This window comes from Thermogemmatispora aurantia (assembly GCF_008974285.1).
In the GTDB taxonomy this organism is placed as follows: domain Bacteria; phylum Chloroflexota; class Ktedonobacteria; order Ktedonobacterales; family Ktedonobacteraceae; genus Thermogemmatispora; species Thermogemmatispora aurantia.
Genome location: NZ_BKZV01000006.1, coordinates 57,672 through 115,342 on the forward strand (window position 1 = coordinate 57,672; position 57,671 = coordinate 115,342).

Genomic DNA, 57,671 nt, shown 5'->3' on the forward strand with positions numbered 1-57,671 from the left:
CTGGCCAGCGCCAGCCGAAAAAAGGGCTGAGGAACGACGCACAGAGACGCTGGCCAGCCTGCCATCGAAAGGAACGCTGGTCATCCGTATGGGGGCCGTTACTGATCCCGGCCTCAAACGCAAGCATAAGCCGAATGAGGACAATCTGGTGGCTATTCAGAAGCAGCGGACTCATAGTGGCCAAACCTTCGGTCTCTGTGTGGTGGCTGATGGAATGGGAGGCCATTCCAATGGTCGTGAGGCGAGCCGCCTGGTGGTAGAGACCTTCTGCGAGCTGGCGCTGCCTGCGCTGACGAATTCGGTCGAGAATGACGAGACCTTCTTGACCGGCATTCTGGTTGATGCTCTGCAACATGCTAACCTGAAGCTTTATCAACGTAATCGCGCTGAGAAGGCCGACATGGGAACAACGGTGACCGCGGCCCTGCTCCTCGATAGTACCGCTTATGTGTTGAATGTGGGCGATAGTCGGACATATCTCTATCGCCCGGCAACGGGCCTGACCCAGGTAACGCAGGATCACTCGGTGGTGGCCCGCTTATTGAGTGCGGGGTCTATTTCTCGCGAGGATGTCTATCGACATCCGCAGCGCAATCAGATTTATCGTTGTCTGGGAGATCGGGCGTCGGTCGAGGTCGATGTCTTTGCTGTGCCTTTGCTGCGGGGCGATAAGCTGCTCCTGTGTTCCGATGGCCTGTGGGAGATGGTGCGCGACCCTCAGATTGAGCATCTTCTGGGCCTCACTGCTGATCCTGTGACGATCTGCCAGTGCTTGCTGCAGGCAGCACTCGATGGCGGCGGTGACGATAATGTGAGTGTGATCGTAGTTGAGGTGCTGCAGATCGCTGCCTGAAGTCGGACTGATCCACTTGTCTCCTGCGGCAGGCTCGTGTGGCTGGCCTCCATTATCTGTCTGTCTGCCTGCCTATCTGCCCGTCCACCCGCTATCCTCAAGCTGGTTCTCCTGCTGGCTTGCTCCTGGCTCGGTCTCACTGGAACTGTTGGGGAACGGCTGGACCTGTCTCCGGTGGACGAGGGATAGGGATACGCTCGATGGCGAGGATAGAATAGAGATAGCTGCCGGTGGATGGCCTGGGCTGGTCTGAGGTGGCTGCGCTCTGCCCGGGCTGCCCTGGTTCTGGCTGCTGATGGGAATGCACGGATGACAAGGCTCTTTTGCTTGGAGTGCTTGGCGCGAGCGAGCGGAGAACGAGCGATGACGATCTGGATTGGTACCTCTGGCTGGCTCTATCCGCACTGGGTGGGCCGCTTCTATCCGCCTGATTTGCCGCCGCAGGAGTATCTACCGTATTATGCCCGGCATTTTGCCACGGTGGAGGTGAACAGGAGCTTCTATCGCCTGCCCCCGCGTTCACAGTTTGCCCTTTGGGCTGAGCAGGTGAGGTTCCATCCGCGTTTTCGTTTCGCGGTCAAGGCCAGCCGCTATCTGACGCATATGAAGAAGCTGCGCGATGCGGCTGAACCACAGGCGCGTCTACTAGAGGCGGCGCGCGGTTTGGGTCAGCGTCTGGGCCCGCTGCTTTACCAGCTTCCACCTCACTGGAAGAGCGACCTGGGGCGTCTGGAGGACTTTCTCCATTTGCTGCCGCGTGGACTGGCGGTAGCTTTTGAGTTTCGTGACCCTTCCTGGTTACAGGGGACCGAGGGTGAGCGCTTGTGCACTTTGCTGACCAAGGCCGGCTGTGCCCTGGTGCTGGCAGTCGGGGGGGAACTGCCCACGCCGGTGAATCTGCCGGCCACAGCGGCCTTTCGTTATCTGCGCTTCCACAGTGGGCAGGCTGGCCCTTGCTTCAGTGAGGCGGAGCTGGCTTTCTGGGCCGAGTGGTTGAGCAGGGAGGCGAGAGAGGGACGTGAGTGCTATGCCTATTTCAATAATGATAGCGAGGGGTATGCCCTGCGCAATGCCGCGCGCCTGCGCGAGCTGGTTACTGGCCGCCTGGGCGTCGGGGCGGTGGCCTTCTAGGGTGCCGCCGCCGGCTGGGGTGGCTCCTGTCCCGGAACAGCGACCGCTCTGGGTTGACAGCCAGGCAACCTCTTGCATATACTTCCTCTGCCAGCAGTGAATCGTGCGACGCATCAGGTGGCCGGAAATGCCTGCGCTCATTTCCGGCAGAATAGGGAAGCCGGTGAGAATCCGGCGCAGTCGCGCTACTGTGACTGGCGAGCACCTTGGCGACCCGTCCGCTCGTTCCCCGCTGCGGGCGGGTGCGCGTCGATGAGCGAACAAGCCACTGTTCCTGTACGGGCCTGTGTAAAGGCAAACCTGCCTAAGTCTGCGGGCCAGGCCGGGGAATGGGAAGGCGCGTCAAGGTGCGCTTGAGCCAGAAGCCAGGAGACCTGCCTGATGCCAGTGGCCCATGTTCCTTCGCGTCAAAGGAGCAGGCGTACTATCAACCACCAAACCAAGCTGACCCGCTGCTTCTCCGGTCCTTTTGTGTTGTGGTTGCGCCCCCTCTACGCGAGGTGACAATGGACGGTTATCTTTTGCTGTGGAGGAGTGAGTTTTATGCGCATCCGTGTCATCTCCAGATGGTTTTTCCCTTATTTGTTAGTTCTGTGCTTCCTCTTGCTTGCTGCCTGTGGACAGAGTCAGAGTGGCGGCAGCGCGGCGCAGCCAAGTCCCACGCCAACAGCAGTGCGCGATATCTACGGCACTCCGGTGGTCTTCCCGAAGACGGCCCCGCAGCGTCTTATTTCCCTGGTGCCGAGCATGAGCGAGATTCTGGCCGCACTCCACCTGGAGAGCCGTATTGTGGCTGTCGACTATTATACGGACTATCCGACGCAACTGACCCGTCTTCCACGTATCTCGGATGCCAACGGCGACTATAATGTAGAGCGCATTGTGGCTCTGCATCCCGATCTGGTGCTTAGCTCTGGCGGTCTCACAGAGAAGTACGATGCGCAGCTGACGCGTCTGGGCTTGCACGTGGTTGATTTGCCAGACAATACCATTGCTCTGATGCTGGCTGAGATTCAGACGGTGGGGCGTCTGACCTTCACTGAGAGCACGGCGGATGCGCTGGTCAGGCAGCTCCAGCAGCGCATCGCTCAGATCCGCCAGGCGGTGAAGGGAACCACGCCGCCGACGGTGATGCTGGAGGCCGACGATAGCACTCCTGGCAAGCCTTATGTCTTTGGTGGTGGTACGTTTGGCGACGAGCTGCTCCAGGATGCTAATGCGATCAATGTCTTCCACAACAATACGAGCAATGGCGGCTATCCCCAGGTCACTGATGAGGCGGTGATCCGCGCCAATCCTCAATACATTATCCTCACCGAGGACCCGCGCTATGGTGGCGATCCACAGCTGGTCTATCGCCGTCCGAACTGGGGCCAGATTACCGCCCTCAAGTTACACCATGTCTACCATCTCAATACGGATCTGATGCAGCGTCCGGGGCCGCGCCTCGTTGATGGTCTGCAGTGTTTGGCCCAGCTGCTGCACCCTGCAGTCTTTAGTGGCTCCTTGCCAGCCTATTGCCAGTAAGGGAGAGGAGGCGCGGGACGGGGCAGGACAGCACAGCGCAGATGGTGGACCAGGCCGGGTAACGGTAGTAGGTGGGTGATGATAATCAGGGACTTCTGGTCTCTCGAATTAGCGACGAATACCCCTTACCTGGGCAGGTGCCGACTCTTACACTGGAAAGAGGCATAGGCTCCCTGCTGGGGAGTGAAGGTCGTTCGTCGCCGGTGCCCGGCCCGGGTGCCCGTGGTAAGCTGTCCGTTGGCTATCGCTGGCGACGTCTTGACGGAAGAAAGAAGAGAGGAGTCCTGATCACCATGCGCATTCGGCACGTGACTCGGGCGAGCGGGCAGTCGGGACGCGGCAGAGCCACGCGCTCAATGGCTGACGCGGCCCAGGCCAGTGCGCCGGGGCAGAGCTGGCAACCCACGTCTCTACCGGATAAGGGGACCGGGTGGCGGCCCTGGCTGGGCGAGCGCAAGTACGATGATGAGCGCTATCTGCGGCCCGCGCTGCCTCGCAGGCGACATTCCTCTCCTGCCAGGGTTGGACCCGACGAGCGTGGGATGCCTGATGAGCCGCAGGCGTGCCCAGCTAAAAGGGAGGTGTCCGGGCCTGATCTGGCGGCTGTGGTCGAGCAGGAGCGTGCGGAGCGGCTGGCGATGCTAAAGACACGTGTTGCCGCGGGTACGTACGAGGTTGATAGTGTCGCGCTGGCCCGCAGGATGCTGGGCTATCACTAGGGACGGCTGAGCGCTGAGCGGCAGCCAGCGCCGGGAAAGGGCTGCTCTTTCCGTATGTGTGGTGCGATCCCGTGGGGAAGCTGCAGGGTGGTCGGGAATGGTGGGGAGCGTACCGGGCCAGCCCCTGGTCCTGGGGGCGGATGTGCTGGCCCAAGGTCGGCCAGCAAGGGGTCCGCCAGGCCAGGCGGGGGTGGAAAGGTCTGGACGCTCTCCTTTTTTGGCAGTGGCAGGGGCTGGACCTCCTCGACTATACTCTTCTAGAGTACTGACAGGTCTGTAACACGTAAGAGAGGCCTCCCTTACGTGCTTGCTTGACCTCGTTCCATTGGATGTGTTGTTCGCGTTGTTCGTCAGGTTCAGGTTCCTCGCAAGGGAAAATGGGAGGTACCTATGCAGGATTTGGCTCAGATGCGCTGTGTGCCCTGTCGTGGCGGCGAACCGGCTTTGTCAGATGCGGAAATCAGTAACTTGCTATCTCAGCTCCCAGGCTGGCAGATAGTCGAGGTGGATGGAATCAAGCGTATCGAAAAGACTTTCCACTTTGATAACTTTGCCCACGCTCTTGCTTTCACGAATGCGGTCGGCGCACTCGCTGAGGAACAGGATCATCATCCGCAGCTCGTGACTGAGTGGGGGCAGGTAAAGGTCGCCTTCTGGACTCACGCGGTGGGTGGGTTGCATCAAAATGACTTTATTATGGCGGCCAAAACTGAGGCGGCTTTTGCTCAGGCCGAAGGTCGCAAGACGTCTTAGGCACCTCGTCTTGCGATCTGCTGGGCTTAGAGGCGCTCAATCCCCAGCTCCTGGCATCGGCATGCGGGAGACGCGGTCTCGGCTCACTCACTCGACATCGGCCAGAGATCGGTCTCTCGCCTTCTGGCTGGTGCCTTTGCCTCTCCTCTCCTGGGCTGCCTTTCTCTGCCTGCGCCAAGTACTTTTTTCCTGGTTTGCTCTGTCGTCCCTGCCTTTTGCTGTCGCTAAATTGGCATAGTATGATATTCAAAAAGATGATATAATCCACATAGAGAGGCAGCTTATCAGTGGAGTAGAGTAAATCTCATCCGTGCTTGTGCATGAGGACGAAAACGAAGGATTGGACTCCCCTGGCTGGTGCAAGCCAGCTTGGGCCTGACAGTGGCAAAGGCAAGGATAGCCTGCAGCAGCCCTGGCCAGTGGCCTGGTCTTGGCGGCCTGGATCGTGGTCAGGCCAGTTCTCTTGGATGAAAACCAGCCTATGGCTGTTGGTCAGCCTCCTCTGTGGTCTCTGCCTGCTAAGCGCCTGCGGCCCGACGAATGAAGCGCCCGCTGCTGCTGACGAGCTAGGAACTCTTCATAGAGGTCTCGTCTATGTCGCCATTGGCGCCTCCGACTCCTTTGGCTTTGGCACCGCTGATCCCTACGCCGATAACTGGCCTATTGATCTGGCCCATAAGCTTGGCCCATCCGTCCATCTGGTCAATCTCGGCATTCCCGGCGTCCACCTCCATCAAGCGCTGCGTCTGGAGTTGCCCATCGCGCTCGATGTCCATCCTGACATCGTGACGATCTGGCTGGCTGTGAACGATCTGGCTGACCAGGTGCCGGTGACGGCCTACGCGCGCGACCTGGATCTGCTCCTCACACGCCTCCAGGCTGGGGACCCGCGGGCCAGGATTGCCATTGCCAATGTGCCCGACCTGACGCTGCTCCCGCATTTTCGTACCTTTGATCAGCAGTGGCTGCGCTCTCAGATTCAGCTCTATAACGCTGCTATTGCTGATAATGTGAGAAAGCATCATCTGATTCTGGTTGATCTATCACAGCAGCGCTACAACCTGGCCCGTCATCCTGAGTACGTGAGTGACGATGGCCTTCATCCGAGCGACATCGGCTACGTGGCTCTGGCTGATCTCTTTTATCAGGCCCTGCGCTGAGGCCGGACCTGACGCCTGGCTGAGCGAGAGGAACAGGAGGCGCGACCAGCTCAGGCGGCCAGGAAGGTAGGCTGCCACGGAGGAGGGCAGCTGTGACAGGAGGTATCGGACAGGCTCAGTCAATTTGCAAGAAAGTAGCATGACGGAACTTTTTGGTATCCCGCTTGATACGCTCAGCACGATCCTGCTGATCATCACCCTGGCGATTGTGGCGCTGGTCCTGGTACTGGCGTTGCGCAATCGGCTTTTTTTTAAGATCGGTGTGCGCAATATCCCACGGCGGCGCACGCAGATGATGCTGATCATCTTCGCGCTCATGCTGTCGACCACCCTGCTCTCTAGCGCCCTGGCGACCGGCGATGTCATGACGGGAGCGGTGCGCAGCGTTGCAACCTATAATGTAGGCAACGTTGATGAGACGATAGAGGGCGGCTCCGGCGATCTGGGCTTCTTCGATGAAGCGATCTATTACCGCCTGCGTGCGCAGGTGAGGGGCGACCCTGATATTGCCGCCCTGGGAGCGGCTATCATGGAACAGGATCTGTTGGTGGCCGACCAGACCTCACGCCAGGTGCGCTCGGGTGTAACAGCGCTGGCCGCTCTGCCGGGCAGCGAAGATGGTTTTGGGGGTATTGTCGCTGAGGATGGCAAGGGCCGTTTGCATCTTGCCTCGCTCGGTCACAACGAGGTCTATCTGAATCGGACGCTGGCGCAGCTTTTAAACGCTCATGCAGGAGATCGCCTCTATCTCTACTCGCAACGCTGGCCGGGACGGCGCTATGAGGTGCGTGTGCGCGCTATTGCCGATAGCAGCGGTATGATAGGCGATACTCCTTTCATTGTGAGTCAGGTGCAGCTGTTTCGGCGGATTGAGCAGTGCGGCGATGCCATCACGCAGATCTTTGTGGCCAATCGCGGTAGTGACGGGCCTGACAGCATCGCTATCTCCGATCGCGTCGAAGAGAAGCTAGAGCGGCTTATCCCGCGCAATGTCCACGTCATTGAGGTCAAGAAGCTAGCCATTTTGAATTCGGAGAAAGCGCAAGACATTTTCTCGCGCATCTTCGTTCTGTTTGCCCTCTTTATTGTGGCCATTGGGATGCTGCTGATCTTTCTCATCTTCGTGCTGCTGGCAGCAGAACGGCGGGTTGAAATGGGGATGGCGCGAGCTATTGGGGTGCTGCGTCGTCATTTGGTGCTGACTTTTCTCTTCGAAGGGGCGATCTACGATCTGCTAGCCTCCTTCATCGGACTGGCGTTTGGGGTGGCCATTGGGGCCTTGCTGGTGCTCTTGCTTGGGCCGGTGTTGGAACGCTTCGACTTCCCGCTTAAGCTGACCTTTCAGCCGCGCAGCCTGCTCATCGCCTACTGTCTTGGTACCATTTTCACCTTCTGCGCCGTGACGGTCTCCGCCTGGTTGGTAAGTCGTATGACTGTGGTGGAGGCTTTGCGCAATCTGCCGGAGCCGGAGCGGCGATCGCGCACCATTGCGGAACTGAGGGGGCTGCTTGGACTGGTGGGGAAAGCTCTGCGTCAGCGCAGTCGTCGCCTGCTCAGCCATCTCAGCGAGCTGCTCATCGAGGGGGGGCGTGCTCTGGTCCTGGCGGGCCTGCTCCCGCTGCTGGCGGGCCTCTGGCTGTTCTTCTATGGCCTGACAGAGCGGCTGGTAGCCCCTTTCTCCCTGGGTCTCTCGCTCCTGGTCATTGGTGGCTGCCTGCTCCTCAAGACCGGCGCTATCGCGCTCTGTCCTGCCAGATACAGACCGCAGATACGCCGTCTGGGCGATCGGCTGGTGCCGGCCATTGCTGGTCTGACCATCTGTGCCTACTGGGCTGTTCCCTTCGATCTCTTCGCCTCGCTGGGTCTGGTACGTTTCCGCTCAAGCATCGAAGTCTTCTTCCTAGCCGGCTTCATGATGACCCTGGGGATTGTCTGGGCCCTCATTGCCAACGGTGAGCTACTGGTCAAACCGCTGTTATCGCTCTCACGTGTGCGCCCGCGCCTGCACCTGTTGGCGCGCTTGGTGGCCTCCTATCCGCTGCACTATCGCTTTCGCATGGGGCTGAGCGTGACGATGTTCAGTCTGGTCGTTTTTGCTTTGACTGTGATGACAGTGATCACGGCGGCCATGCAGCACAGTTATGCTGACATTAATCTACAGACGGGGGGCTATGACATTCAGGCCATTCCCTATTTTCGGCCCTTGCTCTCCAGTCAAGGAAAGGAGACTCCTGATGAGCAATTGCGGGCCATTCTGGCGCGGCATGGCATTGATCCCGGAGCCTTCAGCGCCATTGGAGTGCGGACGACAACGTTGGTGGGGGTGATTCAGCCGACGGCTCCTCAACCGGCCTGGCGGCTCTATCCGGCTCAGGTGATCAGCGGGGGCTTTCTCCAGGGCTATGGCCTGCATTTGGTGGCGCGAGCGCGCGGCTTCAGCAGCGATGCTGCTGTCTGGCAGGCGTTGCAGGAGCATCCGAACTATGCCTTGATCGATAGCAGCGCGCTGGAGGCTAGTCTGGGTGCCCGTGGCTCGCCTGGGGTTTATGATCCCTCGGCGCCGACGGCCAGTGAGGCCGGGGTACCACTCACGCCGCCTGGTCTGGACCCTTACTATACCTTTGCCCTCAGCGGGATCTCGCTGGGAGAAACGAACTTCACGCCGCAAAGCCTCTGGGTGACGCGCTCGCCGGGGGGCGACGGCCTCTCTGCCTTGCTCAATGCCTCGGTTGCCAAGCTGACCATTATTGGGGTGGTTGATAACAGCAACGGCGATCATTTTGGACTCTACATCTCGCAGCGGCTCTACGGTTCGATCGCGCCCGATCCGAATAATCCCGAGGTCCAGGCCTACTACTTTAAGGTGGCGCCGGGTCAGGACAAGCGCGCGCTAGCTCTCCGCCTTGGCTCGGCCTTTCTCGACGAGGGTCTTGAGACCACTGTCTTGGAAGATGCCATTTGGGAGGTGCGCGGGCCACGCATCCTTCTCAGCGATATTATGATCGGAATTGTCGGGCTGGCGCTCCTACTTGGGGTTGCAGCCCTGGCCATTACCGGTACGCGCGCCGTGGTTGAGCGGCGCCAACAGATTGGGATGCTGCGTGCGCTAGGGTGCAGCCGCCGTTTGATCAGGACGGCCTTTCTGGGTGAGTCTGTGCTGGTAGCAGTGCTTGGTAGCTTGATTGGTCTGGTACTGGGTCTGCTGCTAGCGCGCAATCTGTTTGCTGCCAACTTCTTGGAGCGCTACCAGACTGGCCTGGTCTTTGTCATTCCCTGGGGCCAGTTGGTCCTGATTATTGGCTTTGCTCTGGTAGCCTCGCTGATGGCGGCACTTCTGCCGGCCTGGCAGGCAGGACGTGTCACACCGATCGAGGCCTTGCGCTATCAGTGAAGGAGGCGCCGGGCCTGCTACCCTGCCTGGTCTGCTGGCTAGCAGGTCCAGGTGACCTGTGTGGAAGTGCCGTCCTGGGTGCGAAAGAGCAGCTGACCCTGGCGCGGGCAGGAGGCGTAGATGTAGATCGTAATTTGCTGTTGACTGCCAGGCTCTAGCCAGCCCTGCTGCGGTGCAAAGAAGGCGCGCACATTCGAGCTGCTAGCCGACCATTGGGTGGTGTCGCTGGCCGCGGAGGAAAGCGAGAGGGTGACCTGGCAGCGAAAGGTGAAGCTGTCGTGGCTGCAATCGTCTGATCCGTTAAGCTGGGCCGGACTGACGGTCAGCAGCGGCGGGGTAGGCGTCGGTGAGGGCGTGGGTGTCGGATGCGGCGTCGGGGTGGGCGTCGGCGAAGGTGATGGTGTCGGTGTGGCCGTTGGTGAAGGAGTAGGCATCGGGCTGGGTGAGGGCGACGGCGTTGGCGCCACGGTGATGATGACGGTACTCGTTGGAACCGTGGGAGTCTGTTGGGCAGTCTGTCGCCAGAGGCCGGCTGACAGCAGTGGCAGCAGCAAAATAATGAGCAGGCTCAGGATGACCACGAGGCTGACCACGCCCATCAGAATCCAGCGTCCTTGTCTGGCCTCACGCCGGTAGCTCACGCCCTGGCCCGGGCTGCCGCGAAGACCGGCGCCCACACCCGCGAGACCTGCTGCGCTGCCGACGGCTGGTCGGACGCTCTCGCTGATGACCGTGGGCTGCTCGTTCCACGGTAGGACGGGTGTGGCTGGGGCCTCTGCCTCCTCCGCTTCGCTGGTCTGCTGAGACGCTCCATCTGCTGGTTCCAGGATGCTGTCGCTGCCAGCTGTCACAAACGTCAACTCAGGAGGAGAGCCGACAACAGTCTCCTCGCTTGGGGGGAGGAGCGCGGCCTGACCCTGCTCTGGGATCAACAGCTGACTCTGGTTGGACAGTGCTGGCTGCGGTATGGTCTCTTGCTCGTGGATCGAGATTTCTTCCTCTGTCGATGTGTGGCCAGTGAAAGTGCCTGCCTGCTCTTGAGAAGTGCTGACCTCTCCGCTGGCAATTGAAGCGTCGGGGACGGTAGGTTGAATCCCGCCGGGAGCGAGAGAGTGGCCGAGATTGGAGCTAGAACTCTCGGGAACACGGATCGCATCGCTGGGGCGGAGCAATTCGCCGCTCGCCGGAGAGAACTCAAGAGGGGACGGTCTGGCTCGCCCGGCTGATAGGAGACGCGCTTCGCTGATCGCAGGCAGGTTCGGAGCGCCGCCGCTGGCTGGGGTGGAAAGGCTGCCTGCGGGAGGGGAGGCAGCTGCCGGGAAGAGCGCTCTGAGGAACTCCTTGACGGTGGGGAAGCGTTGGTCGCTCTCTTTGGCAAGGGCTTGCAGAAGCGCCTCATCCACCCGGCGCGGCAGCAGCAGGTTGAGCTGCGTCGGGGCCACTGGTTGCTCGTGGCTGTGCTGCCGCGCCAGCGTTGCAAAATCTGTGCCGCTGAAAGGAGGCCGCCCGGTCAGCAGCTCGTAGGCAATACAGGCCAGGGCGTACTGATCGCTGGCGCGACTCGTCATCCCTTCGAACTGCTCAGGGGCCATGTAAGGCCAGCTGCCAGGGCGCAGCTGTGGCTCACCATCGGTCGCTGTGGCCCAGCTGAAATCGGTGAGCCATGGCTCCCCCTTGGTGTTGAAGAGGATATTCTCCGGCTTCAGGTTGCCATGCATCACATTGAAGTGATGGGCATAGGCCAGAGCTTCAGCGATCTGCTGTAGCAAGGCACCAGCCTCGGCCACGCTCAGAGGGGTCGTCCCCTGGCGCGCCAGTCGCTGGCGCAGCGAGCCGCGCAGCGCATATTCACTCATCAAATAGACTTCGTCCTGGTCGACACCGCTCTCCAGCGGAGGGAGCAGATGCGGATGTCGCAGCATCCTCAGCAGGCGTACCTCACGAAAATATTGCTCGCGATTGCGAGGAAAAGGCGGGTGAAAGAACTTGATCACCACCGTGTGGCCGGGGGCTGTCAGATGCTGAGCCAGGTAGGCGCTGCTCGCTGGCCGGTTGCCGAGGCCAGCAATGATTCGATAGTGACCGATCACTCTATCGATATAGCGATTGCGCTCGCGCATAGCTCCTCCACCGGGACCCGAGGACTGTCATCCACAGACGACCATTGCTGCTGTAGGGCACTGCTCCATCTGACCAGGGGTGCTGTTCCAACCTCTTGCCACATCGTACTTCCCCCTTCTTTCCTCGCTTGCTTGCTTTTGGCACGTACTCACAAGGCTGCCTCATTCCAGGGCAAGGAGAGTATAACTGGCATTTCTGCATGGTGTCAATGAAAGAGAGAAATGGGGGATGACAATCGCTCCCCGTGCCTGATAATATCAAGACGAATGGGCTGTAGCCTCTTCTAGAGTGACTCACTCGTGAATTCTTCGTTATCTATTCATAGCAGTACTAGAGCTGCCCATTTGGACTGTGTTGGTCATAGGATGCGGCTTGAGAGTGTAGGAAGGGTCTGGTGACAATGAATCGGTGCCTCTACTGCAACAGGCCATGTGAGCAAGGGGTGGTGTTTTGCGACGAGTGTCGGGCACTGCTGTTGCAACGTCATGCCCTCGCTGAGCAAGAAGTGCTTTTTCCACCGGGAGGTGAAGGACGGCAGGTGGCTGGGCTTTCAGATGCGAATGGCTGGCCGCCGCCCTCGCTACGTGGCTTCCCGACGGTGCCGATGAGTGCCGCTGATGGGGCTTGGGAGGAGGAGGGTAGCGCTGATCCACGGGCGCGCTCTGCGCTGGCTTCGGGATCAGCCCAGAGAACGGGTCGAGGGGGAACCCAGGGCAGTTTTCCCCAGCTTGAGCAAGATGACATGAACCAGGACCTGGACCGGCCCGCGTGGCACTGGTCCTGGAAGGCCCGGCGTCAGGCCTGGTCTGAGGAACTGATCTCCTCCGCAGCAGCTGAGAGCCAGGGAGCAGGGCAGCCTCAGCGACGCGGCAGCGATTCCAGCCTCCCGGCTGGCTCGCTGCGAGCGACGTCGGAGGCGCATTCTCTGCCTGCCTCCGGGGGTCGTGATAGTACGCAATCTGGCGGATCGCCATCTGGCATTCATCCCAATGGCTTGGGGGATGCCCGGTCGGGTCACTGGCTCCTGGGGGACCGGAGCCGGTCGTCGTGGTGGAGACAGCCGGGGCGCAGGCCCTGGTTGCGCTGGCTCTTTGTAGGGCTGACGATCCTGGCGCTTTTGCTCATTGGCTTGAATGGCTGGCTGATCCGCTCACGTTTCGTTGGTGTCCATCAGCCGACCATGCCGGTAGGCCAGCCGCCGTTCTTGACGGCGACACCGACGCTGGTCCGTGCCGGTCAGGCGGTACATCTCCATCTGGATCATTTCCCGGCTTTTGCTCAGATCTATTTTAGCTATGATGTTGGCCAGGCTCTGGCACCTGTGGGTATGGCCTCTATTGTTCACCTGGGGGCGGCGGGCAGCGCTGATGTGACGATCATCATTGGGCGCGACTGGAGTCCTGGCGGCCATACTATCCAGGCTGAGGATATCGCCACACACTATACGGCCAGTACGACGGTTCAGGTCTTGGCCAGTGGTCCGCTGCGTTCGCCGATTCTGGAGGTCAGTCGCCGCAGTCTGGATCTGGGCGCGGCGGTGCAAGGTCTCAATAGTGTGGTGCCCTTCTGGCTGAGCAACGGTGGCGATGGAAGCCTTTCATGGACGGCGAGCAGCGATCAGCCGTGGCTGCTGACTACCCCGACACAAGGAGTGCTTAGTGGGCGTCAGGCGATCTTGATCGCAGGATCGCGTGCCAGTCTGCGACCAGGCGTTTATCACGGGACCATCACCTTCAGCGCTGATAGTGGCCCCTCGTTGCGTGTCCAGGTGACAATGCGGGTCGAAGCAGCGCCAGCTACCGCCAACGAGCGACAGGCCTGGCCGCTCACGCTGACGCCAGCGGCTCTGGCCTTCTCGCTCAGCGATGGTGGCCCAGCGCCCGCGGCCCAGTTTGTCACTCTTGCTAATCCTGCACGTGAGACGGCGGTCTGGTCCAGCCGCCTGGTGGTGCCGCCCGAGGCCAGCCAGGATGCGCCGCTGCCGGCGCGCACCGATTGGCTCCAGCTCAAGCCGGCCCAGGGGAGATTAGCCGCTGGTGAGAGTGTGCCTTTGGCGGTAACAGCCCAGGGGACGCATCTGCTGCCCGGTCTCTACCTGGCCATCGTTCAGGTGAGCAGCTCGCCCTTTGCTGCCCCAACGGCGACAGCGACCCAGGTGCTGGCGGCCTCGCTCACCGTCCTGCCTGCCTGTCGCCTGACCTTAAGCTCCCAGAGCCTGACCTTCACCATTGGCTCAGGGCAGAGTACGGCCAGCGATCAATCGCTTGAATTGGGGTTAGCACCGGGCTGTGCTTCCGGCCTGAACTGGCAGGCGTTTACCTCAGCGAGCTGGCTCAACATCGATCCGACCAGTGGCCGTGTCGATGCGACCCACGGCATGAGTGTGCAGGTCAGTGTGGCCCTCAGCGAGTTAAATGCCGGTACCTATAGCGGTTTTATTCTCTTCTCGATGCAACAACGGACGCAAACGGTGTCGGTTCTCTTGAATTTGCTCACCTCGGCGATTCCAGGGGGCACCAGTAGCAGTGCTACCACAACAGCGGGGACCGGTGGGCCGGGTCGCACTCCGCTGGGGGCAACCCTTTCACCTGGCAGCCTGAGCTTTACGGTCGAGCAGGGGGGCCAGCCACCGGCGGCGCGCTCTGTCCTGCTGAGCGCTAGCCAGCACCCGCTGCTGTGGTCGGTGATGCTCAATACGGGGTCAACTCCCTGGCTGAGTGTGGCGCCCCTCAACGGCACGCTGGCGGCTGGCCAGACAACGCAGCTGAGTGTCAGTGTCAACGTGGCGAGCCTGACACCGGGGACCTATAGCGGCCAGTTTAGCATCTCACTGGAGCCTGCCGATGGAGTGCCGGCCAATCCCAGCCAACTGGTGCAGGTAGTGGTCGTTACCTTAACAGTCCTGGCTCCCTGTGTGCTCGAAGTGACCCCGAGCGGGTTGAGTTTTAGCAGCTCGCTACTGCAGCCGAATCCCCCCCCGCAGATGCTCTCACTGCGCATCGACGGAGGCTGCCCCCGCCCGGTGACCTGGGTGGCCAGCGTCGATAGCGATAGCGTGTCGTGGCTCCATCTGAGTCAGGCGAGTGGCAGCGAGAGCGGTTCGGGCACGACCATCGCGGTCTACGTCACACCTCCGCGCCTGCTGCTGAAGACGCTGCGGGGTCAGATCACCATTACGGCCAGCGATGGCGGACAGAACCCGCTGCAGAGCAGCCCCCAGGTGATCACCGTTACCGTCAGTCCAGGCTGAGGCCAAACTCTGCCTCTCAGGAGGCTTGTTCAGGATTGGGGTGGGCGAGCGCCTGGCTCTGCGAGATGACGAACGGCTGGGCGCCCGCCGACGAGCAGGAGACTGAGCAGGCCGACGATGGCCCCAGCTAAGGCCACGGTCGGGGGACCACCAATGAGCGCAATCAGGCCACTTGCGCAGAAATCTCCCAGGGGCCTGATTGCCATGATCATCAGCGTGTTGAGGCTCATGACCCGTCCTCGCATCTGAGAAGGAACGCGTGTCTGCATCAGCGTGATCGTAGTGGCGGCAATCATATTCTGCATAGCGCCGACAAGGAAGAGGGTCAGCAGCGAGAGCCAGAAGAGATGGCTCAGGGCGAATACAAGCAAGGCCACGGTCCAGAGGCTGAAGGCCAGGATGAGTGCCCGCCCCTTGCGCTTGACTTCTCCAAGGGAGGCCAGCCCCAGTGCCCCCGCTACCGTGCCGACGCCAGAAGCGGAGAAGAGGAGGCCAAGCTGCAACGGCGTGAGATGAAGCACCTGCACGGAGAAATAGGGTAGGATGATGGCCGCCGAGGGATTGAAGAAGAGCAGAACTCCATAGGCTGCGATTACCCAGGGCAGGACAGCGTCACGCCCGATAACTTGCAGCGATTCACGGATCGAGTCCATCAGATCGCTGGCAGGCGCGCCCGACGCCGCAGCCTGACCTTCACCTGCCGGAACGCGCATGAGGAAGAGGACGATAAGCACTCCCAGATAACTCAGGGCGTTGAGGAAGAAGTTGCCCGCGTAGTGGATGAAGCCGATGGTCAGGCCGGCCAACGAGGGACCGATGACCGCCGCTCCGTTAAAGACGGCAGATTGGAGAGAAATAGCGTTCATGAGGTCTTCGCGCGGCACCAGCTGCGGAATGAGGGAGGAGCGCGCTGGCTGGTCGAAGCTCAGGACGACGCTATTGCAAAAGGCAATCAGGACAATCATCCAAACTTGAATGACGCCAAAGTGGGTTAGCAGCCCGAGGAGAAAGGCCAGACCCATTGAGCTGCTCTGCGTGCAAAGAAGCAGCCGGCGACGATCAAGACGATCGGCGACTCCTCCTCCGATAAGAGCAAAGAGGAGAAAAGCGCCGGCCTGAGCCAGGGAAACGATCCCCAGGGCAAGGGCCGAATTATGGGTCAGCTTGAGAACAAGCAGGCTCTGGGCAACAATCTGCATCCAGGTCCCAACGGAGGAGACAACCAGGCTGATCCAGAGCAGGCGATAGTTGCGATGGCGCAAGGCGCGGAAGGTGTTGAGCCGCTGGCGTTTGCTGGCGAGCGCGTTGCCTTCTGATGTGGCAGTGGTAGGCGACGATCTGTTCACGGACGTGGGACGCTCTTTCTTTCGTACTCACCGGCGTATCTCTGCATCTGATAATAATTATACGTTGTTTTGGTACTCTCCTGATGCTGCGTGAGGCGCAGGGCGCCGGGGAGATAGAATCTGTCAAAGGCTGACACTGGCTGCGCGCTCCTCCTCCTCCTGGTCTCCTTGCTCTTTTTTAGCGTTTCTGTGCAAACGGAAGAGATGACGGTATCTCTGTCCGGGTCCTATATACTTGACAGACGTGATCTGCATCGGTATTATTAACTATAGGCTCGTCTTGTATAAAGGAAGCAAGCGGGGGCGCGTGGCCCCCCGGTGCCAGCTGCTTCCAACGTGTGAACCACTAGAAGAGCTTCTTCTGTGTCTGTAGCCTCTTCTGCTACGGATAGTCAGCTGTCTGACGAGCGAGACTGGTGCTCTGTGAGCAAAGGAGGTGTTTTTTTCCCCTCAGCCCCTGGAGTCTATCCTTGTGTCTGGTGGAGGTTGCCCGTTGGTCGACCTCTCATCCAATCCACCTTTTGCCTGTACTACCTAATGATAGGCTGTCTCTGACCATGTTGTCCGGCCAAGTCTAGCGGTACACAGTCGTACCGATCTTACAAGCTAGAGGTGCCGATGAACATCGCAACATTCTTCCGATCTGCGCGCCGCCTTGCCATTGTCCTGCTGGCGCTCAGCGCCAGCGGCGTGGCGGCTCTGCTCCTTCTGATGGTGCCATCCGCTGCCTATGCCCAGCTGCATGGAGAGGCTCCGACTAATCGGAGTTTGATCCGTGGGCACATGGTCCCGCTGCTAAGGAATCACAAGCCACTCCACAGTGAGAATGCCAATCGCACCCTTCAGCTTTCGATCGCGCTCAAGCTACGCAACGAAGCCCAACTCGATGCCCTGCTTGCGGCCCAGAATGACCCGCAGTCCCCGCTTTACCACCACTACCTGACGCCGCAGCAGTTCACCGAGCAGTTTGGGCCAACGCCCGAGACTGTCAACCGCGTGGTGACCTACCTGCGGTCTCAGGGTTTGCGCGTCAACGGTGTCTCGCCCAACCGTACGCTGATCAGCGCCAGCGGTAGTGTCTCCCAGATTGAGCAGGCCTTTGCCATCACGCTAGCTGATTATCAGGTGGGCAATCGCACCGTCTACGCCCCGACCAGCGAGCCATCTGTGCCGGCGCAGCTAGGCGGCCTGATTCTCAACATTGCTGGCCTTGATAACGTTGCCCTCTATCATCCCCTGGGCCTGCAGCGTCTCAGCAGCAGTCAGGTGCCTCACACCGGTCCTGGCGGTGGCTACACGCCGAGCGAGCTGCGCACCGCTTATGACATGAACTCGCTCATCAACGGGGGAAGCAACGGGAGTGGCCAGACCGTAGCCATCTTTGAGCTGGACGGTTACCGGGCCTCTGATGTCAACGCCTACCTGAGCTATTATGGCCTCGGATCAGCGAAATATTCCAATGTGCTGGTCGACGGGGCGACCAACACCGCCGGCTCGGGGGCGATCGAGGTCGAGCTGGATATGGAAGTCGTCTCGGCGATCGCGCCTGGAGCGAACCAGAAAATCTATATTGGACCCAACACGAACACTGGGGTCAACGACACCTATAACCGCATTGTGACCGACAATCTGGCTAAGGTTGTCAGCATCAGCTGGGGCGAGTGTGAAGCGGCGGCGGGAACCTCAGAACTGGCCACGCTTGACAACATCTTCAAGCAGGGGGCGGCCCAGGGCCAGGCTTTCTTCGCGGCCTCCGGCGACTCGGGTGCCTACGACTGTGATAACAGCAGTCTGGCCGTGGACTCGCCCGCCGATGATCCCTATGTAGTGGGCGTTGGTGGTACGCATCTAGTCACCGGAAGTGGGGGCACCTACAGCAGTGAGTCGGCCTGGTCGAATCCTAACGACACGCAGCGCAGCCCATATGGCTCAGGCGGCGGTGGTGGCATCAGCTCCTACTTCGCCCGTCCTTCCTATCAGACCGGCCCGAATCTGACCAATGCCAATCGAATGGTGCCGGATGTCTCGGCTGACGCTGATCCTGCCACGGGCTACTCAGTCTACTGCACGGTCACTGCGGCAGGCTGCTCCAGCTCCGGCTGGCTGACTGTCGGCGGCACGAGCGCAGCAGCTCCCCTCTGGGCCGGTGTGGCGGCTGATGTCAACCAGTACCTGACCTCGCAGGGCAAAGCCACCCTCGGCTCGGCCAGTGCTACCATCTATCGCCTCTACAATACAGCACAGACCTATAGCGCCTACCACGATATCACCAGCGGTAATAACCTCTACTACTCGGCCACCACGGGCTACGATCTGGCCACGGGTATCGGCTCGCCCGACGTCTGGAACTTTGCCCGTGATGTCGCTGGCACCTCCGGCGGCGGTGGCGGTGGTGGTGGTGGCGGTGGCACCACCACGCAGCTGTTGAGCAATCCCGGCTTCGAGAACGGCAGCACCCCCTGGCAGGAATCTTCCTCCGGAGGCTATGAGATCGTCGACCCTACGAATCCCCATACGGGCAGCTACAGCGCCTACCTCTGCGGCTATAACGGCTGTAATGATCAGATCTGGCAGACGGTCACCCTCCCCAGCACCACGACCAAGGTAGTTCTGAGCTACTGGCTCTACATCAGCACACAGGAGTCGGGCAGTACCTGCTACGACTACTTCTACGCGCGCATTCGTACCTCCAGTGGCTCGACGATCACGACCGTGCAAACCAGGTGTAATGCCAATGCCTCGGGCTGGACGCAGTACACTTTTGATCTGACTTCAGCGCTGAGCAGCTACTACGGGCAACAGATTCAGGTCTACTTCCAGGGGACGACCGATTCGTCACTGGTCACCAACTTCTTTGTCGACGACGTTGCCTTGAACGATACCCATTCCTAAGCGAGCCTCCTGATCGGTAGTGGTGGCTCATCACGAGCCTGCCTCCAATCCATTCGGCGAGGGCGGAGCAATGGCGCTCCGCCCTCGTTTCATGGCTGGACTGGTGGGTGTAGCCGATGATGATCGCTGTGGGCCATCTATCTCTGCTCTGGCCTTGGAACGGCCAACTATACTGGCTGTAGTTCATCTAGCTGGTGCGCCGCTGCTGGGCGATCAGCAGGCCCAGTAACGCAGGCCATAGCTACTATCACACACCCATCCCTGAAGCCAGGAGGCATGGCAATGTCGCATCTTCAGAGCAGAGGCCGGCAATGGCTGCCAGCCATTCTCTTCTCGCTCACGCTCTCGGTCCTCCTCCAGCCGCTACTGTCGCCGGGCGCAGGAGCAACAGCTCTGGTGGAGAGTCAGTCGTCTGCCGTCCACCTCTCCTCTCTTCCGGTGACTGCTGCACCCGGTCCCGGGGTCAAGGGGGTTCAGATCTTTGTCGAGCCGCAAGCTGGCGAGCAGGTTATTCTGCAGGCTATCTCTGAGGCTCAGCGCTCGCTGGCTGTTGAGATCTACCTGCTCACCGACCGCAGCGTCATTCAGGCCCTGGAGAGAGCAGCCAGGCGAGGCCTGACGGTCCGCGTGATGCTAGAGCCTCATCCCTACGGTGGTGGCTCTCCCGATGGAACCATGCAGCAACTGCGCGCTGCTGGCGTTGAGGCGCGCTATGCCAATCCGGCTTTCCCGCTTACCCATGCGAAACTGATGATTGTGGATGGAGAACGCGCTTATATCATGACCGGCAACTTCACGCGGGCGGCCCTGGGAGGGAATCGCAGTGTTGCCAACCGCGAGTATGGCATTATCGATCCCTGGCCCAAGGACGTGAGCAACCTGGAGGCGCTCTTTGAGGCCGATTGGCAGCGCGCGGCCAGCGCCTCCCTGATCGACGATGCCAACCTCGTTATTAGCCCGGGCAACGCGCGGACCTCTTTGCAAGGACTGATTGGTGAGGCGCAACAGACATTGCTTGTTGAAGAAGAAGAGATGCGGGATCAGCAGATCGAAGCTGCTCTGGTCGCGGCGGAGCGGAGGGGTGTGAGGGTGCAAGTTGTTTTGCCGGCCCCGCGCGGAGGAAATGATCCCAATGCCGAGGGCATTGCCACGCTGCTGCAGGGCGGAGTAGCGGTACGCGAGGATGACCAGCTCTATATGCATGCCAAAATGCTCGTTGTAGACGGGCGAGAGGCCTTTGTCGGCTCGGAAAACTGCTCGCCGCCGGGTCTAGAAAGCAATCGCGAGGTGGGCATCCTGGTGGCCGATGGAAAGGTGCTGGCGACCTTACAGACGACCTTTCAGGCCGACTGGGGTGCATCGCAGGTTGTCTCAGAGAGCGCCTAGAGAGCGGCTAACGTTGGGATGTGTCTGGCTGCCTCGACTCAGCTCTGCTTTGCTCAGTGAAGGTGGCCAGCCAGCCGGCCACCTCTCACATCGTCCGGGGCGCCCAAGGAAGGACCGGCTGCTGCCACGCCAGTAACTGACCCAATCTTTCCTTGCGGACGCGGGCCGGCCAGGGGCTGTACCAGGGATTGAGGCCAGGCGGCAAGCCTGGGCGAAAAACGAGGCAGGACAGAGGTCGACTCCTTCTGTCCTGCCTTCTGAGTTCTGCTGTGAGCGGATCAACCAGCTGCGTAGGATAGCTCGTTCCTGCCTGCTGTGGAGGTTGAGGGACTGCTAGTGACGGGCGGAGCCAGGCGGCGCCAGGAAGCGCTAGAGCAAATGCCGGCTGCCGCCAAAGAGACAGAGCCTCAGCCAGACAGCGAGAAAGGCGGGAGCGTTAGCTACCAGCGGCGCCCACCGCGGCGCTCACGCCCGCGTCCGTGGCCTCCCTCGTAGCTGCCCGAGTAGCTATAGCTCCGGCTTTCATCGCGACGCCCGCCACGGGAGGAGCGAACCTCCTGGTAACAATCGCTGCAGTAGACGGGGCGATCCTCGCGGGGGAGGAAAGGAACGGTCGTTTGTCGTCCACAGTTGGAGCAGACAGCCTCGTACTGCTCCCGAGAGGAACGGGGCGAAGACTGACTTCGGGAGCCGTTGCGGCGGGCGGCGCGGCAGTCAGGGCAGCGCGCCGGGGGATTGGTTAGCCCCTTGCTGGCGAAGAAGGCCTGCTCGCCGGCAGAGAAGACAAAGTCCTGACCACAATCACGGCAGGTAAGAACACGATCCTGGTAATCCTCGTAAGACATCATGGGTAAAAAAACCTCTTCTGTACTCTGTGTTCGCTCCTCTGAACACACTGGGCTGAATGAACCGACTGTTACGGTCCGGCTGCAGTTATTATTCGCCTGGTTCCCGCCAGAAGGTCTGCCTGTGGTGATCTTTTATGGGGAAGTCCTGAGCGGCAGGTGAGGAGCACCTGAACTGCTACTGAAGGATTGTTAGATCCCCGATCACACTCACATTATACCACGCCCATCCTAAAATACAATCAGCCAGGACGTTAACTTTTCGTGAATTTCGAGATTGGCCTGGTGGTGCTCAGGCACGCAAGGCTAGCCTGGACGGACTTGCACCCCCTGAATGGATAGAACAACAGGTTTCCTCCCTACTCTGCTCTCGATTGATCAACCGTTCTGTAGGCGCGCCGGTGGTCAAGCCGATTCCATGCTCCTCCCTTATCAGCGCCATCAGGCCCGGCATCTGCTGGCATGCGCTCCTGCGCTCGCGTTGCCAAAGGGCGGGACGGCTCTCTTTACACGTTCAAGTTGCGGTTCCTTTACAGGAAAATTTTCCCTGGTACTGCTTTCCTGAAAAAACGAGGGGGGAGGTTAAGATTTCTTAACTCTGTGCCGGTACTTTTTTATTAGCTTCGAATTGATAGATACATATAGATCATATCACCTGCTCTATGCTTGTATAGGGCTAGCTGAACAGGAACCAGACTGTGTCGTAGTGCTCTCTGCCGACTCGGGGTGGGGTTGTGAAAGGTGGGAGGCAAGTAGGAGGCAAGTAGTTAGACAGGGGGCGGCGGAGGGCGCTGCAGTGAAGGTTCTCGTTGTTCTTACCTTTTGTGTATTTAGCTACCAGGTGTCTCGTATGACACTGGCGATATCCGCTGAGGGGCGGCATCATCTTGTGGAAAGGAAAGGTAACCAGCTACTATGTCCCGGAAGCAAGCACCGTTATCGATGTACGAGGGATCACGGAGAGCACGTCGCCGCTGGCCGATTCTGGTGGGGGTAAGCATTCCCTTGCTCCTGCTGCTGATTGCGGCGGGAGTTGTGGTACTGCCACACCTGACCTCGCGGGCGGCTGACGACAATACCGATTGTTCGCTCATCGTGCCGCCTAATCCACTGAGCGCCCAAGGGCTGGCGACGCCCTACCAACTGGTTGCCACCAATCCCGCCAATGGGCCATGTCATGAAGCCAACCCGGCGCAGGCGGCCTTTGTCCAGGGGGCCATTCTGGACCCCCGTACTGGTCAGATCTCTATCTATAATCCTCTTGTTGTCGACCAGGGCACGCAGCCGGCGGTCCAGCCGACCCCGCCCAAGCTGCCACAGGGGGCAGTGGTTGCGCTCTGGTTCGGCTTCAATGGCAACAATCTGACCCTGGTTGATAACAACGGCAGCCTGAGACAGGGGCGCTGCGTCAACGGAGTCAACGGCAGTATCTTTAGCCAGTTTGCTTACTGTAACGCCCCGGCCTTCTTCGCCGCTGCCAATTATGCGATCCGCAGTGGGCGGCTGAAGGTTCCTCCGATCGGTACAGCCAAAGACGGCCAGCCCTGTCCGACGACGCGCGATTTCAGCCTGGTCGATCAGGATCAGAGTGACAATGTGGTGACTGAGTATTTGGTGACCGCTGATGGGCGCATTGCTCAGATGACTGCCGCCAATGCGGCGGCCCTGCAGGGAGCGCAGGTGCAAACCAACGGCAGTGATGAGCGGCTGCTATCGATTGGCCTTGACAGCGCTCTCGGTTGCACCCCCTGGATGGCGCCCGATCTGGCTGATCCTGGCCATACGGTTGCTGCTTTGCCGCTCAACGAGCTGCAGGCGGCCCTCTATCAGAAACAACCTGTGGCTCTGGTGCCCGCCGGCGATCCGATGGTGCTTAACAACGGTCAGCCCGATCTGCGCAAGCTGAATGCCTATCGCGTTGGGGTGGACCAGCCTCCTGTGGGTTCACTCAATCAGGCCAGCACGGCTACCTACTGTCAGAATCTGATCAATGTGGCGCCGGCGCGCCTGAAACTGGATCAGCAATTTACCCAGGCCAGTCCTTCGCCCGATGCAGGAGCGGCCAATTCGCTCTTCACCTTCCTGGCCCAGCGCTTTGTGACTACCTATCAGGAGCTGAACTGTCAGGCGCTGATTAACCTGCCCGATCCGATTACGGTGACGACCGATGCCAATGGCGTGGCGGTGGATGCCACCATTAATGTCCCCAATGGGGGCGGCAATGGTGGGGATAACGGCAACGGCAATGGCCAGGGAACGACCGTGAATTGCTCGGTCAATGGTCGCGTCATTCAGGGCTGCTCTGGCACGGTGACGATCAATGGCGCTCCGTGTACGTTGATGCTGGATCAGGCCAACCATCAGGTGGTCATCCAGTGTACGCGCCGGGGCACGGTCCAGCCGCAGTAGAGTCAGGTGGCGCTGTGGCTCAAGGCAGATTTCGCCAGCCATAGTGGGCAGACCGCCTTTGGGGGTGGGTGCCAAGCCAGCAGTCAGCTATGTAGATAGCCAGCGCTGGTCTGGTGGCCTTGGGCTGGAACGTAAGCAGATTTCTTACTCCTTTCACTGGTTTCTCGGCGGTCTGCCTCCCTCTCCATTGCCGGAGTAGAAGTTTACTCACACCTGCTGTGAGCCTTCTGCTCCGGCTACCCTGTGTTTCCCCTCTCTTCTCTCATCACTATCTCGCCTGGCGTCTCTCAGGCTTGCTTCCCTCAAGCGAGCTACCTGCCAAAGAGTTGACAAAACGTTTGGTCTCTTGCGCCCTGACGCCTGGACGTGTTAAGCTTAGAACAAAAGTTAAAGGCTTTATACTGGACTCTCGCCAGCTAGTGGTGGGAGGAGCGATGGCTATGGCTCCTGCTGAGAGTGCTGTCGGCAATAGTCCGGCGGCCTTGCTCTGCTCGCAAGAGCAAGAAGATGCGTACCTCTTTGGCTGGAATCCAACGCCAGGTATCGTTTCGGTCTGGGCGAATCGCCAGGGTGAGGCGGTGGTCTGGCGTCGCGAAGGCGAGCGCGTCCACTGTTCGCATGAGCGTTTCTGGCCGTGGGTGTTGGCGACCTCTCTGACGGACCTGACCGCCGTGGGTGGGCATCTGTGCCGGGTCGCAGTTCTACCTCCACCGCCGTCGGAGGCGTCACCAGGGCTGATCTACTATCGCGAGCTGGATGGGCCGGAGGGAACGTATCGTTTCCTGCTATTCTGCGCTGATCAGAGCCGTCTGGAGCGCATGCTGCTGCGGGGTGCGGCGCGTCGTCTGGGGCGAAGGCTGGCGTCGCTTGCTGAGCTGGAGGATTACTACGCGGTCGGGCCGGTGGAGCAGTATTTGATGCAGACAGGCCAGGTCTATTTTCGTGATCTGGCCTATGAACATCTCCATCGCTTACAGTTTGATTTGGAGACCACGGCGCTTGATCCTCATCGAGGGCGCATTTTCCTGGCGGCAGTGCGCGATAGTCGCGGCCTGGCGACAACGCTAGAGGCGCCGCGTGAGGAGGATGAGCCTCGCCTGATTCGCGATCTGTGCGACTTGATCTGCCAGCGCGATCCTGATGTGATTGAGAATCATAATCTGTTTGGCTTTGATCTGCCGTTCTTGGAGGAGCGGGCGCGGGCGCTGGGAGTATCTCTGATGCTTGGGCGCCAGGGCGCGCCAGAGGCGGCGCGCCGGCTGCGTCGCTATCAGGAGACGCTGGCGATCGGGCCGGAGGCGCGTCGGCGCCTGCGCTATAGTGTGGCGGGCCGTGAGCTGGTTGATACGCTCGATGCTGTGCGTCGCCATGATTTTGTAGTGCGCGATATGCCGAGCTATGCCTTGAAAGATGTGGCGCGCTATTTCGGTATTGCCTCGGCGGAGCGCACCTATATTGCGGGGATGGATATTGTAGAGACCTATCGGCGTGATCCTGAGCGGGTGCGTCGCTATGCGTTGGATGATGTGGAGGAGGTGGATGGTCTGTCGCGTCGCCTACTGGGGGCCCCTTTCGCCTTGGCAAGTATGGCGCCACGCCGCTACGAGCGCCTGGTCTCGGCGGGGCCGGCGATGGGCGTACTGGAGCCAATTCTGGTGCGCAGCTACCTGCGCGCCGGGGCAGCACTGCCGCGTCCTTCAGGGCAGGAGGTCGAAAGTGATGGCCTGTACGAGGGGGGAGCGGTGCATCTCTTTGCCACGGGTGTGGCTGAGCATGTGGTCAAGGCGGATGTGGCTTCGCTCTATCCTTCGCTGATGCGCACCTTCGCTATCGGTCCGCGCTGCGATCGCCTGGGGGTGCTTCTGAGTATCCTGGGGCGTCTGACAGATCTGCGCTTGCAGCATAAGGAGGCGGCCCGTCAGGCTCCGCCAGGCTCGATCGAGGCCAATCATCATGCCGCGACTCAGGCGGCGATGAAGATTCTGATCAATGCGGCCTACGGCTATATGGGGGCGGGCAAGATGGCGCTCTTCGCCGATGCTCAGGCCGCAGCTGAGGTGACGCGCCGTGGGCGGGCGATTCTGGACCAGGTGGTGGAAGCGTTGCGAACGCGCGGGCTGGCTTTGATTGAGGCCGATACCGATGGCGTCTATTTCGCGGTTCCGCCCGAGTGGAGTGAGGAGCAAGAGCGGGCCTTGGTGACCGAGATCGGGGCAGGCTTACCGTCGGGCATTCGCCTGGAGTACGAGGGACGCTATCGGGCGATGTTCAGCCACGAGGTGAAGAATTATGCCCTGCTGACCTACGATGGCCGCTTGATTGTCCACGGGGTGGCCCTCCGCTCTAGCCGCGCGGAGCCGTTCGGTGAGCGCTTCTTGCGGCGTGCTCTGCTGGCAACGATGCTGGGGAAGGTCCATGAGGTGCGGACCGCCTATCTGGAGACAGTCGAGGCGCTGCGCGCGCGGGCGCTGCCGGCGGCAGATGTGGCAACCCAGGTGCGCTTGACGAAGACGCCTGAGACCTATTTTGCTTCACGCCAGTCTCATCAGGAGCCGGCCTATGAGGCGCTGATCAAGGCGGGCCGGCGCCATTGGTTTCCGGGCGAGCGCGTACGCTTCTACCGGACCACTGAGAAGCAGTATGTCTGGCTGCCCGATGAGAACACGGAGGAGGTGCCCGCCGGTCAGGAATGGCTGGCGCTGGCGCCGACCTCGGCTGAGGGGGAGACGCCGCTGACGACAATGGAGCGCGTGCGCCAGAGCAGTAAGGAACTGGCTGAGCGCCGCGACTACGATGTTGAGTACTATATCCGCTTGCTGACCAGCTCCTACGCCGCGCGCCTGCGTAAGGCGTTTGCGCCCGAGGATTTCGAAGCGCTCTTTCGTGAGGACCGTCAGCTCTCTCTGTTCGCCGAGACGAAGCCGCTGGAGCAGATTCAGCCGCGCTGGATTCGCTGTCAGCTGCCACGGCCTGACTGAGCAGAAGCTGAGGGGGCTGATGAGACACGGCAAGAAACAGACGGCATCTCGCTCAGACTGGGGCCGTCCTGACCTGGCGGCGGTGAAAGTTCGCTCCTGACAGGGCCTCGCCTGTGGCTCCGCCCTGCCCAGGCTGGCTTGCCAACGAGCTGACAGGCGAGGCGATCTATACTGGCCTACTGAGATACCTGGCTGCGAGCTTGCTCTAGATGCTCCAGCAGTTCCTGACGGAAGGCGCGCACGATGACCAGGTCGCCATAGCCGGAACGCTCGATCTCGCTCAGCAGCTCATAGCCTTTGGCGAGGCGGTGAGGCGATTGCCAGCCGGTGACAGCCTGCAGGAAGGCTCGAGCTTCTTCGAGGCTGGCTTCAACTTCGCGCAGCCGCAGAAGGGCCTGGGCCCGGTAAAGATGGAGACGGTAATCAAGCCAGAGGTTCCTGTCAAGGGAGATTTGTCGGCGTAGTTCTTCGTATCTCTCCAGCACTTTCTGCGGCTGGTTGGTGTAGAGGTAGCCGCGGCAGCGCAGGAGGAAGATGCCGCTGAGCTTGTGAAAGACGAAGTCTGTCCCGTCACCGTAGGCACCTTTGAGCGGCTCAGCCAGGGCAATGGCGTGCTCGATGGTACGCTCGAAGCGCAACGCGTCCCCAGCGATGGCGTACATCTGACTGAGGTAGGCGCTGGTGAAGGCCGCTAGCGGTCTGCTGATCTTGAGGGCGAGGTCGCGCGCCTCCTCCAGTGCATTGATGGCCTCGCTGCGGCGCCCGATACGCTTAAGCTCTACACCTAGCTTTTGCAGGGCATGGGCTGTCAGCACCGGGTCCTCAGCCTGCCGCGCAGCAGTAAGCATCTCTTCAAAGCTGCTGCGGGCGCGATCATAGCGACGATGCTCATAGTGCATGAGTCCAACAAGGCTGTAGTACTCGATGACTAGCTTCTGCAGACGACGCTCGAGACGCAAGGGTGGAGGCAGCTCGCTGCGACTGGCCTCTAGAAAGCGCCCGAGACGCTGCACTTGCTGCTCTACTTCCGTGAGGGGAGCCAGGCGCCTCATGGCCAACGTCTGACTGAGCAGGGCCTCGGCTACAGAGAGGCTCTCTTCAAAAAGATGGTTTTTGGTAGGAAGGGAGTCCTGGGGATTGAAGGGATCATAGGAGGAGAGTCCGAATTCCCACGGGGGGATCTCCAGCAGCTCGCAGAGACGACGGAGGGTGTTCGGGTCGGCAATGCGTTTCTTGCCATATTCAATGGCCTGCACATAGCGCCAGTCGACGCCTACTCCTCCGCGAGCCCGCGGCCAGCGTTCCGCCAGTTCTTGCTGCGTCAGGCCACGTCGCTCGCGATAGTGCCTGATGGTTTTGCCGTAATGGTAGCCACCCGCGCTCATGCCGGTCTCCTTTCTTCTCTTCTGCTCGCTTGACCAGATAACAGGTTCGTTGTTCCCCAGGGGCCTTCTCCGTACTAACTAGTCTGTTTGTATGCAAAGATGTAAAGGGATTCTATGCTTCTGTATAGAAGCCATCGCATGCTCCGATGAGGATTGTAGCATAGTTGGCGATGATAGAAAAGTTATGCTTTCTGTGGGCATCTTGTGTAACAGGAGGCAAAATGATGTATGAGAGCGAGATCGCACGGCTCAGAAAGCGCCTGGAGGACGAGTATGAGGCCGCTCGTCGCGGCCTGACGGGCCTGGCTGCAGGGGCAGCCCAGCATCGCTTTATTACAGCCCGTATTCGCAACATGGAGCGCTGCCACAAGCGCCTGGCCCAACTGGTTGGCGAGGAGCGTGCGACGGCGATCGCTCTGGAGGTCTGGCGGACCAGATAAAACCCCCAGGGCTGACCCCTGCTGAGAAGTCCCCGCCTCACTGCTCTCGCTGTCCATTCCTCTATTTCACCGATTCCATGATTATTGCCAGGTCTCGCGGTGCTGATCAACAGAGGGATCACCTGCTTCAGATGGCTCGCCATCAGGGGACAGGAAAGAGGACGGGCGCTGTCGGGGCGGTGATCCCCGCTCATTTCCGGGCATCTCCAGCGGGTGAAAAGCCTGCAGACTCTCCAGGCCAGCTGACTCATTTGGGCAGCCGTTGCTGATAGATCGGCGGGCGACCGAGGAAGGAGCCAGAGCAGGATGGACCCAGGGCAGCCTGGCCTGGCTCCTGCACAATCTACACCTGCTTCTCGGCCCCCTCTTCTTGACGCTGACGCCGGCTGATCTCTGTAGCCTGGACAGACTGCTCGCCAGCAGCACGCTGGCGGAAGACCGGCTCTGGCTGGACGATAGCCTTCCGATTGCTCTCCTGGCCTTGTGCCTGGTGATCATCGGCGCTCTGATCAGCAGCAGATTGCGGACCGTGGCCAGGCAGCTTGCGCTGACCAGCCTGGCTGCTACCTCCTTGCTCAACCATACAGATCGGATCACAACGCCGTTCCCCTGGTTTCTCTCTCCGCCAGCCTGGTATTGGTTGGTTCCTTCATGCCTGCTCCCCTGCGGCTGCTCATGCCTGAGCTGGCGACAACCGGGCGAGCTTAACTTGAAGCCGGTCAGTGGGAAGAGACTATAATTTGAGCAGGCAAAGCAATACACGGCCACGCAAAGGAGACCCCAGATGGCTCAAGCTGTGACGCAGATGGTCACATTCCCTTCGGAAGGGAGACAGCTCGCCGCATTTCTGGCATTACCGACCGCAAGCAGCGAGCAAAGAGAGGAAGGGAAGGGACCCTATCCCGGCGTAGTGGTCATCCACGAGATCTATGGTCTCAATGATAACATCAAAGACATCGCCATGCGTCTGGCTGCCGAGGGCTATGCAGCTCTGGCTGTCGACCTCTTCTCAGCAGGAAACCGCACCGTCTGCATGTTCCGTCTGATGAGCGGCTTCATCCTCAATTCGCTCAATCATCGCGGTGTGCGTGACCTGCGGCATGCCCTCGATTTCCTGGCGCAGCAGCCGGCGGTCGATGGTCAGCGGCTCGGAGCCATTGGCTTCTGCATGGGGGGTAGTCTGGCCATCGCCTGGGCCTGTACCGACAGCCGCCTGCGGGCGATCGCCCCTTTCTACGGCATGAATCCGCGTCCCCTGGAAGCCGTCAGGCGCGCCTGTCCAGTGGTTGGCTCCTATCCCGAGCAAGATTTCACGGCGGCGGCTGGTCGCAAGCTCGACGAGGTCCTCGATCGCTACCAGATCCCGCACGACATCAAGATTTATCCGGGAGCCAGACACTCCTTCTTTAACGATCGTGGTTCCAACTATCACCCCGTCGCTGCGCAGGACTCCTGGCAGCGCGTACTGAGCTTCTTCCGCGAGCATGTCCTGGCGCCTCGTTCCCAGGCTCTCCAGTGAGCGGGCCGAACGGAATTGAGGCATGGGCTTGCGCATTGCATTGCGAGGTATGTTCTGTCCCCCAATAAGGAGAGCAAGAAGCAATGGATTTCACCTATTCGGAGAGAGTCAACGAGCTGCGACAGCGTCTCCTCGACTTTATGGAGCGCTATATTTATCCCAACCAGGAGACCTATCGCAGGCAGATAGAGGCCTCTGGTAATCCCCATCACCATGCAGAGATCGTCGATGAACTCAAGCAAAAAGCCAAAGCTGAGGGCCTCTGGAACCTCTTCATGACCGATCCGCGCTACGGGCCGGGCCTGAGCAACCTGGAGTATGCTCCGCTGGCCGAAATCATGGGGCGCGTCAGTTGGGCCTCGGAAGTCTTCAACTGCGCGGCGCCCGACACCGGCAACATGGAGATTCTGGCTGAATTCGGCACGCCGGAGCAGAAAGAGCAATGGCTCAAACCATTGCTAGAGGGTGAGATTCGCTCGGCTTTTGCCATGACCGAGCCGGATGTGGCCAGCTCGGACGCCACTAATATTCAATTGACCATTGAGCGTCAGGGAGACGAATACGTCCTTAACGGGCGCAAATGGTGGATCTCGGGAGCGGCGCGCCCGCGCTGCAAGATCTTCATCGTCATGGGCAAGACCGACCCTCATCACCCCGACCGTCACCGCCAGCAGAGCATGATTCTTGTGCCGCGCGACACGCCAGGCGTGACCATTGTACGCAGCCTGCCGGTGATGGGCTATCTCGATAACGAGAGCCACTGCGAGGTCCGCTTTGAGAATGTACGCGTGCCAGCGAGCAACCTGCTTGGCGAGGAGGGCAGCGGCTTCGCCATTGCCCAGGCGCGCCTGGGGCCGGGCCGCATCCACCACTGCATGCGAGCCATAGGAGCGGCCCAGTATGCCCTGGAACTGATGTGCCGCCGGGCCCAGGCGCGAGTCGCCTTTGGCAAGCCGCTGGCAGAGCAGGGCGTCATTCAGGAATGGATTGCCCAGTCGCACCTGGAGATTGAACAGGCGCGCCTGCTGACGCTCAAGGCGGCCTGGATGATGGATACCCTGGGCAAGAAGGCGGCGCAGAAAGAGATCGCCATGATCAAGATTGTCGCGCCCACTGTAATGACCAATGTTGTAAATCGGGCAATCCAGGTTTTTGGGGCAGCGGGCCTCTGTGACGACTTCCCGCTGGCCTCCATGTGGGCCCACGGGCGTACCCTGCACATCGTCGACGGTCCCGATGAAGTGCACAAGCGCTCGCTGGCGCGTCTGCTCCTGCGCGAGCAGCGCCTTCCGCAGGCGTAGCCGAGCTGACTGGAGGCGGCTGCAGCCACGGCCTTCACCAGTGCTGGGACTGGCACCTTCGCCGGTCTCAGCTTGCCTGGCCGCTTTGGCGGGCGGTGCTGGCAGCGGAGACCGGGGCGGCGCTGGCCAGGCCGACACTGAGCAGGTCCTGTAGCTCATTCCAGGCATAGGCCAGGGGGGCCTGACGATAGCCCGCCTCGCCGCGTCCCACCTGGATACTGAGGCTACCGATGGTAGCCTTCCAGGTGCGTCGCCCCGTCCGGCGCACAAGCTGCTTGTGGGCGGCATATTTGAGATAGTGACGGGCAAGCCGGCGCACGCTGCGGGCCTTGAGCAGACGCCGATCGACCTGCCTGCCGGCCCGCTTCAGCTGCAGCGCCTGGCGGTTGATGGCCGTGACCAGCTCATCCAGGGTGAAAGAAGCACGCCCCTCCTTGCTGCGCTGGACGAGGAAGCCGCTGGCGAGCTGGGTGCAGGTGAAGTGCGCGCTCAGCAGCCAGGCGCGGCGGATGCGCTCGTGCAGCTCGCGCTGTGGGAGCTGTGGGGCGCGCTCGATGCTCGGGGCCAGGCTCACAAAGACGCGCTTGCGGCGTCTTACGGTCATAAAATCATACATGATAGCAATAGGCACCACGCGAGTTTCGGGCGGCCCCCCGCGCAAGAGGCGATGGGGAGCTGCGGTAATTGGACCAACGCGGCCATCAGGTGAGAGCTGACCTTCCGGCGCTCCCCAGAGCGAACCGCCACGGGCGAGCCAGGCTGAAAGAACGGTAAGCTGCTGCCTCAGTTCTTCCAGCACCCGGTTCTTGACGCGTAGATAGACCTCTGGCTGGAAGATTTCGGCTCCGCTCAGGCGGCGCAGAATGGTTCGATAATGCCAGGAGAGGAGGCCCGATAAGGGTGCGGTGGCCAGGCGCTGTGCCTGCTCGCCAACGCTGTGCGCCCACTGCTGCAAGAAGGCCGGGCTGAGAATCTCGCCCGCCGGGCGATCTCCCTCGCCCTGAAGGGCATTGCGCAGCCAAAGCTCGATTGGGCGCAGGTGAATGTTTTCGATCGGACGCAGACCGATGAAGCGCAGCAGGCCCCCCAGCGACAACAGCCCCAGCAGACGCGAGAGCCAGCCCGGCTCTGGAACAATACGGCTGAGAAAGCGTGGCGCGAAGGCGTCGCTGCGGATGGCAAAGAGCACATCGTGGGTGATGGCCCGCCAGCTCCAGCGTGCCAGGATGGTGGGGACCTCGATCATCGGGTCGACGTCGCGTTTGTGGGCCATTGCAAAGTAGACAGGCCCATGTGCAGGTAGGTGCTCCAGGCCGTGAAATTCGATCTTGTGGAAGAGCCGGACACCTATCCAGAGGATGCCTGCGATCAAAACCCGGCTGCAGGCGGCAAGCACTGCTGCAAGATGTCTCATGATGACTCCTTGCTTCACCAGCTAGCTGGCGGAGTTGGTTGATGTCGCAGGATGGGCTATTTGGCTGTGAGTGTGCTGTGGTGGTTAACTGCAAGGCGCCGGGCCGGGTGCCTGCAGAGATCAGGCATTTGCGCGCTTTCAAGCGCTTCTTCTTTCAGGATAGCCGATGTAGACGAACAGCGTCAACCTTGGCCAGAGATGCGCTGCTGCTTATGAGGCAGCGCAGGGCCATACCAAAGGCTGCAGGCCCCCTGTGGAAACGACCTCACCAACAGTGGAGTGGGGATGATCAGGGCCTGCCAGGGCAGGTATCACCAGGAGCTGAGGCCGCTGGCGCCTGCCCGTGGCGCTGGTATCTATCAGGACATGACGCCGCCGCCGTCAATGTTGATGGCCTGTCCGTTGATGCCCTTGCTGCTATCCAGGGCCAGAAAGACGGCAATGGCGGCCACTTCCTCTGGCTCGATGAGACGGTTCTGAGGGCTGCTGCGCGCCAGGCTCTGGCGAGCCTGCTCTTCGCTCATGCCCGTATGGGCCATGATGTTGCTGACACTGGCATCGGTCATGGGCGTGTTGACATAGCTGGGGCAGATGGCGTTGACCGTGATGTTGTAGGGCAGCAGCTCGACGGCGAGGGCGCGAGTCAGGCCAAGGACGCCGTGTTTGGAGGCCGTGTAAGCGGCAATGTAGCGCCCGCCAACACGTGAGGCGATGGAGGCGATGTTAATAATGCGCCCGTAACGCTGCTCGACGAGCGTGGGCACAAAGGCTTTGCAGACGTAGTAGACCCCGGTCAGATTCACCGCGAGCAAGCGATGCCAGAGTTCATCGGGGTGGTTGAGGAATTTGTGACTGCCAGCAATGCCAGCGTTGTTCACCAGGATATGGACGCCGCCCAGACCTGTGCGCAGCTCGTTGGCCATACGCTCGACCTGGGCCGGGTCGGTCACGTCGCAGGTCGTAAAGACGCAGCGCCGACCTTGGGCCTCAATCTGGGTTGCGAGCTGCTCAAGCTCGCTGCTGCTGCGCGCGCAGATGCCCACATCGGCCCCGGCCTCGGCCAGGGCCAGGGCGATGGCGCGCCCGATGCCTTTGCTGGCTCCTGTGACAATGGCTCGCTTGCCGGCCAGTGGAAGGTGCTGCAGTAACTCAGTCATCGTTGGCTGATCCTCTCCTGTCCAATAAGTAGTCGCTATGACATGCCTCGCTGAGGCAGGCACGCTGGACTGACTGGCTAGAGCTGGCTCGGCTCGTTGAGTATGCCCCGCTGGCTCGTCAGAGTGGGGGAAACCGAACCGAGCGAAAGTGTGGGGAGCCGCCTGCGCTGCGCGTCGTGCATGCTGGCTGTATGAGCTTGAGGAGAGAAGGCCCTGTCAGCCAGTTCCTCCTCTGAGGCGGCGCTCGCGGTTGCTCCTCTTGCAGTATGCCACAGGGAGCGCTGCTTTTCCAGTTGGCGCCTGGCTCTGTTGGAACACCGTACCGCCTGGTGGATCATTCGCCGATGTTCTATACTAGCCAGAGAGAAAGCGAGAGTTGAAAGCTGCTGCCTCTCTCTGCCCTTCATGCATGCATGCATGCATGAGGGTATCCTATACAGCTCACAGACTCTCGACTCACTCAGGCTTCGCTGCGAGAGAGGAGGACGGTAAGATGCCAGTCTCTTTGGAGGGGGCGCGCCGCATTTACGAGGCCCTCAAGGCCTGTGATATCAAGCTGGTCTCGGCTTTGCCTGAGACCTGGCTTGTTCCCTTGCTGCGTCTGGTAGAAGCGGATCAGGAGATGCGCCTTGTCCAGGTGGCCAGAGAGGAGGAGTCGATCGGCATTGCGGCAGGGGCCTACTTTGCTGGCCTGCCTTCAATCCATGTGATGCAGAACCACGGCTTCCTGGCGGCCATTAATCCGCTGGTCTCGCTGGCCATGCTGTATAAAATCCCTGTGCTGCTGTTAATCAGCTATCGTGGCTCCTGGGGCGAAAGGGACCCCTGGCAGACGCAGGGAGGGCTGCTCACAGAGCCAGTGCTGCGAGCGTTGACGATCCCCTACTACTGCCTGCGCCGAGAGGATGATCTGACCCGGCGCCTCAAGGAGGCTCAGGCGCTGGCTCTCTCGGCCCTGCATCCGGTGGCAGTCCTGTTGACGCGTGAAGTGCTCTGGGAGGATGAGGAGCCGTAGCCAGTGGTCTTCCCGTGTGTGGATACTTTTCAAGTCAGATGACGAGCGGAAGGGGAGCAAACAACATGTTGCGTGTGGACGCCCTGCGGGAGATTTATCCCGAGCTAGAGCAGCATATTGTGGTCACGATTATGGGGGCGGTCGCCGCCGAGCTGTATGCTCTTGGCCATCGACCCAACTTTTTCTATATGGAGCATTCAATGGGGTTGGCCTCGTCCTTGGGTCTGGGCCTGGCCCTTGCCCTGCCGGGGCGGCAGGTGGTCGTTCTCGATGGCGATGGCTCGCTGCTGATGAATCTTGGCACCCTCACGACGCTGGCTCGCTACCGGCCCCCGAATTTGCTCCATATTGTCTTTGACAATAGCAGCCTGGTCTCGGTAGGGGGCTTCCCCACGGCGACCGCCAGCGGTACCAATCTGGCGGAGATGGCTCGGGCGGCTGGCGTGCCGCGCGTGCTGGAGGCAGAGACACCTGCCCAGTTCCGCACGGCGGTGACACAGGCCCTGGCTCGCCCGGTGATGACAACCCTGGTGGCCAGAGTGGAGGCGAGCGGTCCGGCCTCGTATCGACTCGATCTGGATTTATTAGAAAACCGTTTTCAGTTCAAACGCTATCTCGACTCGCTGCGCTCTTCCTCTTGATTGACCGATCGCAGACACTCAGGGTTCCAGGCCATGCTCTTCTCTTTCTTTCTTTGGACGATGAGGGAACTAAGCCTGTCATTGCACGCCTCGGCTGTCTGCCTCATCAGCCACTTCCCATGAAAATTGAATAGCCTAAAAAGGGGCGCGCCCACACGCAATCAGTAAGGCTACTGAGCAGCCAGGAGTGGGCGCGCCCAGGTGTGCCCTTGGGCTGTGGTAGCGGGTCAGGGTTCGGCTCAGGTCGACGAGCGTGCCGTCTGCAGCGTGCGCCAGATCTTTTCTGGCGTTAGCGGCATGTCGATCTCCTTGATGCCGAGGGGAGCCAGAGCATCGAGGACAGCATTCACAATGGCCGGTGGGGCGCCGATGGTGCCCGATTCGCCGATGCCCTTGGCGCCGAGCGGATTATTCGGAGAAGGCGATTCCACAAAATCGCTGGTAAAGGGAGGGAGCATCGTCGCCAGGGGCAGCGCATAGTCCTGTAGAGTTCCGCTAATGAGCTGGCCATGCTCATCGTAGAGTACCTGCTCATAGAGAGCCTGGCCGATGCCCTGAGCCAGGCCGCCGTGGAGCTGGCCCTCAGCCAGTGTATGGTTGAGAATGCGGCCCGCATCGTCGACAGCCACGTAACTCAGCGGGTGCACCTCGCCGGTCTCGGTGTCGATCTCGACGACCGCCATATGGGCGCCGAAGGAGAAGGTGGGACCGGCAGCGAAGTCACGGCGGGCTGCCAGACCCGTGATCGGCTGACCGGTAAGCGGGTCGGGAGGTTCTGGCTCAAGCAGAGCGGGCTGTTCCTCGGCCAGGCGCGCCAGCTCTCCCAGGGTCAGAGAGCGCGTTGGCGCCCCCTGGACCATCACGCGTCCGTTCTGAAGCACTAGATCGGCGGGGGCGGCTTCCAGCGCGTGCGAGGCCAGGCGCAGGACCTTCTCGCGCACAGCCTGAGCAGCCAGGAGCACTACTGAGCCGCCCATCTGGGTCACGCGGCTGGCAAAGGTTCCGATGCTGAAGGCTGGTAGTCGGCTATCGTTGAGGTGCACCTCGACGTGTTCGGGTGCTATCTGCAGGACCTCGGAGGCGATCTGCGTGAAGGCGGTCACGTGGCCCTGGCCGGTGGAGGAGACGCCGCTTTCGACCACAACGGTGCCGTCGGGCCGAATGCGCACGGTGGCCGCCTCGCGTGGCTGGCCTCCTTCATCGCCAGAGATTTCGGTAAAGGTCGCCAGTCCAATACCGAGCAGGCGCGGATCACCAGAGGCGCGACGCTGGCGCTGCCGGGCCCGCCAGCCCTCATAGTCGGCCAGCTCCAGCAGACGGTCAAAGGCAGCCTGATAGTTGCCGCTATCGTAGCGCTGGCCGGTGACGGTCTCGTAGGGGAAGGATTCGGGCGAGATCATGTTGCGCCGTCGCACCTCGACGGGATCAAGGCCCAGCTCAGCAGCGATGCGATCGATGACGCGCTCGATGATATAGGTTGCTTCCGGGCGGCCAGCGCCGCGATAGGCCATCGTCGGAACCTTATTGGTGAAGACGCCGATCACTGTGCTCTCGACAGCCTCCACCTGATAGGCGCCGCAGACGAGGCGTGGAGTACGGATCGGAACAAGGGCCGTGATACCGAGGAGAAAAGCGCCCAGGTCAGCAATGTTGCGCAGGCGCAGGGCCAGCAGCCGCCCATCATCTTGATAGGCTGCCTCCACGTAGTTGATCTGGCCTCGCCCGTGGGTCTGAGCTTGCAGATTCTCGCGCCGTGTTTCAATCCATTTCACCGGACGGCCCAGGCGGTGCGCGAGGGCTGCGCAAACCAGTTCTTCGCCGCCGAGGCGCGTTTTGGCACCGAAACCGCCGCCACTCATGGCGTTGTGCACATGAACATGGCGATGATCCAGACCCAGCGCTTCCGCCAGGACCTGGTGGGCCTGGTAAACCGCCTGCGAGGAGAGCCAGGCGCTCAGCTGGCCCGTCTCTGGATCGTAGTCAAAGAGACAGGCGCGGTTCTCTAGCGAGGAAGGGGCCAAACGCTGGTTTTCCAGGCGCAGACGGGTGACATGGCTGGCACGGGCAAAAGCCTCCTCAACGTTGCCGGCCTTCAGCGGCATCTCGAAGGCCACATTGCTGCCAAACTCTGGGTACAGTAATGGGGCATCGGCGGCCAGAGCGGCCTCGGGGTCGCTGACCGCCGGCAGCGGCTCGTAGTCGACCTCGACCAGGTCAAGGGCATCGGTGGCAACGGCCAGGCTCTCGGCGACGATGACCGCCACTGGCTCTCCAACGTAGCGTACCCTGTCCTTGGCCAGCGGCTGCTTCTCTGGACGCTTGACACCAGGCACTGGTACGGCAAAGATCGGCGGCAGCTCTGTCAGATCGGCGGCGCTGAAAGCCGCTACCACGCCCGGCAGGCTGCGCGCTTCGTCGAGGCGGATACCCTCGATGATGGCATGGGCATAAGGGCTGCGTACGAAAACTGCATGCAGTATGGGCGGGCGTCCGTTCAGCCTGATGTCATCCACAAAGCGTGCACGCCCGGTGATCAGGTCGTAGTCCTCTAGGCGGCGTCGGATTTCTGCCGGCTGCTTCATGGTCATGCTCATGCAAATGATCCTTCTGCGTGATGTTTCTCTGACCAGAGGTGGAATCCATCCAGGGGCTGTAGTTTATTATAAGATATCAATCCGGTCTCTCCTTAGCAGCAACCTGGCTGAGCGCTGTCCCTTCTCACTCGACTCTCCCGCTTGCTGTCTACCGCCGCCCGCTGAGAACAGGGTACTGCATCTTGAAACGTATGATATGATCGAACTGATCCACGGGAAGAACAGGAATCCTGACTAATCTTTCAGCCGTTGCCACGTGTCAGCATAAGGGGCGGCTCTTGTGGAGGTGCCACCACAGGGGGCCGAAAGGGAGGAGCAGCCTTTTGTCCTTCCAGCCTCCTACCTGCTGCACGGAGCAGAGGCATGAAATGCTCTTCATTATAGATGAAGTATTGAGAAAAGAAAGTAGAGTAAGAAAAGGAGCGTAGGAAGCGTGAAAGGTACCAGATCGAGAGATACGCTGGCCGAGCCGACAGTGCTGGCCATCGATGTGGGGACCTCTTCGGTGCGAGCCATGCTTGTTGATGCGCGGGGCGAAGCGGTACCGGGAACACTGACGCAGTATCGTTATCAGCTCAGCACTTCAGCCGAAGGGGAAGCCACGATCGATGGCGATAGGCTTGTTGAGCTGGTTGCCAGGACGATCGATGGGGTACTGGAGGCTGCTGGAGTAATTGCCCAGACCATTGCCGCAGTGGCGACCGACACCTTCTGGCACAGCCTGATCGCTGTTGATGCCCAGGGGCAGCCTTTGCTGCCGCTCATCACCTGGGAAGACACGCGCGCGCATGCGGCGGCGGCTGAGTTGCGCGCTCTGCTGGACGAGCGAGCTATTCACCGTCGCACGGGGGCTCCGCTGCAAAACAGCTACTGGCCGGCCCGGCTGCGCTGGCTGGCGCGGACGCGTCCTGCGCTCCTGCAGGAAAGTGCCCAGTGGCTTTCCTTTGGCGAGTTTCTCCATCGGCGCTTGTTAGGACACTCGGTCTGCAGCCTCTCGATGGCCTCGGGGACGGGTCTGCTGAATCTGCGGAGCCTCAGCTGGGATGAGGACCTGCTGCAGGCTCTGGCGGTTCGTCGCGAGCAGTTTCCGGCGCTCGGTGATCTGCGCAACGCCTTGCAAGGACTGCGCCCTCTCTATGCTCAGCGCTGGCCGCTGCTGAAAGATGTGCTCTGGTTCCCCGCTGTTGGTGATGGGGCGGCGGCAAACGTCGGTTCGGGCTGTGTGGTGAGTGCGCGCTATGCCCTGACCATTGGCACCTCCAGCGCGCTGCGGGTGACTGTACCGGCGGACAGCGTTGAGCCGCCGCCTGGTCTCTGGCTCTATTTACTGGATGCGCGCCGGGCCTTGCTAGGGGGGGCGTTGAGTGAGGGTGGCAACCTGTTATCCTGGCTGGCGGAGGTGCTGCGTCTCCCTCCTCTAGACGAAGTGGAGCCGCTGGTCTCGGCTGTGCCGCCTGATAGTCACGGTCTGACCATCTTGCCGTTTCTGGCAGGTGAGCGCAGTCCTGGCTGGCATGCCAATGCTCGCATGACCATCTCGGGCCTGCATCCGAAGCTGCGCCCGGTGGATCTTCTGCGGGCGGCGATGGAGGCCCTGGCTTACCGCCTGGCCGTTGTCTACGAGCGCCTCAATACTCAGCCGCAGCTGCGCGAGGGAGGAACGCAAATCGTTGGCAGTGGGGGCGCGCTCTTGCGCTCGCCGACGCTACAGCAGATCATTGCTGATGTCCTGGGTGAGCCTCTCTATCCCTTGCGCGTTCGTGAGGCTGCCGTGCGTGGGGTCGCTCTGCTGGCGCTAGAAGCGCTGGGACTCGTTCCCGACGTGGCTCAGATCCCTCCGCCTCTGGCGGCCCCTGTGGGGCCTGATCGCGCACGCGGCGAGCGCTATCGCCAGGCCCTTGCACGCCAGCAGCAGCTCTACAATCTCCTGCTGGCCGGCGATGGCCAGACCTCACCCTGACGCCATCCTGAGCTGATGAACGGAAAGGAGTGCCCTGCCATGTCTGGAGAGGCGCCACTGATTCGCCTCAAGCGCGTCTACGAGGAGGCGATGGAGAGTGATGGAACGCGGGTACTGGTCGAGCGGCTCTGGCCACGTGGTCTCTCTCGGGAGCGGGCGCGGATCGATCTCTGGCTCAAAGATGTGGCTCCCAGTGATGAGCTGCGCCGCTGGTTTGCCCATGATCCCCAGAAATTTCCCGAGTTTCGTCGGCGCTATGAACAGGAACTGCACGACCGGGAGACGGCACGTGCCGCGCTGGCCCATCTTCTGGAGCTGGCCCGGCGCGGGCCGCTGACCCTTGTCTACTCGGCACGGGATAGCGAGCATAACAATGCGGTGGTCCTGCGCGACCTCTTAGAGCGCGGCGAATAGGCTCCGAGCTGAGTTCTGCTATAGGCGCATTTCAACTGCTGGCTGACTGCAAATCCCTGGCCTGATCCGATGCAGGTGAGCAGTCAAGAGCACGGCAGTGCTGCAATTCACCAGGATGCGAGCGAGTGATTGCAGACGCTTGGGCTGCGCTCCTTCTCCTCCTCTGCGGCCCGGCTGCCAGTATAAGACTTTTGTTTTGTGCACTTCCCCGGCTGGGTGGCGACTCACGTCCAATAATAATGGATGCTCCTTTTCCTGCCGTGCTCTCTAACTCTAAAGGGAAGGTCTCTCTCGCTTCATACGCTGTGCCAGAGAGCCTGCTCCTTTGGAGCAGCGCGCGAGCGCGGTGGCCGTGTCCTTCTCAGAGAGAAGTAGTACTGTTATCCCTCTGACCAGTTAAATGTTGGATTCTGGAATTTCTCTCGGTAGACTCACGAGTGGCGCCAGAGAGAATGTGGTTGATGCACTGGTGAAGCAACAGCACGAAAGGGAGAAAATTATGAAAATCCAGCAATTCAAGTACCTCCACTGCTCAGAGGATCATGAAGAAGGAATTATTCTGGTTGATCCAGAGACCGAATCCATTCCGGTCACGGATGAGCGTGGAAATGTACTCTATTATTGCATGGGAGGACAGCACGTATTTTCTTCCGATATGAATGGGCTGATCATGCAGAGCCTCCTGGATGACGAGTAAATCGCAGATTCATCGATCTAGCGATAGAGCGAAGAGACAGAGGAAGCCCGTCTCACACCCATCATAGACGCCACACCACACCCACTTCTGGCCACACAGCCGACGCGCAGGGCTGAGCGCCCGACCCTGCGCGTCTCTTTCTTTCTCTGTAGCGCTTTCATGTCTGGAGCTGCCTGGTTGGGCAGTCAGTACAGCGGGATTGATGAGGTGAAAGGGACCTGAACTGCCTGGCCCGGCCCCAGAGCCCAGAGAGTGCTGGGCAGTGGTAGGCACGCCGGCACTGCCTAATCGATGCTCAACAGCCAGCGCAGGCGCTCGCGGTTGCGGCGCAGGCGGTCGATCAGATTATGATTGAGACGATAGATTTCCTTGATATCGCTAAACTCATCGGAGCAGCGCAGGATGATCTCGCGAGGTTTCAGGCCACAATAGTAGAGCAAGTAGGCGAGGCGCCGCTCGCGCTCATGGGGGAGCAGGCTCTGGATCGATTCCCAGGTATAGTTTCTTTCTTCGTCGCCGAATTCCTCCTCTTCATTGAGTAGCACTGAGGTCTCCGGTTGAGGCAAGGCGATCTCCTGCCGACGTTGATAGCTGCGCAGCATATCGATAATGACGCCGTGGAGCGTGGCATGCAGGTAGCTGAGCACGGCCTTCAGGCTGGGAAACTCGGGGGGATGTTCCTGTACTGCCTGCCAGAAACGGCTGAAGGTCAAAGCGACATAGTTTTCTTCAGAATCATGCTGCAGCGCCTGGCCCATACCTGGGTGGGTGCGCAGCCAAAGGCGAACGGTTTCGCTCAGACATTGCTGTAGCACGGTCCAGGCCTGGTCGGTCTGTTGCTCAACCGCCCGGCGAAATAGCTCCAGGCAATAGCCTTCATCCCCTGGTTGGTGCCGGCGCGAGCGCTGCAATTCCAGGGTGCAGTAGTTGGCCAGCACGGTGAGGTTGAGTTCGCTTAGCGTCTCTTCCATGTTTGTTGTCCCCGCTGTTCTCGCTCAGCAGCCCTATAGTACGATGCATTCCCATAATCAGCAGTCTCTGCTTAGCCGGTTCTGTGGAGTGGAAGGACCTACCGGTAAAAGAAGATCTGCATCTATGGATCTTCTGGCGGAAAAACCATTTCAAAAATACAATAGCTCATCCATTATAGGCATGGTAGTGCTCACCCCAGGTTTAAAGAAGAGAAGAATAGAACGGAGCGGCGCCCCTGGTCCTGCTCTGGTATTTGGTCAGTTAACGACAGAACTTTCTTCGAGAATAACCGAATGTGCAAGAGTTTGTCAAGCGAGGACTGTCTGCAGGAAATAACGCTTTTCTTCTCTTTCGACGCTCTGAGAGAGCCGGGCCTTGGAAAGCTATTGTACTTTAGCAGTATTTTGTGAGAAAATTGTATTATGGTTGGAAGTGTGAGGCGTTCCCCGGCCTCAGCCTCGGCCTCGGGAGCGCCGGTCTGGTTCGGTGAGTCTAAGGAAGGAAAGAAGGGTGGAAAGAGAGATGCGACGGTGGAACTTGTACCTGGTGCTTCTCTGGTGGGCGACGAGTCTTGTGCTCTTGAGCGGTTGTGGCAGTGCTGCATTGCCGGCCCTGCCTGGTGGATCGGGGAGAGAGGCTTCTCCGACGGTGGAGTCGGGCGTGAGGCCGAAGATTGTGGCCTCTGCGCCTGTTGGAGGGGAAGGACCGACGCCGACCGCGGCTCCGATCTCAGCTCCTCTGGCTTCGCCTACGGCGACGGTGGTGCCGACGAGGCCGGTGCAGGCCTCGATTGTCAGCGTGGCTCTAAGCTTTTATGCCGCTGTCCAGGCTCAGGACTACGCTCGGGCCTATAGTTACCTGGCCAATGATGTTACCATTAATCCCACGGGTGATCGTCCTCAGCCCCTGACCAGGGATCACTTTGTGCAGACGGCGCGCTCGCTGGATGAGACGATGGGCAAGGTCACGGCTTTTTCGGCTGAGATTGATGCCAATAGTCCTACGATCATTATCATGACAATTTCTCGTAGCAATCTCGCGGCCTATCACTCGCATTTGGTTTTCAAGGATCTGGGCGGGAGTTGGAAGATTGCCTCGCTTGATAGAATCTAAGCCGGGGCGGCGCCGCTGCTGGCGTTCAGCCCTGGCCAGCCGCGGTGGAGTAGAGGTGAGGGGGCTGGCTGGTCGGCTGACTGTCTGATGGGGTGCTGTCCGGATTCTGCCTGCTAGTAAAGGAGCGAGCTGATCTTGTTTCGACCGGTTTTGGCAACGCTCGGCTATATTCTGTCGCCGGATCGCCAGCAGGTGCTGATGATTCAGCGCAACAAGCGTCCTGATGACCTGCATTTTGGTAAGTACAATGGCCTGGGCGGACGGCTGGAGCCGCATGAGGACATTGTGAGCGGTATGCGGCGTGAGATCCGGGAGGAGTCTGGTCTGGAGGCGGAAGAGCTGGTCCTGCGGGGGACGATCTCCTGGCCAGGTTTTGGCAAGAACGGCGAGGATTGGTTTGGCTTTATTTTCCGCATTGAGCGCTGGTCTGGGCAGCCACATGCTGGCAACCATGAGGGGACGCTGGTGTGGGTGCCGTTGGCCGAGCTGGAGAGGCTGCCGCTCTGGCCTGGCGATCGCTACTTCCTGTCGATGGTTTTCGATGATGATCCGCGGGCTTTTCATGGCTGTATGCCTTATCACAATGGTCAGCCGCAGGGCTGGTCTTATGTGCGGGTTTAGGTGAGGGTAGTGGTAGGGTGGTGGTCCGTCGGCGGCTTGGCCTGAAGGGGGTATCTTGTTCCACCTGCTGCCTGCCCGCTGTGGCGGACCGCCAGTTGAGCCATCCAAGACCAACAGAAGGCTGCTCACCTTCCCCATCGGTCCGGCGGGGGGCCGAACGCGAGGTGAGCAGCCTTCTGCCTCGGGTCGTCGGGGGAGAAGGGAGAAGTATCTGCTGAGCACCTGGAGGATGTTCCTCTCCTGACTGGTGCCTTGTCGCTCTTCTCTCCCCGGAGAGAGCCAGCAGATTGGGCTGGCGCTGCTGCGGACGTGTGAGTTGGTGGGCCTCTCAGGCAACCGTGCTTGAAGCCGGCGCCGGGGCCGCTTTGAGTATATAGCCAGTCTCCAGGATCGAGACGATATTGATACCAAAGATGCGCAGCTTGATGCGCACGCGCGAGAGCACGTTGCGGATAGGGCGCGTGGCCTGTTCCCAGGTGCCGTCTTCGAGGGACTTGAGCAGGTTGGCGCGGCAGCGCTCAATGGTGCGCTCGGTGACCTCGCCGTGATAGAAGTGGGCGAAGAGCACCTCGTACGGGCAGTAGTAGGGGTAGGAGTCCAGCAGCGGGCGAAGGACGTTCATCTCATTGTTGGTGAACTGCTGCTGGAGCACCAGCGCTGGTTGTTTATCGAGATAGGTGAGGCAGGAGAGGGTGCCAAAGGCCGTATTGAGGGCGAGGACATACCCTTCTGGGAGCACGCCATGCAGCGTGTAGTGCTTGATGTGCTCGCGATCGTGAACAAGTTTACGTGCGACGCGGGCCTCTTCTCGGCAGGCGATCATTTGCATGGCGATTCTCCTTGTTCGTTGCTGCATATGACTGACAGTACTCCCTGACCGGTAGACGCGCGGATCGTGGCGTTGCACCGCTGATGCGGCGGTGGCGATCCTTCGCGCTTGTGGCTGGCCAAACGCTGGGCCACGGCTGGTGGCCATGATTACGGGTACAATCCGCTCCTGCTCCTGCTGCCTGGCGAGCTGCTGGGCGGCGCCAGAATGCGCGCGAGCGAGTGAGCACGTGACAAGTCAAGTAAAAGAAGAAGAGCACGCAGGGGGCGAGGTCAATGGTAGGGTCCCTGGGGTGAGACGCGCCGTGGTCCTGCGGCGGGTGGCATTGGCCTCACCTGGCGGCGGGCGCCCCGTCCCTGAAAGGGCGTCCGCCGTTTCCCTACGTGTTCTTTACTTTATTATGCCGAGCGACCATGTACATCAGAAAGTACTTATGTTATCATTTCCCTAGACATCTTTATCATTTCGAGGGGTTCTCTTCTTTTGGGCGTCGGGGGAGGCCTGTCCATGAGTAGCAACCGGTCGGTGGAGGAGCCACCGCGGCCCCGCGTGCGTCTCGTGGAGGCTCGCATGAGCCGTGGCTGGTCGCAGCAGGAGGTGGCTGAGCGACTGGGGACGACGCATGTCAATGTGAGCCGTTGGGAGCGCGGGGTAACGAAGCCCAATCCATATTTCCGGCGCAAGCTGTGCCGGCTGTTCGGGTTAACGGAGGAGGAGCTGGATCTGGCGCCCGCTGGGCCTGAGACACCAGGGCGGGGGGCGCAGGTAGTAGGGGATGGGGTGGAGGTGGAGACTGGCGGTGGTGGAGCGGGACGGGGTGGACAAGATCTACAACGTGGCCCTGACTCTGGTCCGCTGGGGGAGGCGACGGGGGGGCGTCAGGCTGAGGCGATTATTGATCCGATGATTCCTTTGCCGCCGCCGGTGCGCCTGGTGGGACGCGATGCTGAGCTGCAGCGTATTAAGGGGCGTCTTTTTGCTGGTGAGGCGGTGGCTCTGAGCGCGTTGAATGGGTTGCCTGGGGTAGGCAAGACTTCACTGGCGGTGGCCCTGGCGCATGATCCCGAGGTGCGAGCTTATTTCAAGGATGGGATTCTCTGGGCGGCGCTGGGGCCCCGTCCCAATATGACGGGGCTGCTGAGTCGCTGGGGGGCTTTGTTGGGTTTGCCAGCGACGGAGGTGGCCGGGTTGACGAGTCTGGAGGCCTGGGCCAGGGCTTTGCGTACGGCAATCGGGCCGCGGCGGATGCTGCTGGTCATTGATGACGCCTGGCGGATTGAGGAGGCGCTGGCGTTGAAGGTGGGCGGCGCCCAGTGCGCTCATTTGTTGACGACGCGCTTTGCACATGTGGCGACGGAGTTTGCGGTGGAGGGGGCGGCGGCGATCACGGAGTTGGGCGAGGAGGATAGTGTGCAGCTCTTGCGCTTGCTGGCGCCGACGGCGGTGGAGCAGGAGCCGGAGCGCGTGCGGGTTTTGGTGCGGGCGGTTGGGGGGTTGCCGTTGGCCTTGACGTTGATTGGGAATTATTTGCGTAAGGAGAGCTATGCAGGTCAGGTGCGCCGTATTCGGGCGGCGCTGCAGCGGCTGAGCGATGCGCGGGTGAGGCTGGGTTTGACGGAGTCGCGGGGCCCGGTGGAGGTGCATTCGAGTCTGCCAGGCGAGCCGGTGCTGTCGCTGCAGTCGGTGATTGCAGTCTCGGATGAGCAGCTGAGCCAGGCGGCGCGGTCGGCGTTGTATGCGCTCTCGGTTTTTCCGCCGAAGCCGGCGAGCTTTTCAGAGGAGGCGGCCCTGGCGGTGGCGGCCTGTTCGACGGATGAGTTGGATGCGCTGGTGGATGCGGGTTTGCTGGAGAGCAATGGCGGCGATCGCTATTTGTTGCATCAGGTGATTGCGGATTATGCGCGGACGCGCCTGGAGGCCCAGGGTGAGGAGGCGGTGCAGGCCCCTTTTGCCCGCCTGATGGAGTATGCAATCGATTATGCTGAGGAGCATCGGACGGATTACGAGCTGCTGGAGCGGGAGAGTGCGGTGATTGTGGCCGGTCTGGAGGCGGCCTATATGCTGGGACGACAGGTGGAGCTGGTGCGCGGGGCGGTGACGTTTGCGCCGTTCTTGCTGGTGCGGGCCTCGTATGGGGTGGCCGAGCTGTGGCTGCAGCGCGCACAGGCGGCGGCCCAGGCCCTGGGCGATCAGCACGGGATGACAGGGGTGCTGCTCTACCGCGGGCAGATCGCGCTGCGCCAGGGCGATTATGCCGCTGCCGAGCGCTACTATCAGGAGGGGCTGCAGCTGGCCCGCGCCCTGGGCGATCAGGAGCGCATTTGTGCGCTCCTGACGGATTTGGGAACTGTATCGTGGCGAAGAGGGGAATATGCTCGGGCTGAAGAGTATCTCCAAGAGGGGCTGGGTTTAGCACGCCAGATTGGCAACAAGGAGCGGCTCTGTGAGGTGCTGGAGACCCTGGGTGCGCTGGAGGCGCGTCAAGGGAATTATGGTCAGGCTGATATGTATCTACGGGAGGGACTGGCTCTAGCCAGGGAGATTAGGGATAGGGAGCGTATTTGTGCAGTTCTAATTAATCTTGGAGCCTCTGCTTTTGAGCAAGGCAGGTTCTCTAGAGCACGGGAATGCTATCTTGAAGGGTTGGCTCTAGCAAGAGAAATAGGTCTTCGTGAATGGATCAGTCTCTTGCTGAATAATCTTGGAGATGTAGCCGCCGAGCAGGGAGATTATAGCTTAGCAGAGAAATTCTTCACTGAAGGCTTAGAACTGGCTCGTCAAATCGATCAGAAGGAGTGGATAGGAGTTCTACTTCTCAGTCTAGGATCTGTTGCTCTGAAACAGGGCCAGTATCAAAAGTCAGAAGAGTATCTTCTTGAGGGTATTACGCAAGCAAAATTGCTTGGTCTTCCGCAGTTGACCTGCAGTGGGCTTTATGAGTATGGCAATCTATATTTAGAACTGCAGAGATTCACTATTGCAGTAAAGATCTTCTGGGAAATGCTATCTACTGCTCCTAGTGGAAGCCAGGATTCTATCGCCCTAGCCCGTTATGGCCTAGCTCGAGCCAATGCTGCTCTGGGTAATAAAGAGGATGCGAGGCGGCTAGGCGAAGAAAGTCTCAAGGTTCTTGAGCTGATTGGGCATCACAAGTGTAGGGAAGTCAAAGAATGGCTTAATAGTCTGCCGTAGAAAAAAAGGTCAAGGAGAGAAATACTATTCTTTATACTCCTTGACCTTGTTAAGAGCTTGGATATGAGTGAAGCCTAGTAGGTCCACCAGGTTACATTCGGGCTAGCCGCGTGGGTGGCCAGTGGAGTAATCGTCAGAGCCAGAGCGACGACGGCCAGCAGGACGACCAGTGGAACGATCCAGCGCAGATTCTTCTTCAGCATTGTGAAACCTCCCCAATCGAAATCATCAAATAAGTGAGCCTCGGCAAAGTGAACTGCGAACCCTCGCCGAAAGGCGAGGTGAGGAGTATGGCAAACAGGCGTACCTAGTGAGTAAGCGAGCTATGACTGGCCTGCTTGATCCAGGCACTGGCCCGGGCCGGCGGCGGTGGCGCGCGCAGATAGCCCTCCTCGCAGCGTTAGCGGTCAGGCCCTGCCTGGTTCGTCCCACGTCCCAGGCGCTCAGCTTCTCAGCTCCCAAGCGCTCGGCGCCCTGCTGGAGAAGCTTGCTTGTCGCTCGATGAGTGAGTGAGCGAGCGGGCGAGCGGGCGAGCGGATCTGCTGAGCGGGACTGGGTCGAGCAAAGGTAGCGGCCCCTCGGCTGTCACTGCCCCACTGCTCTGCTGGGCCATCAAGGCGCGACGCGACCACTTTCCGTAACCGGCGGGCTGTTCTGTGGTAATGATGCACTGGCTTACGACTGGTTCAGGCGACTCGACCGACCGACCGACTTATGGCCAGCCCTTTGGTTACGTGACGGCCTGGCAAACGCAGTTGCAGTTGCGAATGAGGGCCAGCGTTGTCTGCTCGCCCTGCTCAGCTGACTGGCCAGCCCTTTACCCCGACCTGATCCCGGCTGCCCATTGGCTGCCCCTGGAGCCAATGGGGAGAGGATCTTATACCACCGCGGCGCGAACTACTGACGACAGGCCCCCTGCGAGGAGAGCTAGCCGCCGCGCCACCGACGACCAACCTGCAAACTGAGCCACAACGATGCAATCGTCTGATCTTGTTCAAGGTACTCTGGTCTGGACGGGCCGGCTATCCTGAGCGGGTGGGGCAGAGCTATCAGCCCTGCACCCTGGATAGCGGGCCCCGACTGACCAGCACGAGCGGCCTTTCTCCTCCCCACCGATAGATCCGGGCCGCTCAGTCCTTCCTGGCAACCTGGCGTACCGTTTTCCCGATACGCACATCTCTCACACTCGGGAAGATTACCCGATGATTCGCCAACCTTCAGGATCTCCTCCAAGGAATCCATCGAAAGTACTATCTCCTTCACGAAGAATCTTGAAGAAGACAGCCTGGCCATCGCTACCCGCTCTTTCAGCTTGCCAGGCTGAACGGGAGGAGCCAGGGAAGGAAGCAAAAGGGTGCGGTCCCGGAGGAGATGGTCCTTACCCAGACCCGGGTGGTTGCATTACTGAATTGGGCACTAGCATCGCTGTGAAGCGGGGAGGACCCTCTGCTCAACCTTGATACGGTTTCTGGCCATAAGCGGCGACGACGTGGTAGCGCGTCTGCAGCGTATTCCACTCCTGGCCTGCCTGTTCGATGAGGGCGAGGACTTCTTGCTGCTCCATCTGGAAGCGAGCTGCGATGAGAGAGCTGATTGCCTTACCGGCCTCGCGCAGATCCAGTGAGAGTAAAGAACCGACGCGCCCGCCCCAATCACCAAGTGGAATATCGATATCCTGGCGGTTGACCTGGATCAGCCCGGCCTGATGCAGGAAAGAGTCCAGGGAGCGGAGGACCCCACCCTCGTTGTCGAGGCCACGGAGGGCACCTAGCTGGCCCATGAGGTAGAGAAATTGCTGGGTAGCTGGTCCGGCTGGATTGAAATGACTGACATGGGTGCCCGCCTCGACCAACTCGACCCAGCCGCCGGGGACGGTGACGCGCACGAGTTCTCGCACAACATTCGGCCAGGCCGCGAGAGGAATAGCCAGCACGAGCAGGCGTTGATGGACGAAATCGAAGGTCTCATCTTCAAAAGGGAGGCCCTTGAGGGCGTCGCCCTGGACAAAGCGATAGTTAGCTGGTGGAGTGGTGGCTTTGGCTCTAGCTGGCTCCAGATCGAGGCCAATGACCTCGGCCTGGGGGAACTGCTGGGCGAGTTCAATGGCCCACTGGCCGGTGCCGCAGCCAACGTCGAGAATGCGGCGGGGTTGGATGATGGGTGCTAAATAGTTGCCGCGCAGCGCGGAGCGCAGAACGTAATGTTGGAAATCGAGGCGATTGACCTCCCCCAGGTCTTTAGGGAGCAGATAAGGTTGCTCGTCAAGATAGCGGCGCGAGGCCAATGAACCTGTCTGGGGCGCCTCGCTAGCTGTGGGACGAGGCGTAGGCTGAACCGAATCAGCAGGAGTGACGGAAGCGTTTGTCACGCGGCGCTGGCGAAAGAACCACCAGGGCATGAGACATTCCTCCTTGCGGGCAAGTTAATCCTCATACGAGCTAAATAGTACAGCATTAGGCAACGCCTTGTTCATCGCGTGAATGGGCTTGGCCCATAGGTCACAGCGAAGTAACAGCGTGTTCGAAGCTGGTTTCAGACCTGACAGGCATGGTCAATGATGGCTAGCACTTCCTGCTCAGATCTGCTGAAACGGGCTGCTCGGCCACACTGATGATCTCTCGGACTTCTCCCAGGGCGAAGGCGGTCAAGAAGCGGTAATGTCCCCTGACTCGCTCCCGGGAAGGGCAAGAAGCTGCTAGTGAGTGACGGCAAGACCTCTTTCCGCTGAAGTGAAGGCGCGCTAAGGGAGGCGTGAGACCTTGCAGTCGCTATTCGATCGAGAGCCTAAGCCTCATACTGGGCCTTCTGCGAGGAATCTGGCCCAACCACCAGGGAGGGACGGGGCCAGCCAGCTCCTGCGGCAATCTCATGAGCGTGAGTCTAGGTAGTGGTTGGTGGCTTGTTCCCATAAGCGACGGCAAGCCGGTAGCAAGTATGGAATTCATCGAACTCTCCTACTGCTGCTTCAATCAGATCAAGGACTTCCTGCTCTGAGATCTGGAAGCGAGCGGCTATAGCGCCGCTGAGTCCCTTTGAACTCTCGCGGAAGTCGAGCGCTAGCAAGGAACCAAGACGTCCTCCCCACTGGCCCAGTGGTACCTCGAAGGATTGAGACTGCACGCTGACCAGTCCGGCATCGCGCAGATAGCGGTCGAGAGAACGCATGATCACTCCCTCAGTGTCAAGACCGCGCAGAGCTGCCAGCTGCCCTGCCAGGTGTAGATATCGCTGTGTGGCAGGACCAGCGGGGGTAAAGTCAGCGGTTCCTGTGCCAAACTCGACGAGTTCGACCCAGCCGCCAGGAGCGGTGAGGCGAGCCAGCTCCTGGACGAGACCCGGCCAGGCCCTCAATGGGATAGCCAGCCAGAGAAAACGCTGGTGAACGAAGTCGAAGGTCTCATCTTCAAAAGGGAGGCCCTTGAGGGCGTCGCCCTGGACAAAGCGATAGTTAGCTGGTGGAGTGATGGCTTTGGCACTGGTCGGCTCCAGATCAAGGCCAACGACCTCGGCCTGGGGGAACTGCTGGGCGAGTTCGAAGGCCCACTGGCCGGTGCCGCAGCCGACGTCGAGGATGCGGCGCGGCTGCTGGATGGGGGCCAGGTAGTTGCCGCGCAGGATGGCGCGCAAGACGTAGTGCTGGAAGTCGAGGCGGTTGGCCTCGCCCAGGTCCTTGGGGAGCAGATAGGGCGGCTCGTCCAGATAGCGATGGGCAGCCGAAAAGGACAGCGGGGCAGCCTCATCGGAAGCCGGACGGGCTACAGACGGTTCGGCAGCGCTAGCATTGACGGAAACGTTGGTCGCACGGCGGCGGCGGAAGAACCACCAGGGCATGAGCAAGACCTCCTTGTGAGCGAAAGTATGGGAGCTATTGCTCTGGCAGAGCAGGGAGTGCGGATCTGCAAATGGGAGCAGGGAACCGCACTTCGGCTCAGGCATCAGGTCAGGGCCGAACAGGCTTCTGGCCATAGGCCACAGTGAAGGTGCCGCAGGAGTGGAGTTCGTTCCATTCCTGGCCGGCTCTGTCGATGAGCTGGAGAATGTCCTGCTCAGGGAGATGGAAACGTGCCGCCAGCGGCGCGCTGATCGCCTTCCAGCCCTCGCGAATGTCAAGAGCGGACAAGGCACCGATGTGTCCGGCCCAGTCGCCGATAGGGACCTGGATGGAATGACGCTGGATATTGATGAGGCCAGCCTGAACCAAATATTGGTCTAAGGAGCGCATGACCATCCCTTCGCTGTCGATCCCGCGCAGGGCGGAGAGCTGTCCCAGCAGCGATACGAACTGCTCATTAGCTGGGCCCGCTGGGCTGATAAGGTCGCTGATATGAATGCTCACTTCCACCAGTTCGACCCAGCCACCTGGGGCGGTGATACGGGCGAGTTCCCGGACGGCGCTGGGCCAGGCTGCCAGAGGAATAGCCAGCACGAGCAGGCGCTGATGGACGAAGTCGAAGGAGTCGTTGTCGAAGGGGAGGCCGTGGAGGATATCCCCCTGGACGAAGCGATAGTTGGGCGGAGGGGAAGCAGGGGCTTTGACCAGTTCGAGGTCGAGGCCGACGACCTCGGCCTGGGGGAACTGCTGGGCGAGTTCGAAGGCCCACTGGCCGGTGCCGCAGCCGACGTCGAGGATGCGGCGCGGCTGCTGGATGGGGGCCAGGTAGTTGCCGCGCAGGATGGCGCGCAAGACGTAGTGCTGGAAGTCGAGGCGGTTGACCTCGCCCAGGTCCTTGGGGAGCAGATAGGGCTGATCGTGCAGGTAGCGACGCGGTCCCTGCAGGCGAGGCAGGGCGATCTCTCCAGGCTGCCAGCCGGAAGAGGGCTGGGCAGAGGTGCTAGCAGGGGTGGTATTCCGAGAGTGGCGGCGGAAGAACCACCAGGGCATGAGCAAGACCTCCTTGCTGTCAGTGGGCCTTAGATGGGCCAACGATAAGGCGAGACGCTTGATTGGATCTGATCATCGAGTAAAAGGCTTCTGGCCGTAGGCTACCGCAAAGTGTAGCTGTGTCTGGAACTCGTTCCATTCCTGGCTGGCCTGCTCGATCAGCTGCAGGATCTCCTGCTCGGATCTGCTGAAACGAGCAGCGGTGGGAGCGCTAATTGCCTTCCATGCTTCATGTAGATTCATGGCCATCAAGGAGCCGAGACGTCCGCCCCACTTGCCGAGAGGAACGTCGAACGGATGGTAGTGGACGTTAGCGAGGCCGGCCTTTTCCAGGTAGTGAGCCAGGGAGCGTAGTACAATACCCTCCGCATCTAACCCACGCAGAGCTGCCAGTGCTCCTCCAAGCCTGCAAAATTCCTGTGTAGCGGGGCCAGAAGGCGTGAGATCCTGCGGTGCCGGGCTCGATTCAACGAGTTCGATCCAGCCGCCGGGAGCGGTGACCCGAGCCAGCTCCTGAACAGCCGCCGGCCAGGCTGCTTGGGGAATCGCCAGGAAAAGCAGGCGTTGATGGACGAAGTCGAAGGAGTCGTTGTCGAAGGGGAGGCCGTGGAGGATATCCCCCTGGACGAAGCGATAGTTGGGCGGAGGGGAAGCAGAGGCTTTGACCAGTTCGAGGTCGAGGCCGATGACCTCGGCCTGGGGGAACTGCTGGGCGAGTTCGAAGGCCCACTGGCCGGTGCCGCAGCCGACGTCGAGGATGCGGCGCGGCTGCTGGATGGGGGCCAGATAATTGCCGTGCAGGATGGCGCGCAAGACGTAATGCTGGAAGTCGAGGCGGTTGACCTCGCCCAGGTCCTTGGGGAGCAGATAGGGCTGTTCCTGCAGGTAGCGACGCGGTCCCTGCAGGCGAGGGAGAGCGATCTCTCCAGGCTGCCAGCCGGAAGAGGGCTGGGCAGAGGTCGCTGTGCGAGCGGTGTTGCGAGAGTGGCGGCGGAAGAACCACCAGGGCATGAGCAAGACCTCCTTGTGAGCGAAAGTATGGGAGCTATTGCTCTGGCAGAGCAGGGAGTGCGGATCTGCAAATGGGAGCAGGGAACCGCACTTCGGCTCAGGCATCAGGTCAGGGCCGAACAGGCTTCTGGCCATAGGCCACAGCGAAACGAAAGCGAGTTTTGTACTGATTCCACTCCTTCTCAGCCTGCTGAATAAGCTCAAAAACCTCCTGCTCTGGAGTCCCAAAGCGAGCGGCAATAGGCGCGCTCATAGCCTTGCCAATTTCACGCAGGTCAAGGGCCAATAGAGAACCGATACGCCCTCCCCATGTGCCCAAGGGAGCCTCAATCAGCTGATAGCGGATATTGCCAAGGCCAGCTTGCTCTAGATAGTCGCCCAGGGAGCGCATAACGATTCCATCGCTGTCGAGGCCGCGTAGAGAGACGAGCTGTCCTCCAAGGCGCCACAGTTCCTGTGTAGCAGGTCCAGAGGGCATGAAATCTTGCATGCCAGTACTCGACTCGACGAGTTCGACCCAGCCACCTGGGGCGGTGATACGGGCGAGTTCCCGGACGGCGCTGGGCCAGGCTGCCAGAGGAATAGCCAGCACGAGCAGGCGTTGATGGACGAAGTCGAAGGAGTCGTTGTCGAAGGGGAGGCCGTGGAGGATATCTCCCTGGACGAAGCGATAGTTGGGCGGGGGGGAAGCAGAGGCTTTGACCAGTTCGAGGTCGAGGCCGATGACCTCGGCCTGGGGGAACTGCTGGGCGAGTTCGAAGGCCCACTGGCCGGTGCCGCAGCCGACGTCGAGGATGCGGCGCGGCTGCTGGATGGGAGCCAGATAATTGCCGTGCAGGATGGCGCGCAAGATGTAATGCTGGAAGTCGAGGCGGTTGGCCTCGCCCAGGTCCTTGGGAAGCGCGTAGGGCTGTTCCTGCAGATAGCGGCGGGACCCCTGCAGGCGAGGGAGAGCGACCTCGCCCAAGTGCCAGCCGGAAGAGGGCTGGGCCGAGGTCGCTGTGCGAGCGGTGTTGCGAGAGTGGCGGCGGAAGAACCACCAGGGCATGGAACATGGCTCCTTCTAGTCTTGTCGAATGGCTCTATTTAGACTGGTTAGTACGCCTTCTGACCATAAGCAATAATGTAGCTGTATTTCGTGTGATACCTATTGAATTCTTGCAGCATTTCTTCAATGTCTGTGGCAACCTCCTGCTCTGTTCTAGCGAATCGATGAGCTATTGGAGCGCTGAGTGCTTTCGCCCCTTCCCGGAAGTTCAGTGCCATTAAAGAGCCGAGACGTCCACCCCATTCACCAACCGGAACTTCGATCTGACGGCGCTCAATGTTGACGAGACCAGTTTCTGAGAGATAGTAGTTCAGTGAACGGGCTACCACTCCTTCGCTATCGATGCCTCGCAGAGCGGCTAATTGCCCTCCCAAAGCGAAGAGTCGCTGAGTAACAGGACCCGAGGGAGTGAGATCTTTTGGCGCAATACTGGCTTCGACGAGTTCGACCCAGCCGCCGGGAGCGGTGACCCGAGCCAGCTCCTGAACAGCCGCCGGCCAGGCTGCTTGGGGAATCGCCAGGAAAAGCAGGCGTTGATGGACGAAGTCGAAGGAGTCGTTGTCGAAGGGGAGGCCGTGGAGGATATCTCCCTGGACGAAGCGATAGTTGGGCGGGGGGGAAGCAGAGGCTTTGACCAGTTCGAGGTCGAGGCCGACGACCTCGGCCTGGGGGAACTGCTGGGCGAGTTCGAAGGCCCACTGGCCGGTGCCGCAGCCGACGTCGAGGATGCGGCGCGGCTGCTGGATGGGGGCCAGATAATTGCCGTGCAGGATGGCGCGCAAGATGTAATGCTGGAAGTCGAGGCGGTTGACCTCGCCCAGATCCTTGGGGAGCAGATAGGGCTGTTCCTGCAGGTAGCGACGCGGTCCCTGCAGGCGAGGGAGAGCGATCTCTCCCGGCTGCCAGCCGGGAGAGGGCAGGGCCGAGGTCGCTGTGCGAGCGGTGTTGCGAGAGTGGCGGCGGAAGAACCACCAGGGCATGAGCATGATCCTCCTTGCTAGTCGATTGGGCAGTCGAGAAGCAGAAAGCCTGAGCGCAGGCGGTCTCAATGCGTCAAGGGTTTCTGGCCATAGGCGATGGCAAAAGGCCATTTTGTTCGGAACTCATTCCACTCCTGGCTGGCCCGTTCGATCAGCCGCAATACATCTTGTTCAGAGCGCCCGAAGCGGGCCGCGATAGGGGCACTGATGGCCTTGCAGGCTTCGCGTAGGTCCAGAGCCATCAGGGAGCCGATGCGTCCCCCCCATTCGCCCAGGGGAACGGAGAAGGGCTGATAGTGGATGTTGACAAGGCCGGCTTCCTCCAGGTAGCGGGCTAGGGAGTGCGGTACATCATCGGTATCTATTCCTCGTAGGGCAGCGAGTTGAGCGGCAAGTCGCCAGAATTCTTGGGTGGCTGGGCCGCAGGGGAGCCAGTCCTGTAGAGCGGTGCCAGTCTCGACGAGTTCGACCCAGCCGCCGGGGGAGGTGACACGGGCGAGTTCCTGGACGACGCCCGGCCATGCAGCCAGCGGAATGGCCAGGAAGAGCAGGCGTTGATGGACGAAGTCGAAGGAGTTGTTGTCGAAGGGGAGGCCTTGCAGAATGTCTCCCTGGATGAAACGGTAGTTAGAGGGAGGAGTAGTGGCCTTGACCAGTTCGAGGTCGAGGCCGATGACCTCGGCCTGGGGGAACTGCTGGGCGAGTTCGAAGGCCCACTGGCCGGTGCCGCAGCCGACATCGAGGATGCGGCGCGGCTGCCCAATGGGAGCCAGATAATTGCCGCGCAGGGCGGCGCGGAGGGCGTAGTGCTGGAAATCGAGGCGGTTGGCCTCGCCCAGGTCCTTGGGGAGCAGATAGGGCTGTTCCTGCAGGTAGCGGCGGGACCCCTGCAGGCGAGGGAGAGCGACCTCACCGGGCTGCCAGCCGGAAGAGGGCTGGGCAGAGGTGCTAGCAGGGGTGGTATTCCGAGAGTGGCGGCGGAAGAACCACCAGGGCATGAGCATGATCCTCCTCGTAACAAAGATGGTCCTTATCGCGGAAGACTGAAGAAAGAAAGCTCTGGCCAGGTTCTTAAGGCTAGATCGGCTTCTGGCCATAGGCGACGGCGAAATGACAGGAAGTATGGAACGAGTTCCATTCGCGATGGGCTTGCTCGATGAGGGCAAGCACTTCCTGCTCAGACCTGCCGAAGCGGGCGGCAATGGGGGCGCTGATGGCCTTCCAGACTTCACGTAGGTCCAGGGCCATCAAGGAGCCGATGCGTCCCCCCCATTCGCCCAGAGGGACGTCAAGGGCCTGGTAGTGAATATTGACAAGGCCGGCTTCCTCCAGGTAGCGGGCTAACGAGCGCATAACGGTGCCATCGGTATCGATACCCCGCAAAGCAGCGAGCTGGGACCCGAGCTGATAGAATTCTTGGGTAGCGGGTCCAGAGGGCAGGTAGTCCTGCAGAGCGGTGCCGACTTCCAGGAGTTCGATCCAGCCGCCGGGAGCGGTGACCCGAGCCAGCTCCTGAACAGCCGCCGGCCAGGCTGCTTGGGGAATAGCCAGCACGAGCAGGCGTTGATGGACGAAGTCGAAAGAGTTGTCGTCGAAGGGGAGGCCGTGGAGGATATCTCCCTGGACGAAGCGATAGTTGGGCGGGGGGGAAGCAGAGGCTTTGACCAGTTCGAGGTCGAGGCCGATGACCTCGGCCTGGGGGAACTGCTGGGCGAGTTCGAAGGC

General features: G+C 60.6%; 42 protein-coding genes and 1 riboswitch (2 of these 43 cut by a window edge). Of the genes, 23 read left to right on the top strand and 19 right to left on the bottom strand.

Annotated features, from left to right (window positions below; genetic code table 11):
• The 7 genes from KTAU_RS17500 to KTAU_RS17530 form a co-directional block, all read left to right on the top strand.
• Positions 1-853 carry the 3' portion of a PP2C family protein-serine/threonine phosphatase gene (locus KTAU_RS17500; RefSeq protein ID WP_151729587.1) on the top strand. 689 nt of this gene lie to the left of the window's left edge, so 853 of the gene's 1,542 nt are visible here — the last part of the coding sequence; its start codon lies off the left edge, out of view; the stop codon is at positions 851-853.
• A 363-nt stretch (positions 854-1,216) separates the two neighbouring features.
• A complete protein-coding gene (locus KTAU_RS17505) occupies positions 1,217-1,984 on the top strand; it encodes a DUF72 domain-containing protein (RefSeq protein ID WP_151729588.1) in 768 nt (255 codons plus the stop codon).
• Positions 1,985-2,082: 98 nt separating this feature from the next.
• A riboswitch (cobalamin riboswitch) is annotated at positions 2,083-2,380 on the top strand.
• A 147-nt stretch (positions 2,381-2,527) separates the two neighbouring features.
• A complete protein-coding gene (locus tag KTAU_RS17510) occupies positions 2,528-3,511 on the top strand; it encodes an ABC transporter substrate-binding protein (RefSeq protein WP_151729589.1) in 984 nt (327 codons plus the stop codon).
• Positions 3,512-3,804: 293 nt separating this feature from the next.
• On the top strand, positions 3,805-4,230 hold the full coding sequence (locus KTAU_RS22065; protein WP_228026518.1) for a flagellar biosynthesis anti-sigma factor FlgM: 426 nt from the start codon (positions 3,805-3,807) through the stop codon (positions 4,228-4,230).
• 390 nt (positions 4,231-4,620) lie between these two features.
• Positions 4,621-4,983, top strand: a complete 363-nt coding sequence (locus KTAU_RS17520) for a 4a-hydroxytetrahydrobiopterin dehydratase (RefSeq protein ID WP_151729590.1) — start codon at positions 4,621-4,623, stop codon at positions 4,981-4,983.
• A gap of 467 nt (positions 4,984-5,450) precedes the next feature.
• Complete coding sequence (locus tag KTAU_RS17525; protein ID WP_170293402.1) at positions 5,451-6,143, top strand: SGNH/GDSL hydrolase family protein; 693 nt, start codon at positions 5,451-5,453, stop codon at positions 6,141-6,143.
• Between the two features lie 139 nt (positions 6,144-6,282).
• Entirely contained in the window at positions 6,283-9,534 is a 3,252-nt protein-coding gene (locus tag KTAU_RS17530; protein ID WP_151729592.1) for an ABC transporter permease, read from the top strand.
• Positions 9,535-9,572: 38 nt separating this feature from the next.
• Here the strand turns inward: KTAU_RS17530 and KTAU_RS17535 are convergent, their stop codons facing one another.
• Positions 9,573-11,654 (bottom strand): serine/threonine protein kinase, encoded by a 2,082-nt coding sequence (locus tag KTAU_RS17535; protein ID WP_151729593.1) that lies wholly within the window; start codon positions 11,652-11,654, stop codon positions 9,573-9,575.
• Positions 11,655-12,193: 539 nt separating this feature from the next.
• Here KTAU_RS17535 and KTAU_RS17540 point away from each other — a divergent pair.
• Positions 12,194-14,905, top strand: coding sequence for a BACON domain-containing protein (locus KTAU_RS17540; protein ID WP_151729594.1), 2,712 nt, complete (start codon positions 12,194-12,196; stop codon positions 14,903-14,905).
• 29 nt (positions 14,906-14,934) lie between these two features.
• Here the strand turns inward: KTAU_RS17540 and KTAU_RS17545 are convergent, their stop codons facing one another.
• Complete coding sequence (locus tag KTAU_RS17545) at positions 14,935-16,251, bottom strand: MFS transporter (RefSeq protein WP_151729595.1); 1,317 nt, start codon at positions 16,249-16,251, stop codon at positions 14,935-14,937.
• Between the two features lie 618 nt (positions 16,252-16,869).
• On the opposite strand from KTAU_RS17545, the gene KTAU_RS17550 reads away from it, so the two are divergent.
• Together KTAU_RS17550 and KTAU_RS17555 are read left to right on the top strand one after the other, a co-directional pair.
• Positions 16,870-19,143: a protease pro-enzyme activation domain-containing protein gene (locus tag KTAU_RS17550; protein WP_228026519.1), complete on the top strand. Its 2,274-nt coding sequence runs from the start codon at positions 16,870-16,872 to the stop codon at positions 19,141-19,143.
• Between the two features lie 282 nt (positions 19,144-19,425).
• Positions 19,426-20,529 (top strand): phospholipase D-like domain-containing protein, encoded by a 1,104-nt coding sequence (locus KTAU_RS17555; RefSeq protein WP_170293403.1) that lies wholly within the window; start codon positions 19,426-19,428, stop codon positions 20,527-20,529.
• Positions 20,530-20,969: 440 nt separating this feature from the next.
• Here the strand turns inward: KTAU_RS17555 and KTAU_RS17560 are convergent, their stop codons facing one another.
• Positions 20,970-21,377, bottom strand: a complete 408-nt coding sequence (locus tag KTAU_RS17560; RefSeq protein ID WP_223258369.1) for a zinc-ribbon domain containing protein — start codon at positions 21,375-21,377, stop codon at positions 20,970-20,972.
• A 912-nt stretch (positions 21,378-22,289) separates the two neighbouring features.
• Between KTAU_RS17560 and KTAU_RS17565 the strand changes: the two genes are divergently transcribed.
• Together KTAU_RS17565 and KTAU_RS17570 are read left to right on the top strand one after the other, a co-directional pair.
• Positions 22,290-23,783: a hypothetical protein gene (locus KTAU_RS17565; RefSeq protein WP_174844075.1), complete on the top strand. Its 1,494-nt coding sequence runs from the start codon at positions 22,290-22,292 to the stop codon at positions 23,781-23,783.
• A gap of 440 nt (positions 23,784-24,223) precedes the next feature.
• Positions 24,224-26,761 (top strand): DNA polymerase domain-containing protein, encoded by a 2,538-nt coding sequence (locus tag KTAU_RS17570; protein ID WP_151729597.1) that lies wholly within the window; start codon positions 24,224-24,226, stop codon positions 26,759-26,761.
• Between the two features lie 176 nt (positions 26,762-26,937).
• Here KTAU_RS17570 and KTAU_RS17575 read toward each other — a convergent pair whose 3' ends face one another.
• The gene (locus KTAU_RS17575; protein ID WP_151729598.1) at positions 26,938-28,146 is read right to left on the bottom strand and encodes a helix-turn-helix transcriptional regulator; all 1,209 of its coding nucleotides are present in this window, start codon (positions 28,144-28,146) and stop codon (positions 26,938-26,940) included.
• A gap of 221 nt (positions 28,147-28,367) precedes the next feature.
• Here KTAU_RS17575 and KTAU_RS17580 point away from each other — a divergent pair, with 221 nt between their 5' ends.
• On the top strand, positions 28,368-28,586 hold the full coding sequence (locus KTAU_RS17580; RefSeq protein WP_151729599.1) for a hypothetical protein: 219 nt from the start codon (positions 28,368-28,370) through the stop codon (positions 28,584-28,586).
• 343 nt (positions 28,587-28,929) lie between these two features.
• On the opposite strand, the gene KTAU_RS17585 is transcribed toward KTAU_RS17580, so the two are convergent.
• Positions 28,930-29,169 carry a hypothetical protein gene (locus KTAU_RS17585; RefSeq protein ID WP_151729600.1) on the bottom strand — a complete coding sequence of 80 codons (240 nt, stop codon included), beginning with the start codon at positions 29,167-29,169 and terminating at the stop codon, positions 28,930-28,932.
• Positions 29,170-29,370: 201 nt separating this feature from the next.
• On the opposite strand from KTAU_RS17585, the gene KTAU_RS17590 reads away from it, so the two are divergent.
• Positions 29,371-30,105: a dienelactone hydrolase family protein gene (locus KTAU_RS17590; protein ID WP_151729601.1), complete on the top strand. Its 735-nt coding sequence runs from the start codon at positions 29,371-29,373 to the stop codon at positions 30,103-30,105.
• Between the two features lie 83 nt (positions 30,106-30,188).
• Positions 30,189-31,406, top strand: a complete 1,218-nt coding sequence (locus KTAU_RS17595; RefSeq protein WP_151729602.1) for an acyl-CoA dehydrogenase family protein — start codon at positions 30,189-30,191, stop codon at positions 31,404-31,406.
• A 67-nt stretch (positions 31,407-31,473) separates the two neighbouring features.
• Here the strand turns inward: KTAU_RS17595 and KTAU_RS17600 are convergent, their stop codons facing one another.
• Together KTAU_RS17600 and KTAU_RS17605 are read right to left on the bottom strand one after the other, a co-directional pair.
• A complete protein-coding gene (locus KTAU_RS17600) occupies positions 31,474-32,820 on the bottom strand; it encodes a hypothetical protein (protein ID WP_151729603.1) in 1,347 nt (448 codons plus the stop codon).
• A gap of 359 nt (positions 32,821-33,179) precedes the next feature.
• Positions 33,180-33,977 carry an SDR family NAD(P)-dependent oxidoreductase gene (locus tag KTAU_RS17605; protein WP_151729604.1) on the bottom strand — a complete coding sequence of 266 codons (798 nt, stop codon included), beginning with the start codon at positions 33,975-33,977 and terminating at the stop codon, positions 33,180-33,182.
• Between the two features lie 493 nt (positions 33,978-34,470).
• Here KTAU_RS17605 and KTAU_RS17610 point away from each other — a divergent pair, with 493 nt between their 5' ends.
• Positions 34,471-34,992 (top strand): thiamine pyrophosphate-binding protein, encoded by a 522-nt coding sequence (locus tag KTAU_RS17610; RefSeq protein WP_151729605.1) that lies wholly within the window; start codon positions 34,471-34,473, stop codon positions 34,990-34,992.
• Between the two features lie 65 nt (positions 34,993-35,057).
• Positions 35,058-35,633 carry a thiamine pyrophosphate-dependent enzyme gene (locus tag KTAU_RS17615; protein ID WP_151729606.1) on the top strand — a complete coding sequence of 192 codons (576 nt, stop codon included), beginning with the start codon at positions 35,058-35,060 and terminating at the stop codon, positions 35,631-35,633.
• Between the two features lie 239 nt (positions 35,634-35,872).
• Here KTAU_RS17615 and KTAU_RS17620 read toward each other — a convergent pair whose 3' ends face one another.
• On the bottom strand, positions 35,873-38,227 hold the full coding sequence (locus KTAU_RS17620; protein WP_228026520.1) for a xanthine dehydrogenase family protein molybdopterin-binding subunit: 2,355 nt from the start codon (positions 38,225-38,227) through the stop codon (positions 35,873-35,875).
• Positions 38,228-38,660: 433 nt separating this feature from the next.
• Here KTAU_RS17620 and KTAU_RS17625 point away from each other — a divergent pair, with 433 nt between their 5' ends.
• The 3 genes from KTAU_RS17625 to KTAU_RS17635 all read left to right on the top strand — a co-directional run bounded on the left by KTAU_RS17625 (position 38,661) and on the right by KTAU_RS17635 (position 41,298).
• Entirely contained in the window at positions 38,661-40,187 is a 1,527-nt protein-coding gene (locus tag KTAU_RS17625; protein ID WP_228026521.1) for a gluconokinase, read from the top strand.
• 39 nt (positions 40,188-40,226) lie between these two features.
• Positions 40,227-40,601, top strand: coding sequence for a DUF488 domain-containing protein (locus KTAU_RS17630; RefSeq protein ID WP_174844076.1), 375 nt, complete (start codon positions 40,227-40,229; stop codon positions 40,599-40,601).
• Positions 40,602-41,100: 499 nt separating this feature from the next.
• Positions 41,101-41,298 carry a hypothetical protein gene (locus KTAU_RS17635; protein WP_052890818.1) on the top strand — a complete coding sequence of 66 codons (198 nt, stop codon included), beginning with the start codon at positions 41,101-41,103 and terminating at the stop codon, positions 41,296-41,298.
• Between the two features lie 284 nt (positions 41,299-41,582).
• On the opposite strand, the gene KTAU_RS17640 is transcribed toward KTAU_RS17635, so the two are convergent.
• Positions 41,583-42,269, bottom strand: a complete 687-nt coding sequence (locus KTAU_RS17640; protein ID WP_151729607.1) for a sigma-70 RNA polymerase sigma factor region 4 domain-containing protein — start codon at positions 42,267-42,269, stop codon at positions 41,583-41,585.
• 523 nt (positions 42,270-42,792) lie between these two features.
• Here KTAU_RS17640 and KTAU_RS17645 point away from each other — a divergent pair.
• Positions 42,793-43,383 carry a hypothetical protein gene (locus tag KTAU_RS17645; protein ID WP_151729608.1) on the top strand — a complete coding sequence of 197 codons (591 nt, stop codon included), beginning with the start codon at positions 42,793-42,795 and terminating at the stop codon, positions 43,381-43,383.
• Between the two features lie 132 nt (positions 43,384-43,515).
• Positions 43,516-44,004, top strand: coding sequence for an NUDIX hydrolase (locus KTAU_RS17650; protein WP_151729609.1), 489 nt, complete (start codon positions 43,516-43,518; stop codon positions 44,002-44,004).
• 328 nt (positions 44,005-44,332) lie between these two features.
• On the opposite strand, the gene KTAU_RS17655 is transcribed toward KTAU_RS17650, so the two are convergent.
• A complete protein-coding gene (locus KTAU_RS17655; RefSeq protein ID WP_151729610.1) occupies positions 44,333-44,833 on the bottom strand; it encodes a hypothetical protein in 501 nt (166 codons plus the stop codon).
• Positions 44,834-45,340: 507 nt separating this feature from the next.
• On the opposite strand from KTAU_RS17655, the gene KTAU_RS17660 reads away from it, so the two are divergent.
• A complete protein-coding gene (locus KTAU_RS17660; protein ID WP_151729611.1) occupies positions 45,341-48,025 on the top strand; it encodes a tetratricopeptide repeat protein in 2,685 nt (894 codons plus the stop codon).
• 74 nt (positions 48,026-48,099) lie between these two features.
• Here KTAU_RS17660 and KTAU_RS22195 read toward each other — a convergent pair whose 3' ends face one another.
• From KTAU_RS22195 to KTAU_RS17700, 9 genes are all read right to left on the bottom strand, one after another.
• Positions 48,100-48,228, bottom strand: a complete 129-nt coding sequence (locus KTAU_RS22195) for a hypothetical protein (RefSeq protein WP_265576328.1) — start codon at positions 48,226-48,228, stop codon at positions 48,100-48,102.
• A 1,247-nt stretch (positions 48,229-49,475) separates the two neighbouring features.
• Positions 49,476-50,423: a class I SAM-dependent methyltransferase gene (locus KTAU_RS17665; protein ID WP_151729612.1), complete on the bottom strand. Its 948-nt coding sequence runs from the start codon at positions 50,421-50,423 to the stop codon at positions 49,476-49,478.
• 482 nt (positions 50,424-50,905) lie between these two features.
• Positions 50,906-51,856 (bottom strand): class I SAM-dependent methyltransferase, encoded by a 951-nt coding sequence (locus KTAU_RS17670; RefSeq protein WP_170293404.1) that lies wholly within the window; start codon positions 51,854-51,856, stop codon positions 50,906-50,908.
• 109 nt (positions 51,857-51,965) lie between these two features.
• Positions 51,966-52,907 (bottom strand): class I SAM-dependent methyltransferase, encoded by a 942-nt coding sequence (locus tag KTAU_RS17675; RefSeq protein WP_151729614.1) that lies wholly within the window; start codon positions 52,905-52,907, stop codon positions 51,966-51,968.
• Positions 52,908-52,979: 72 nt separating this feature from the next.
• Positions 52,980-53,918: a class I SAM-dependent methyltransferase gene (locus tag KTAU_RS17680; RefSeq protein WP_170293405.1), complete on the bottom strand. Its 939-nt coding sequence runs from the start codon at positions 53,916-53,918 to the stop codon at positions 52,980-52,982.
• 109 nt (positions 53,919-54,027) lie between these two features.
• Positions 54,028-54,966: a class I SAM-dependent methyltransferase gene (locus KTAU_RS17685; RefSeq protein WP_151729616.1), complete on the bottom strand. Its 939-nt coding sequence runs from the start codon at positions 54,964-54,966 to the stop codon at positions 54,028-54,030.
• A 47-nt stretch (positions 54,967-55,013) separates the two neighbouring features.
• Complete coding sequence (locus tag KTAU_RS17690) at positions 55,014-55,946, bottom strand: class I SAM-dependent methyltransferase (protein ID WP_170293406.1); 933 nt, start codon at positions 55,944-55,946, stop codon at positions 55,014-55,016.
• 65 nt (positions 55,947-56,011) lie between these two features.
• The gene (locus tag KTAU_RS17695; RefSeq protein WP_170293407.1) at positions 56,012-56,944 is read right to left on the bottom strand and encodes a class I SAM-dependent methyltransferase; all 933 of its coding nucleotides are present in this window, start codon (positions 56,942-56,944) and stop codon (positions 56,012-56,014) included.
• 79 nt (positions 56,945-57,023) lie between these two features.
• Positions 57,024-57,671: the 3' portion of a class I SAM-dependent methyltransferase gene (locus KTAU_RS17700; RefSeq protein ID WP_151729619.1), read on the bottom strand. The gene runs 294 nt beyond the window's last position; 648 of the gene's 942 nt are visible here — the last part of the coding sequence; the start codon falls outside the window, past its right edge; its stop codon occupies positions 57,024-57,026.

What these genes read in the sequence shown, in the direction of transcription:
- KTAU_RS22195 (WP_265576328.1), bottom strand. Translation starts at nt 48,228, where the DNA reads ATGCTGAAGAAGAATCTGCGCTGGATCGTTCCACTGGTCGTCCTGCTG.
- KTAU_RS17570 (WP_151729597.1), top strand. Translation starts at nt 24,224, where the DNA reads ATGGCTCCTGCTGAGAGTGCTGTCGGCAATAGTCCGGCGGCCTTGCTC.
- KTAU_RS17580 (WP_151729599.1), top strand. Translation starts at nt 28,368, where the DNA reads ATGATGTATGAGAGCGAGATCGCACGGCTCAGAAAGCGCCTGGAGGAC.
- KTAU_RS17525 (WP_170293402.1), top strand. Translation starts at nt 5,451, where the DNA reads ATGAAAACCAGCCTATGGCTGTTGGTCAGCCTCCTCTGTGGTCTCTGC.
- KTAU_RS17695 (WP_170293407.1), bottom strand. Translation starts at nt 56,944, where the DNA reads ATGCCCTGGTGGTTCTTCCGCCGCCACTCTCGGAATACCACCCCTGCT.
- KTAU_RS17605 (WP_151729604.1), bottom strand. Translation starts at nt 33,977, where the DNA reads ATGACTGAGTTACTGCAGCACCTTCCACTGGCCGGCAAGCGAGCCATT.
- KTAU_RS17590 (WP_151729601.1), top strand. Translation starts at nt 29,371, where the DNA reads ATGGCTCAAGCTGTGACGCAGATGGTCACATTCCCTTCGGAAGGGAGA.
- KTAU_RS17510 (WP_151729589.1), top strand. Translation starts at nt 2,528, where the DNA reads ATGCGCATCCGTGTCATCTCCAGATGGTTTTTCCCTTATTTGTTAGTT.
- KTAU_RS17655 (WP_151729610.1), bottom strand. Translation starts at nt 44,833, where the DNA reads ATGCAAATGATCGCCTGCCGAGAAGAGGCCCGCGTCGCACGTAAACTT.
- KTAU_RS17615 (WP_151729606.1), top strand. Translation starts at nt 35,058, where the DNA reads ATGTTGCGTGTGGACGCCCTGCGGGAGATTTATCCCGAGCTAGAGCAG.
- KTAU_RS17555 (WP_170293403.1), top strand. Translation starts at nt 19,426, where the DNA reads ATGTCGCATCTTCAGAGCAGAGGCCGGCAATGGCTGCCAGCCATTCTC.
- KTAU_RS17670 (WP_170293404.1), bottom strand. Translation starts at nt 51,856, where the DNA reads ATGCCCTGGTGGTTCTTCCGCCGCCGCCGTGCGACCAACGTTTCCGTC.
- KTAU_RS17585 (WP_151729600.1), bottom strand. Translation starts at nt 29,169, where the DNA reads ATGGTTGAGCAAGGAGGTAGCAGCCAGGCTGGTCAGCGCAAGCTGCCT.
- KTAU_RS17550 (WP_228026519.1), top strand. Translation starts at nt 16,870, where the DNA reads ATGAACATCGCAACATTCTTCCGATCTGCGCGCCGCCTTGCCATTGTC.
- KTAU_RS17640 (WP_151729607.1), bottom strand. Translation starts at nt 42,269, where the DNA reads ATGGAAGAGACGCTAAGCGAACTCAACCTCACCGTGCTGGCCAACTAC.
- KTAU_RS17600 (WP_151729603.1), bottom strand. Translation starts at nt 32,820, where the DNA reads ATGAGACATCTTGCAGCAGTGCTTGCCGCCTGCAGCCGGGTTTTGATC.
- KTAU_RS17505 (WP_151729588.1), top strand. Translation starts at nt 1,217, where the DNA reads ATGACGATCTGGATTGGTACCTCTGGCTGGCTCTATCCGCACTGGGTG.
- KTAU_RS17520 (WP_151729590.1), top strand. Translation starts at nt 4,621, where the DNA reads ATGCAGGATTTGGCTCAGATGCGCTGTGTGCCCTGTCGTGGCGGCGAA.
- KTAU_RS17660 (WP_151729611.1), top strand. Translation starts at nt 45,341, where the DNA reads ATGAGTAGCAACCGGTCGGTGGAGGAGCCACCGCGGCCCCGCGTGCGT.
- KTAU_RS17560 (WP_223258369.1), bottom strand. Translation starts at nt 21,377, where the DNA reads ATGATGTCTTACGAGGATTACCAGGATCGTGTTCTTACCTGCCGTGAT.
- KTAU_RS17575 (WP_151729598.1), bottom strand. Translation starts at nt 28,146, where the DNA reads ATGAGCGCGGGTGGCTACCATTACGGCAAAACCATCAGGCACTATCGC.
- KTAU_RS17530 (WP_151729592.1), top strand. Translation starts at nt 6,283, where the DNA reads ATGACGGAACTTTTTGGTATCCCGCTTGATACGCTCAGCACGATCCTG.
- KTAU_RS17680 (WP_170293405.1), bottom strand. Translation starts at nt 53,918, where the DNA reads ATGCCCTGGTGGTTCTTCCGCCGCCACTCTCGCAACACCGCTCGCACA.
- KTAU_RS17610 (WP_151729605.1), top strand. Translation starts at nt 34,471, where the DNA reads ATGCCAGTCTCTTTGGAGGGGGCGCGCCGCATTTACGAGGCCCTCAAG.
- KTAU_RS17675 (WP_151729614.1), bottom strand. Translation starts at nt 52,907, where the DNA reads ATGCCCTGGTGGTTCTTCCGCCGCCACTCTCGGAATACCACCCCTGCT.
- KTAU_RS17565 (WP_174844075.1), top strand. Translation starts at nt 22,290, where the DNA reads ATGTCCCGGAAGCAAGCACCGTTATCGATGTACGAGGGATCACGGAGA.
- KTAU_RS17645 (WP_151729608.1), top strand. Translation starts at nt 42,793, where the DNA reads ATGCGACGGTGGAACTTGTACCTGGTGCTTCTCTGGTGGGCGACGAGT.
- KTAU_RS17535 (WP_151729593.1), bottom strand. Translation starts at nt 11,654, where the DNA reads ATGCGCGAGCGCAATCGCTATATCGATAGAGTGATCGGTCACTATCGA.
- KTAU_RS17630 (WP_174844076.1), top strand. Translation starts at nt 40,227, where the DNA reads ATGTCTGGAGAGGCGCCACTGATTCGCCTCAAGCGCGTCTACGAGGAG.
- KTAU_RS17690 (WP_170293406.1), bottom strand. Translation starts at nt 55,946, where the DNA reads ATGCCCTGGTGGTTCTTCCGCCGCCACTCTCGCAACACCGCTCGCACA.
- KTAU_RS17665 (WP_151729612.1), bottom strand. Translation starts at nt 50,423, where the DNA reads ATGCCCTGGTGGTTCTTTCGCCAGCGCCGCGTGACAAACGCTTCCGTC.
- KTAU_RS17635 (WP_052890818.1), top strand. Translation starts at nt 41,101, where the DNA reads ATGAAAATCCAGCAATTCAAGTACCTCCACTGCTCAGAGGATCATGAA.
- KTAU_RS17620 (WP_228026520.1), bottom strand. Translation starts at nt 38,227, where the DNA reads ATGAGCATGACCATGAAGCAGCCGGCAGAAATCCGACGCCGCCTAGAG.
- KTAU_RS22065 (WP_228026518.1), top strand. Translation starts at nt 3,805, where the DNA reads ATGCGCATTCGGCACGTGACTCGGGCGAGCGGGCAGTCGGGACGCGGC.
- KTAU_RS17595 (WP_151729602.1), top strand. Translation starts at nt 30,189, where the DNA reads ATGGATTTCACCTATTCGGAGAGAGTCAACGAGCTGCGACAGCGTCTC.
- KTAU_RS17685 (WP_151729616.1), bottom strand. Translation starts at nt 54,966, where the DNA reads ATGCCCTGGTGGTTCTTCCGCCGCCACTCTCGCAACACCGCTCGCACA.